Source organism: Streptococcus oralis subsp. tigurinus, from assembly GCF_002093545.1.
Lineage (GTDB): Bacteria > Bacillota > Bacilli > Lactobacillales > Streptococcaceae > Streptococcus > Streptococcus oralis_C.
This window is the reverse complement of sequence record NZ_LNVF01000005.1, coordinates 1-57,453: the sequence shown is the minus strand read 5'-3', so window position 1 is coordinate 57,453 and position 57,453 is coordinate 1. Positions and strand designations below refer to the sequence as shown.

Sequence of the window (57,453 nt, the reverse complement as noted above, 5' to 3'; positions counted from 1 at the left end):
TAAGGAAGCCTTTGAAGCTTATCGTGAACAAGAAGACGCTTTGAAAGCCGTCGCAGCAACCTTGAAAGCACCTCAACTCAAAGAAGTACCCCACAAGGTGGAAGGGCTTCAAGAACAACTCCGTCAGCTTCAAAAAGAAAATACAGAATTGAAAGAAAAAGCCGCAGCCGCAGCCGCAGGCGATGTCTTCAAGGATGTGAAGGAAGTCAACGGACACCGTTACATTGCAAGCCAAGTTTCTGTATCAGATGCAGGTGCCCTTCGTACCTTTGCGGATAACTGGAAACAAAAAGATTACTCAGATGTGCTTGTCCTAGTTGCAGCTATCGGTGACAAAGTCAATGTTCTTGTAGCTAGCAAGACAAAAGATGTGCATGCAGGAAACCTTGTCAAAGAATTGGCTCCAATTGTCGATGGACGTGGTGGTGGTAAACCAGACATGGCCATGGCAGGAGGAAGCAACCAAGCGAAAATCCAAGAACTCTTGGAGGCAGTAGCAGGTAAATTATAAGACAATGAAGATCTATCCATTTGGGTAGGTCTTTTTGTGCATACAAAAAAGCCAAATCCGGTTGGATTTGACTTGTACCTGATAGGTTTATTTTGCTGCCCATACACTGACTGAAGCCGCTGCTACTGGAAATTCTCCATAACCTTCAGCATTGATTGTAACTTGTGCTGGATGATTTTCAAGGAGGTCAATAAAGGTTTGGTCAGCCCATTCTTGCCCGACAAACATAGATTTGCTGTTTTCTTGGTCATTTGAGATGAGGACAGCGATTGGAGATTGATGTTCAGCACCTGAACGAACCCATCCAATACAGTTGGCATCGTCAAAGTAGTCTGTTTGCTCTCCATAGGCCTTGTCTTTTCGGATGGCTAGGAGACGGTCAAGAACTTCTTTGAAATCTTGTTGAGCAAATTGCCCAGAAATACCATAATAGTCTCCGTAAAAGACACATGGAAGCCCATCTTGGCGTAATAGAATAAGGGCATAGGCTGCTGGTTTGAACCATTCTTCAACGGTAGACTCAAGAGCCTGACCACGTTGGGTATCGTGGTTGTCGACAAAGGTTACAGCCTTGTCAGGTTTGAGTTCAACCAAGCTATCTGTGAAAATACCACGAAGGTCGTAATTTGCGCCAGCTTGACTGGCTTCAAAGAGATTCTGGTGGAGACGAACATCGACAAGGTCAAAGCGTTCTTCCGTTTTTTCAAGATATTCCAGATTGGCTTCCTTGTCAGGATTCCAAAATTCACCAAAAACATAGAAATCCTCACCGTATTTTTCCTTCATATCACGGATAAAATTGCGCATGAAGAAAGAGTCAATGTGTTTAACGGCATCCAAGCGGAAACCAGCTACACCAGTCGTTTCCATGAACCAGTCAGCCCAGTCATAGATATTTTGGATGACTTCAGGATGTTTAAAATCTAGGTCGGCATACATGAGGTAGTCGTAGTTACCGTTTTCGTTATCGACCAATTCCTCGTTGGCCCAGCCTTTATTGTCCCCCTGGATCAGGTAAATACCAGACTTACGGCGCTTTGCATCGTAGTCCGTACCTGTAAAGTGGTACCAGTGCCAGTGGAAGTCATTGTAGGTGTTTTGGCGACCATCGAAAGTAAAGTGAGTCCAGCCATTGATAGTAAAGGGCTCGCTTAGTTGAACGGTACGATCCTCAGGATCCACTTCAATAACCTGAAAGGCTTCCATGTGATCGGCAGCAGCCTTGTGATTGAGCACCACATCGGCCATAGGTTGAATTCCTTGTGCCTTTAGGGCTTGAATGGCTTGAAGATAGTCTTCTTTAAACCCATACTTGGTACGGACAGTCCCTTTTTGGTGAAATTCGCCTAGGTCAAAAAGATCGTAAACACCATAGCCGACATCTTTTTCGTTGGTTGCCTTGAAGGCAGGTGGCATCCAGACATGGCTAATTCCCAGATGGGCTAGGTGCTCTGCATCATTTGTCAGTCGAGCCCAGTGTTGGCCGTCGTGAGGCAGATACCATTCAAAGTATTGCATGAGTGTTTGATTTTGCATTGTTTTTCCTCTTGCTTATCAATGTTGTGTTTTATTCTACCATAAAGTTTAGAACTAGGCAAACGTTTGCGCAAGATTCTATACTCATTTCTGTTTTTGTCTATTTTTAGCGAATAAAATCTTTATTTCCATCACAAGGGAAAGGATGTTTTGGTGGAAAAGTAAATGGAATAAACTTATTTGAACAAAAATGACACTCAGTAAACTAAAGTACAAATGGTTAAACGGTTTCTTTTTTGAGAATTGTCACAAAATTTGCTATAATAGTAGCTATGAATAGAATTAGGGTCAGCAGACGTGTTGAAAAAAAGCTAGCTAAGGGTCTAGTTCTTTTGGAAGCAAGTGATTTAACAGATATTGAACTGACGGATCAGGCAGTAGAAGTTCTTAGTCAAGACGGGAAGTTTTTAGGGAGTGCCTATCTTTCTCAGCAGAACAAGGGCATTGGCTGGTTGGTCAGCAAGGAAAAGGTTCGTTTCAATCAAGCCTTTTTTGAAATCCTGTTTCGTAAGGCCAAGGAAGCTAGAAAGCCTTATTATCAAGATGACTTGACCACTGCCTTTCGCCTTTTTAACCAAGAGGGGGATGGTTTTGGTGGTCTGACTGTTGATCTCTATGGAGATTATGCTGTATTTTCTTGGTACAACTCCTTTGTTTACCAGATTCGTGAGCTGATCGTAAAGGCTTTTAAGGAAGTTTTTCCTGCGGTCTTGGGGGCTTATGAGAAGATTCGTTTTAAAGGTCTAGACTACGAGTCTGCCTATGTTTATGGTGAGGAAGCGCCAGATGATTTTACTGTTCTTGAGAATGGCGTGCTCTATCAAGTCTTTATGAATGATGGCTTGATGACAGGGATTTTCCTAGACCAGCATGAGGTTCGTGGGAGTCTGGTTGACGGCCTAGCCATGGGCAAATCCTTGCTCAATATGTTTTCTTATACGGCTGCCTTTTCAGTTGCTGCAGCTATGGGAGGTGCGAGTGAGACGACTTCTGTCGACTTGGCCAAACGGTCTAGAGAGCTGTCAGAAGCTCATTTTCAGGCAAATGGACTCAGCATGGGCAATCATTGTTTTATCGTCATGGATGTCTTTGAGTACTTCAAGTATGCCAAGCGAAAAAGTTTGACTTATGATGTGATTGTTCTTGATCCGCCGAGCTTTGCCCGCAATAAAAAACAAATATTCTCTGTAGCTAAGGACTATCACAAGTTGATTTCCCAGAGTCTAGAGATTTTAAATCCGGGAGGGATTATCATTGCCAGTACTAATGCTGCCAATGTTTCCCGCCAGAAATTTACAGAACAAATTGATAAAGGTTTTGCAGGAAGAAGGTATCAAGTCTTGAATAAATACGGACTTCCAGCAGACTTTGCCTATAATAAAAAAGATGAAAGTAGTAATTACCTCAAGGTGATTAGTATGAAGGTTAGTAGATGAAATTAATCGTTTCAGTAATGCCAAGAAGTTTAGAGGAAGCGCAAGAACTGGATGCCACTAGGTATGAAGATGCCGATATCATTGAGTGGCGTGCGGACTTTCTTGCAAAGGACGCTATTTTACAGGTAGCACCCGCTATCTTTGAGAAATTTGCAGGGCGCGAACTTGTCTTTACCCTTCGGACTCGCGCTGAGGGAGGAGAAATCGAACTTTCCTCAGAAGAGTATGTTCAAATCATCAAGGAAGTGACCCAACTCTACCAACCAGACTATGTGGATTTTGAGTATTTCAGCCACAAGGATGTTTTTGAGGAGATGTTGGATTTTCCAAATCTGGTCTTGAGTTATCATAATTTCCAGGAAACACCTGAAAACATGATGGAAATCCTGTCTGAGTTGACCAGTCTTTCTCCAAAAGTGGTCAAGGTATCAGTTATGGCCCATACGGAGCAGGATGTTTTGGATCTGATGAATTATACGCGAGGTTTCAAGACACTCAATCCTGAGCAAGAGTACGTGACTATTTCCATGGGGAAAATTGGTAAGGTTTCGCGTATCACTTCAGATGTGACAGGTTCTAGCTGGTCTTTTGCTAGCATGGATGCGGCCAGTGCACCAGGCCAGATTTCTCTATCAAGTATGAAAAAAATCAGGGAGATTCTGGATGAAGCTTGATGGCTATACACGTATGGCAGCTGTTGTTGCAAATCCCATCAAACACTCTATTTCACCCTTCATCCATAATAAGGCCTTTGAGGCGACAGCTACCAATGGTGTCTATCTAGCTTGGGAGATTGAAGCGGGTGACTTGGCAGAAACAGTCGCTAATATTCGCCGTTACCAGATGTTTGGGATCAATCTCTCCATGCCTTACAAGGAGCAAGTGATTCCTTATCTGGATGAGTTGAGTGATGAGGCTCGTTTGATTGGGGCGGTCAACACAGTTGTTAATCAAGACGGAACGTTAATTGGATATAATACAGATGGCAAGGGATTTTTTAAGAGCTTGCCTTCTTTTACAATCTCGGATAAGAAAATGACTATTCTGGGAGCAGGTGGTGCGGCCAAATCAATCTTGGCACAGGCTATTTTGGATGGCGTCAGTCAGATTTCAGTCTTTGTTCGTTCAGTTTCCATGGAAAAAACAAGACCTTATCTGACCAAGATACAGGAACAGACAGGATTTAAAGTAGACTTGTATGCTTTAGAAGATATTTCTGTCTTGCAGGAAAGGATTGCCGAGTCGGACCTGCTCGTCAATGCTACCAGTGTGGGCATGGATGGGCAGTCGTCCCCCGTTCCAGAAAGCATCAATTTGCCAGAGGATCTCTTGGTCGCAGATATCATTTACCAACCTTTTGAGACGCCATTTTTGAAATGGGCTAGAAGTCAGGGCAATCCAGCTGTCAATGGTCTGGGAATGTTGCTCTATCAAGCTGCTGAAGCTTTTCAACTGTGGACAGGTAAAGAGATGCCGACAGACGAGATTTGGCAGTCCTTAACAGAAAAATATAAATAGTGAAAAGGAGACCCTACTATGAAAATCAGAATCGATATTCCACATCATCCTTATGATATTCAGATTGAGAAAGGTTGTCTGGCCCAGGCTGGTCAATGGTTGAAAGAACTCTGGCAACCACAAAAGGTAGTCATTGTGACAGATAACCATGTAGCTTCTCTCTATGCAGAGAAGGTTAAACTCAGCCTAGAAGATGCTGGTTTTCAGGTAGCTGTTTTTGACTTTTTAGAAGGCGAAGAACGAAAAAATTTAACCACTGTTCAGAAAGTCTATGAGTTTCTAGTTAAGCAGGGGTTGACTCGTAGCGATGGAATCGTGGCTCTTGGTGGTGGTGTCGTAGGGGATCTGGCTGGTTTCGTAGCCTCTACCTATATGCGGGGCATTCACTTTGTTCAGATTCCGACTAGTTTGACAGCCCAGGTTGATTCTTCTATCGGTGGAAAGACAGGTGTCAATACTCTATTTGCTAAAAATATGGTGGGGACCTTTGCCCAACCAGATGGAGTTCTAATCGATCCGTTTGTCCTTGAAACACTCGGAAAAAGAGAGTTGATTGAAGGAATGGGTGAGGTTATCAAGTATGGCTTGATTGAGGATCCAGAACTATGGGCTCTCTTAACGGAGCTGGATGGTTCTGTTGAGAGTATTCTGGAACATGCAGAGACTTTGATTGAACATTCTTGTCAGGTTAAGCGCAAGATGGTGGTTGAGGATGAGTTGGATAACGGTGTTCGCCTTTACCTCAATTTTGGGCACACTATTGGCCATGCCATTGAAGCAACGGCCGGTTATGGCAAGGTTATGCATGGTGAGGCTGTGGCCATGGGCATGGTTCAGATTTCCAAGGTTGCTGAGGGAAAAGGCCTCATGCCAGCTGGCATAACCCAGTCTATCACAGCTATGTGTCAGAAATTTGGTTTGCCTGTTGACTATGAAAACTGGGATGTTGATAAACTTTATCAAGCTTTGACTCATGATAAGAAAGCGCGTGGGAACACCTTGAAATTGGTCTTGGTACCAGAGCTTGGTTCAGCGGCCATTCACCCAGTTTCTCTGGAAGAGATGAAAGACTACTTGGTAAAATAAGGAGAACGTATGAGATATTTAACTGCAGGAGAATCACACGGTCCGCGTCTGACGGCAATTATCGAGGGAATTCCAGCTGGACTTCCTTTGACAGCAGAGGACATCAATGGAGACCTTAAACGCCGTCAGGGTGGCTACGGTCGCGGTGGTCGTATGAAGATTGAGAGTGACCAGGTTGTCTTTACTTCGGGCGTTCGCCACGGGAAGACGACAGGGGCTCCCATTACCATGGATGTCATCAACAAAGACCACCAAAAATGGCTGGATATCATGTCTGCGGAGGACATTGAAGACCGCCTTAAAAGCAAGCGGAAAATCACCCATCCACGTCCAGGTCACGCCGACTTGGTTGGGGGCATCAAGTACCGTTTTGATGATTTGCGAAATTCCTTGGAACGTTCATCAGCTCGTGAAACAACCATGCGAGTAGCCGTTGGGGCAGTAGCCAAACGTCTCTTAGCTGAGCTAGATATGGAGATTGCTAACCATGTCGTGGTCTTTGGTGGTAAGGAAATCGATATACCTGAAAATCTGACAGTTGCGGAGATTAAGGAACGAGCTGCCCAGTCTGAAGTTTCTATTGTCAACCAAGAACGGGAGCAAGAAATCAAGGACTATATTGACCAAATCAAACGTGACGGTGATACCATCGGTGGGGTTGTGGAGACAGTCGTCGGAGGTGTTCCAGTTGGCCTTGGATCCTATGTCCAATGGGACAGAAAATTAGATGCGCGATTGGCCCAAGCAGTTGTTTCTATCAATGCCTTTAAAGGGGTGGAATTTGGTCTCGGCTTTGAAGCTGGTTACCGCAAAGGCAGCCAGGTTATGGATGAAATTCTCTGGTCTAAAGAAGACGGCTATACTCGCCGTACCAACAATCTAGGTGGTTTTGAAGGGGGTATGACCAATGGGCAACCAATTGTTATTCGTGGAGTTATGAAACCCATTCCCACTCTTTACAAACCACTTATGAGTGTGGATATCGAAACCCACGAACCCTATAAGGCAACCGTGGAGAGAAGTGATCCGACCGCTCTTCCAGCAGCAGGTGTGGTCATGGAAGCCGTTGTTGCAACGGTTCTGGCGCAGGAAATCCTTGAAAAATTCTCATCAGATAATCTTGAAGAATTAAAAGAGGCAGTTGCCAAGCACCGAGACTATACAAAGAACTATTAAGGAGTCCTTATGGCAAAAACCATCTATATCGCAGGTCTCGGTTTGATTGGTGCTTCGATGGCACTCGGTATCAAGCGCGATCATCCTGATTATGAAATTTTAGGTTATAATCGCAGTCAAGCTTCAAGAGACATTGCCTTGGAGCGGGGGATGATAGACCGTGCGACGGATGATTTTGCTAGTTTCGCTCCTCTAGCAGATGTTATCATTCTGACCTTGCCAATCAAACAGACCATTGCTTTTATTAAGGAGCTGGCAGATTTAGACTTGAAAGAAGGTGTCATTATCTCGGATGCCGGCTCAACCAAGTCAGCCATTGTGGAAGCAGCGAAGCAGTATTTGGCTAGCAAGCCTGTCCGCTTTGTCGGTGCTCATCCCATGGCTGGTAGCCACAAGACAGGGGCTGCTTCTGCGGATGTTAATCTCTTTGAAAATGCCTATTATATCTTCACACCTTCGAGCCTGACAAGTCCTGACACACTTGAGGAAATGAAGGATCTGCTTTCAGGCCTTCATGCTCGTTTTATCGAGATTGATGCCAAGGAGCATGATCGGGTGACTTCTCAGATTAGCCATTTTCCTCATATTCTGGCTTCCAGCCTTATGGAGCAGACGGCAGTTTATGCTCAAGAACATGAGATGACAAGGCGCTTTGCGGCGGGAGGATTTCGAGATATGACCCGGATTGCAGAGAGTGAACCAGGAATGTGGGCTTCTATTCTCTTGTCCAATCGCGAGACAATCCTAGAGCGGATTGAGGATTTCAAGGAACGCTTAGATGGGATTGGACAAGCCATCAGCAAGGGAGATGAAGAGCAAATCTGGAACTTTTTCAACCAAGCGCGTGAGCAACGTCAGGCCATGGAAATCCATAAACGTGGTGGTGTGGATAGTTCTTATGACCTCTATGTCGATGTTCCCGATGAAGAAGATGTTATCTTGCGAATTTTGGAATTGCTAAGAGGAACTTCTTTGGTTAATATCCACATCAACGAAGAAAACCGTGAGGATGTTCACGGGATTCTACAAATTGCATTTAAAAATGCTCAAGATTTAGAACGAGCTGAGCGCTTAATTACAGAAAATACGGACTACACAGTCGTCATCAAATAAGGAGAAAACCATGTCAAATATTTATGATAGTGCAAATGAACTCAGTCGTGGCTTACGCGAATTACCAGAATACAAGGCGGTTAAGGCAGCTAAAGATGCCATCCAAGCTGATACTGAAGCCAGCAAGATTTTTGCAGATTATCTTGCCTTCCAGCAAGAAATCCAAGTCATGGCGCAAACTGGACAAATGCCAGATGCTTCTTTCCAAGAAAAAATGCAAACTTTCAGCAATCTCATTCAAGGGAATGCCCTCTTGTCGGACTTCTTTGCCAAACAGCAACAATTGTCCATTTACCTTTCAGACATTGAAAAAATTGTCTTTGAACCTGTTTCAGAATTATTGAAATAGTATTTTATCTGTATAAAAGCCAGAAATTTCAGGAATTTCTGGCTTTTTTGTGATAAAATAAGAAAAGTATTGCAAGTATGAGGTCAACTATGAAACTAAAAACAAACATTCGCCACTTACATGGCAGTATCCGGGTACCAGGTGACAAGTCTATCAGCCACCGTTCGATTATTTTTGGAAGTTTGGCTGAGGGAGAAACCAAGGTATATGATATTCTGCGTGGAGAGGATGTGCTCTCAACCATGCAGGTTTTTCGTGACCTTGGTGTTAAAATTGAGGACAAAGATGGGGTTATTACCATTCAAGGTGTAGGCATGGATGCCTTAAAAGCTCCGCAGAACGCCTTGGATATGGGGAATTCTGGCACCTCGATTCGCCTGATTTCAGGTGTCCTTGCTGGTGCAGACTTCGAAGTAGAGATGTTTGGAGATGATAGTCTTTCTAAACGTCCTATGGACCGTGTGACGATTCCATTGAAAAAAATGGGCGTCAGCATTTCAGGGCAAACCGAGCGAGACTTGCCTCCTCTTCGCCTAAAAGGGACGAAAAATTTAAGACCGATTCACTATGAGTTGCCAATCGCCTCCGCTCAGGTCAAGTCTGCCTTGATATTTGCAGCCTTGCAGGCTCAGGGGGAGTCCGTTATTCTCGAGAAAGAATGTACTCGTAACCACACCGAAGATATGCTTCAGCAATTTGGTGGTCATTTAAGTGTGGATGGCAAGAAAATCACAGTTCAAGGACCACAAAAACTGATCGGACAAAAGGTTATCGTTCCAGGAGATATTTCCAGTGCAGCCTTTTGGTTGGTCGCAGGTCTGATTGTTCCAAACTCTCGTGTAGTGTTACAGAATGTGGGCATCAATGAAACGCGTGCAGGTATTATTGATGTCATTCGTGCCATGGGTGGAAAATTAGAAATAACTGAAATCGATCCAGTCGCAAAATCTGCAACCCTGACTGTCGAGTCTTCAGACCTGAAAGGAACAGAGATTGGTGGAGCCTTGATTCCCCGATTGATTGATGAATTGCCGATTATTGCCCTTCTAGCGACCCAAGCGCAAGGTGTAACGGTCATTAAGGATGCTGAAGAACTTAAGGTTAAGGAAACCGACCGCATTCAGGTGGTGGCTGACGCCTTGAATAGCATGGGCGCGGAAATCACACCTACAGCAGATGGAATGATTATCAAAGGGAAATCCTCCCTTCATGGTGCTAGAGTCAATACGTTTGGTGACCATCGTATCGGAATGATGACAGCCATCGCAGCCCTCTTGGTTGCAGATGGAGAAGTGGAACTTGACCGTGCAGAAGCCATCAATACCAGCTATCCTAGCTTCTTTGATGATTTGGAGAGCTTGATTCATGGCTAAGGTATTACTCGGATTTATGGGTGCTGGCAAGTCGACAATCGCTAGAGGATTGAACCCAGACTACATTGATATGGACGCCTTAATCGAGGAACGTTTGGGCATGTCCATTGCGGATTTCTTCTCTGAAAAGGGAGAAGAGGCCTTTCGTCAAGTAGAGTCTGAAGTCCTAGCTGAGTTATTAGAAACAAATCACGTTGTGTCAACTGGCGGAGGGGTTGTCATTTCTCAGAGAAATCGTGACTTGCTCAAACAAAATGCTGATAATATCTATCTAAAAGCCGATTTTGAAACCCTCTACCAACGTATCGCAGCTGATAAAGACAATCGACGGCCACTTTTTCTCAACAACAGTAAGGAAGAGTTGCGAGAGATTTTTCAAGAAAGACAGGCTCGGTATGAGGAAGTAGCCAGTCGGGTTCTAGATGTGACCAAGCTAAGCCCAGAGGAAATTATAGAGGAGCTGAGATGAAAATTGCCTATCTAGGTCCCAAGGGATCTTTTTCGCATCATGTTGTGCAGACAGCCTTTCCCAAAGAGGAATTGCAGGCTTTTTCAAATATCACAGATGTTATCAAGGCTTATGAGCAGGGCTTGGTGGATTATTCTGTGGTACCAGTTGAAAACTCCATTGAAGGTAGTGTTCATGAAACCTTGGATTACCTTTTTCATCAGGCTCGTATCCAAGCAGTTGCAGAAATCGTCCAGCCTATTCACCAGCAGTTGATGGTGGTTTCAGGTCAGTCAAAAATTGAGAAAATCTTTTCTCATCCTCAGGCTCTAGCTCAGGGAAAGAAATTCATAGAGGCGCATTATCCAGAAGCCCAGCTTGAAGTGACGGCAAGCACAGCCTATGCAGCTCGCTTTATTGCTGAACATCCAGACCAACCTTTTGCGGCTATTGCCCCTAGAAACTCCGCTGCAGAGTATGGTTTGGAATTGATAGCAGAAGATATCCAAGAAATGGAAGCCAATTTCACTCGTTTTTGGGTTTTAGGGTCTGAGATACCGATGATTCCTTTGAACTCGCAAGCTGAAAAAATGAGTTTGGCCTTGACCTTACCAGACAACCTTCCCGGTGCCCTCTACAAGGCACTTTCGACCTTTGCTTGGAGAGGGATTGACTTAACAAAGATTGAGAGTCGCCCCCTTAAAACAGCCTTGGGAGAATACTTTTTCATTATCGATATAGACTATAGTGACAAAGAACTGATTCATTTTGCCAGACAAGAACTAGAGGCCATTGGGATCCAGCACAAGATACTGGGAACCTACCCGATTTTTACCATAACTGATATAGAAAAGGAGAGTCAATGAGCAAAGAAAATCCTTTAAGTCATCACGAGCAGTTACGTTATGACTATCTCTTCAAAAATATTCATTACCTCAACGATCGTGAACGGAGGGAGTTTGATTATCTGCAACAGAAAATGGCAGGTCCCAAGTCTGAAGTTCACCATTTCTACCAAGAAGAAAAAGAAGAAACTTGGGGTAGAGATATTGATCTTCCGACTTATGGCAGTAGAAGTCGATCTAAGAGACGTGAAAAGGTAACTCCTCTGCCTAAAGTCAAAAAGAAAAAAAGAAGAATTCGCTTCAAACGAATACTGACTTGGCTCTTGCTGTTGATTACATGTGTGGCTGCGGGCATGATTATTATGTTTCTTCGAGGTTTTCAGTCGGCAACTACTAGCAATAAGCCAGCTGATGCAAAAGCGGCACAAGTACAGGTGTTTAATGGTCAAGATACTAAAGACGGGGTGAATATCCTAATCATGGGGACAGATGGCCGTATTGGTCAAAATAGTGCAGAAACTCGCACAGATACGATTATGGTATTGAATGTTAGTGGTTCGGATAAGAAAATCAAGCTAGTCAGCTTCATGCGTGACAACCTAGTCTATATTGATGGCTACAGCCAGATTGTGAATGGCAAGAAACAAATGGATAATAAACTCAACGTAGCCTATGAACTTGGGGAGCAGGAGGGGCAAAAAGGAGCAGAAATGGTTCGCAAGGTTTTAAAAGACAACTTTGACTTGGATATTAAGTACTATGCCCTGGTCGACTTCCAGGCCTTTGCAACAGCCATTGATACCCTCTTCCCTGACGGAGTATCGATTGATGCTCAATTCTCAACATTGAATGGTCAACCTTTAACAGAAGCTACAGTTGGAGATGACCTACATGCAACAGAAACGGAATCACCAACTCAAACTATTAAAGTTGGGAAACAGCAGATGAATGGCTCGACCTTGCTCAACTACGCTCGTTTCCGTGATGATGATGAAGGAGACTATGGTCGTACCAAACGTCAGCAGCAAGTCATGTCAGCTGTTCTTGAGCAAATCAAAGATCCAACCAAGCTCTTTACAGGATCAGAGGCACTTGGAAAAGTTTTTGGAATGACTTCAACCAATCTACCTTATACTTTCCTACTGACTAATGGTTTGTCAGTTATCGAAGGCGCACAGAATGGTATTGAAAGACTCACAGTACCAGAACTTGGTGACTGGGTAGATGCTTATGATGTCTATGGAGGGCAAGGACTTCTTGTCGATCAAAATAAATACCAAACCAAACTCGCTCAAATGGGGATGAGATAAGAGGCGATAAATGAAAATCAAAGTTTGATTCACTAGTGAAATCGTGGTCTGAGCTTTGGTTTTTCTTGCTATCTGATAGATTTTTATAGCTTTTTTATGGTATAATAAAATGATATAACTCGTTATTGGACAGAAGAGGAGAGATATGAGTGATTTGAAAGCGATTCAGGCTCGTAGTCTGGAAATGGCTGAATATTTCGTCGCATTTTGTAAAGAACATGATTTGTTATGCTACCTCTGTGGTGGAGGAGCTATTGGCGCCCTTCGTAATAAGGGTTTCATTCCTTGGGATGATGACTTAGACTTTTTCATGCCACGTAAGGATTATGAAAAATTAGCAGAACTGTGGCCACGTTATGCAGATGAGCGTTATTTCTTGTCAAAGAGTCACAAGGATTTTGTAGACCGTAACCTTTTTATTACCATTCGTGACAAGGAAACCACATGTATCAAACCTTACCAGCAGGATTTGGATTTGCCCCACGGTTTGGCCTTGGATGTTTTGCCTTTAGATTATTATCCGAAAAATCCAGCTGAGCGTAAGAAACAGGTTCGTTGGGCCTTGATTTATTCACTCTTTTGCGCCCAAACTATCCCAGAAAAGCATGGTGCAGTCATGAAATGGGGAAGTCGCATCTTACTCGGTTTAACTCCAAAATCTCTACGCTATCGCATTTGGAAAAAAGCTGAAAAAGAAATGACCAAGTATAGTCTGGCTGAGAGCGATGGAATCACGGAATTATGCTCAGGTCCTGGCTACATGCGAAACAAATACCCAATCGCATCTTTTGAAGACAATCTTTTCTTGCCATTTGAAGGAACAGAGATGCCCATTCCAGTCGGTTATGATGCCTATCTCAGAACTGCTTTTGGGGACTATATGACACCACCACCAGCGGACAAGCAAGTACCGCATCATGATGCCATTATAGCAGACATGGACAAGAGCTACACAGAATATAAGGGAGAATATGGTGTATAAGAAAAAAATTCTGTTTTTCATGTGGTCCTTTTCTCTTGGAGGCGGAGCAGAGAAGATTCTATCTACCATTGTTTCAAATCTGGATCCAGAGAAGTATGATATTGATATTCTTGAAATGGAACACTTTGATAAGGGGTATGAAACGGTTCCCAACAATGTTCATATTTTAAAGGCTTTTCAGGATTATCGTCAACCAAGATGGTTACGAGCTCTTTTGTGGAGAATAAGAATCTATTTTCCAAGGCTGACTCGTCGCTTGCTTGTAAAAGATGATTATGATGTTGAAGTTTCTTTTACGATTATGAATCCACCACTCTTATTTTCAGAGCGGAAAGAAGTCAAGAAGATATCTTGGATTCATGGAAGTATTGAGGAATTCCTAAAGGATAGTTCAAAACGTGAATCACATAGACGTCAGTTGGATGCTGCGGATACCATAGTAGGGATTTCAAAAAAGACCAGTAATTCTATCAAAGAAGTGTACCCAGATTATTCTTTGAAATTACAAACGGTATACAATGGTTACGATTTTAAGAGTATTTTAGAAAAATCTCAAGAGAAGATAGATATCGAGATTGCGCCTCAAAGCATCTGTACTATCGGACGGATTGAGGAAAATAAGGGTTCTGACCGTGTGGTGGAAGTGTTACAACTATTACACCAAGAGGGAAAAAACTATCATCTCTACTTCATAGGGGCTGGTGATATGGAAGAGGAACTGAAAAACCGCGTCAAAGAGTATGAGCTTGAAGACTATGTACATTTCCTTGGTTATCAAAAAAATCCTTATCAGTATTTGTCTCAGATGAAAGTTCTCTTGTCTATGTCTAAACAAGAAGGTTTTCCTGGAGTGTATGTGGAGGCCTTGAGTCTGGGACTTCCTTTTGTCTCTACGGATGTTGGAGGGGCTGAGGAATTATCCCAAGAAGGACGATTTGGACAAATCATTGAGAGCAATCAAGAGGCAGCTCAGGCAATTACTGACTATATGACTTTTGCCTCAAACTTTGATGTTAACGAGGCTAGCCAATTCATTCAGCAATTTACAATTGCCAAACAAATCGAACAAGTAGAAAAACTATTAGAGGAGTAGCATGGAAACTGCATTAATTAGTGTCATTGTGCCAGTCTATAATGTGGCGCAGTACCTAGAAAAATCGATAGCTTCCATTCAGAAGCAGACCTATCAGAATCTGGAAATCATTCTTGTTGACGATGGTGCAACAGATGAGAGTGGTCGCTTGTGTGATTCAATCGCTGAAAAAGATGAAAGGGTGTCAGTACTTCATAAAAAGAATGAAGGATTGTCACAAGCACGAAATGATGGAATGAAGCAGGCTTACGGGGATTATCTGATTTTTATTGACTCAGATGATTATATCCATCCAGAAATGATTCAGAGCTTATATGAGCAATTAGTTCAAGAAGAAGCAGATGTTTCGAGCTGTGGTGTCATGAATGTCTATGCTAATGATGAAAGCCCACAATCAGCCAATCAGGATGACTATTTTGTCTGTGATTCCCAAACATTTCTAAGGGAATACCTCATAGGTGAAAAAATTCCTGGAACGATTTGCAATAAACTAATCAAGAGAGAGATTGCAACTGCCATATCCTTTCCTAAGGGATTGATTTACGAAGATGCCTATTACCATTTTGATTTGATTAAGTTGGCTAAGAAGTATGTGGTGAATACCAGACCCTATTATTACTATTTCCATAGAGGGGATAGTATTACGACTAAACCTTATGCAGAGAAGGATTTAGCCTATATTGATATCTATCAAAAGTTTTATAATGAAGTTGTGAAAAACTATCCTGACTTGAAGGAGGCCGCTTTCTTCAGATTGGCCTATGCCCAATTCTTTATTCTGGATAAGATGCTTTTGATAGAGGATTACAGAAAAATTGAAGAATATCCAGCGATTTATCATTTTCTGAAGAAGCACGCTTTTTCTATTTTTAAAAATCCTATTTTTAGAATGGGGAGACGAATTAGTGCTTTAGCTCTATTTTTAAACATACGATTGTATCGAATATTGTTACTAAAAAATATTGAACAGTCAAGAAAAATTAATTAGAAAAGGAGGAGAGAAATGATTGATGGCAAACGAATATTGCTTTGTGCGACCATTCTAAGCTATTTCTTAACAATTTTTAGTGGTATCACTTATTTGTTTACAAATGAGAATGTCGTACTGTTAACGACTCTACTATTGTTGCTGATTAGTAGCCTTCTATTTTGCTGGAATAATATAAAATATTATTTAATTCACTTTATTTTTTATATTACAATTTTTATATTTTTGGTATCCAGACCCACGATAGATTACTTTAGAGATGGTGCCTTAGACACTTACCAACCTATTGCTTACCGTTTTTCTTTTTTGGTGGTAATTGTCTCAATATTGGGACTGACAATAGGAGGATTCATTGCTAGTTATTACATTAGCAGAAAGAAAGTTCACGATATAGAAGTTAGACAAGAATCTACTGCAAACTTTATAAAAAACTTACGTTTTGTATCACTAAGTGTATTTTTGATTACCTATCCATTTTACTTTTTAAGACTACTTGAACGTTTGCTTTACCGTTTACAGACTTCTTATTACAATTATTATGCAAATTTTGAGAGTCAACTTCCATATTTTACCTATATCTTATCGACATTTACGGTTTATGCGATGTGTATGTACTTGGCAACTAAACCAAAAAAATTACACGCGACAGCAGTGCTAGTGTCCTTTATTGTCGCAAATACTATTCATTTAGCAATAGGAACACGTAACCCTTTCATTTTAAGTATTCTATTTGCTTTCGTATATTATTTTATGCGTGAGCAGACTGAAAAGGGAAAATGGATTGGCTTCAAAGAGAAATTGGCCCTTTTTGTTGGATCACCTATTCTTATGTTAGCAATGGGAATTCTTAATTATGTGCGAGATAATGTGCAAGTTTCTCATACAGGATTTTGGGATATTCTTCTTGATTTTATTTATAAACAGGGAACCAGTTTTGGAGTATTGGCGAGAGGATTTTTATACAACAGTAGTCTCCCTTATAGAGATTTTCGAAATTTCACCTTTGGCCCTATAATTGACTATTTTGCAAGGGGAAGTTTGGGAATCATTTTTGGAGCGAAACCATTTGAACATACAACAAATAGTATTGAATTAGCCATTGATAGTAATAGCTACGCTAATAACCTATCTTATCTTGTCCTAAACAAGGAATACTTAAAAGGTCATGGTATTGGTAGTAGTTACATCATGGAGTTGTATACCGATTATGGTATGATGGGAGTTTTCCTACTAAGTCTCCTACTTGGCTTATTATTTATAGCAATGTTGCAAGTTGCTTATCGCTCGAAAACCATCTTATTCGCTTTGTCCCTATTGATCTTGAATAATATCTTCTTTATGCCAAGAAGTAGCTTTTCGGAAAGTTTCTTTAACCTGTTTACAATGCAATTCTGGGGAATTGTTCTTGTTATGCTATTTGTCGCTAAAATGATTACTAAAAAAAATCAATATCTAATACAAAAAAGGAGTTAACTCATGTTTGAACACTATTCAGTAGAGGATTTATTTGCAAATCTCTATAAAAAACGGAAAATGAATCTGCTAGTTTTGATTGTTTTATTTGCACTTATCGCTGTGCCATTTACGATTACAGCGGTCAAAAACAAGAATACGGTGAAAGATACATCTAGCTATTCAACTTATATTACTTATAAAATTACGCCTCCAGAGGATTCTTCAAAAGTAATTTTAAACCACCAAGTTGGAAGATACAGTGATTTTTATGCTAAATTAATTGACGGTAATCTAAATGGAGCCTTTCTATTTAATGATGTTGATTCAGATAAAATGAAAAAAATTGCTCGTGATTTGGATACGACAGAATCAGCCTTAAAAAATTCAACCAGTGACTACTGGACTAAAAAATTAACGGTAAATTCATTAATTGATGATGCAGGTGTAAGTATCAAAATTTTAACACCTAGCAAAGAGGTAAATGATTTTCTTGAGACCAAGTTTGATTCATTGATTGATAAATTTAAGAGTACCTATGCAAATGTTAAAATTGAAAAGTTAGAAACAGTCAATTCAAAAGAATTAAATCCTAGTGGTGAAATTACAGTTGGCTTCAATCTTAAAAATCTAGTTTTGCGCTTAGCAGTTATAGGAGTTCTATGTGTTGTTCTCCTTATTATGGGAAATGTTCTTGTCTACATTTTTAATCCTACAATTAATCGTGCAGGCGACTTTTTGGCTTATCAACTAGATTTTGTTTCAAATATCACTACCAATGATAACCTATCACAACTTTTGAGTTATAGATGTGAAGGTCAACCATTAGCGGTTGTCAGTTCAGATAGTCGTATCTTAAAGAAATTACAAGAAAATTACAAATTAAATATAGAGGGTATTCATTTTGTAGATTTGCAAAATGTAAAAGATCTTTTAGCAACGGACAATGTTCTATTCGTTGAGGAATATGGTGTTACTCGTTATAAAAAATTTGAAGAAAGCTTGCAGATGGTTAGAAATCTAAATCGTTCAGTTTTAGGAGTCATAGCTTTTAATCTATAAAGTATCTTCATAAAAAGTGAAGAGGTTCAATACTTAAAGAGGACGTGATAGTCCTCTTTTTTATGCCTACGATAAGGTAGAAAGGAAGTCTGATGATATTAGTGCTTTTTAACAAAGAGGAAACTTGTAACAAGCGAAATAGAAATGCGTTGTTGAAACTAGTTTTCTCAATCAAAAAGGCCTTTTTAACTAACTTTATGATATAATAAACAACGAGGTAAATTGAATGAAAAGTATAAAATTAAATGCTCTGGCTTTTATGGGGATTCGTGTTTTAAATATTATTTTCCCTATTTTAACAGGTACATATGTTGCTCGTGTTTTGGATCGAACAGATTATGGTTATTTTAACTCTGTTGATACCATCCTATCTTTCTTCTTGCCTTTTGCAACTTATGGGGTTTATAACTACGGTCTTCGTGCCATTAGCAATGTGAAAGATAATAAAAAAGAGCTAAACAAAGTTTTCTCTAGTCTTTTTTATTTGTGTGTTGCTTGTACTATTATTACAACACTTGTATATGTTTTCTCCTATCCATTATTCTTTACAGCTAATCCTATCATTCAAAAGATCTATCTAGTAATGGGAGTGCAACTCGTTGCTCAGATTTTTTCAATTGAGTGGGTTAATGAGGCGCTTGAAAATTATAGCTTTTTATTTTATAAAACAGCTTTCATACGTGTTCTCATGTTGGTATCAATATTTTTATTTGTAAAAAACGAACACGATATTGTTGTTTATACTCTGGTAATGAGTCTATCAACCCTAATTAACTATCTCATTAGTTATTTCTGGATTAAACGAGATATAAAATTTGTAAAAGTTTCACTAAGTGAATTCAAACCGCTCTTGCTTCCACTGACAGCCATGCTTATTTTCGCAAATGCAAATATGTTATTTACATTTCTTGACCGTCTATTTCTTGTGAAGACGGGGATTGATGTAAATGTCAGCTACTATACCATTGCACAACGAATTGTAACGGTTATTGCGGGGGTTGTTACAGGTGCAATTGGAGTTAGTGTCCCTCGTTTAAGTTATTATCTTGGAAAAGGAAAGAAAGAGGAGTATGTAAATTTAGTCAATCGAGGAAGCCGTATTTTCAATTTCTTCATCATTCCTCTTAGTATAGGCTTAATGATTTTGGGACCCCAAGCTATCTTAGTATATGGTAGTGAAAAATATATAGGTGGCGGTATTTTAACTTCCCTCTTTGCTGCCCGTACGATTATTCTCGCTCTAGATACTATTCTAGGATCACAAATTCTCTTTACAAATGGATATGAGAGAAGAATTACCCTCTATACTGTTTTTGCGGGTATTTTGAACCTTATTTTAGATAGTTTACTCTATTTTTATGATATCTATACACCAGAGTATTATCTGATTACAACTATGCTATCTGAAACATTCCTTTTGATTCTTTATATTCTCTTTATCAATAAGCGTAAACTCATCAACTTACGGCACATTCTAAAGTATACTTTACGGTATTCTCTCTTCTCATCGACATTTATTCTGATTTCCTTCCTAGTCAATTTTATATATCCGGTACAAATGGTTATCAACTTGCCACTCTTTATTAACATGTTTATCATCATGGCATTATCTGTGCTCAGTTATATTGGCTTATTAGTATGGACAAAAGATAGTATTTTCTATGAATTTTTAGGACACTTTATTTCGCTAAAAAAACGCGTTATAAAATAATAGGAGGAATATATGAGAAAATTAAGCATTGAAGAAGCTAAAAAGATTGAACTTGATATTTTAGACTTTATAGACTCCTTTTGTAAGGAGAACGGCATCAACTATTGTATTAACTATGGGACCTTGATTGGTGCTATTCGACACAAGGGATTTATTCCTTGGGATGATGATATAGACCTTTCTATGACTCGTAAAAACTATGAAAAGTTTATTCAGTTATTTAGCGAGAAGCAATCAAAATATAAACTTCTCTCGTTAGAAACGGATGACCAATATTTTAATAACTTTATCAAAATTGTAGATCCTACAACAAAAATAATTGATACGAGAAATACAAAAACTTATGATTCGGGTATATTCATTGATATTTTTCCGATGGATACATTTAATGATAGTAAGGTCGTTGATATCTGCTATAAGTTGGAAAGCTTTAAGTTACTATCCTTTAGTAAACACAAGAATATTGTTTATGGAGATAGCAAATTAAAAGACTTGATACGTTCCTTCTTCTGGTTTTTGCTTCGTCCGATTTCTCCCAGTTATTTTGCGATTCAAATTGAAAAGCAAATTCAAAAGTATAGGGTAAAAGATGGTAAATATATCGCTTTTATTCCTTCTAAGTTTAAGGAAAAAGAAGTTTTTGCCAAAGAAGTTTTTGAAGATTTCATTGAAGTCCCTTTTGAACATCTGATGCTTCCAGCACCGAAACAATACGATGCTATTTTGAAACAGTATTATGGTGATTATATGACTCTCCCACCAAAAGAAAAACAGTTTTATAGTCACGAATTTGAAGCCTATAAATTGGAGGATTAAATGCAGTATTTAGAAAAAAATGAGGTTAAAACTATTCAACTAGGTATTTTGGACTATATTGACGAAATTTGTAAAAAAAATAATATTTCTTATTTCCTCAGCTATGGAACAATGTTGGGAGCTGTCCGTCATAAAGGAATGATTCCTTGGGATGATGACATTGATATTTCTCTGTATAGAGAAGACTATGAACGTTTATTGAAAGCTATTGAAGAGGACCAGCATCCTATTTATCAAGTCCTTTCCTATGAGACTTCATCGTGGTATTTCCATAATTTTGCAGCTATTTTAGATACATCAACTGTCATTGAGGATAATGTAAAGTATAAGCGTCATGACACTAGTTTGTTTATTGATGTCTTTCCAATCGATCAATTTTCAGATTTGAGCATCATTGATAAGAGCTATAAATATGTTGCCTTGCGTCAGCTTGCCTATATCAAAAAAGAACGTGCGGTTCACGGAGATAGCAAATTAAAGGATTTTCTTCGCTTGTGTACCTGGTATCCTCTCAGACTTGTTAATCCGAGATACTTCTTTAAGAAAATTGATCAATTAGTAAAAAATAGTGTGACAGAAAATCCTACTTATGAAGGAGCTGTTGGAGTTGGAAAAGAAAAAATGAAAGAAGTTTTTCCAGCAGGAACCTTTAAAGAACTGATTTTAACAGAATTTGAAGGGAGAATGTTGCCAATTCCTAAAAATTATGATGCCTTTTTAACACAGATGTATGGTGATTATATGACTCCTCCATCGAAAGAAATGCAGGAGTGGTATAGCCATAGTATAAAAGCCTATCGTAAGATAGAGAAGTAGCTCAGTTTCATAAGAGAGCGAATCTTTTGGGTGTTTATTGGAAAAATCAGAACAATACTATTCATATACAAAGCAGGACATGAAAATAGGTTAAACTGATGGTTTATAGAAAGGATAAAGGAAAGTGTGATATACAATGAAGAATACAAAGATAAGGAAGTTAATATTATTTAGTTTTCTCATATGTACTTTAATTATGGCTGCCAAATTATCATCTGTCGATGCGGATACCATTTCCGCAGGGGATGGTAATCGAATCCACTTTATTAATTTAAAATCTAAGTCAGGGAGTGATGCTATTCTCTTAGAAAGCAAAGGGCACTTTGCTTTAATTGATATGGGTGAGGATTATGATTTCCCAGATGGAAGCAATCCACGTTATCCAGATAGGTGGGGAATTACCATGGACAATGATCAAGTTTTAGAGGATCGATTGTTCCGTCATCTGAAACAGGTTGGTGTTGAAAAACTAGATTTTATCTTGGGTACTCATGTCCACAGTGATCATATTGGTTCTGCAGATGAAGTACTAAAACATTATCCTGTTGATAAATTTTATCTGAAAAGATACTCAGATGAACGCATTACAACACAGTGGAGGTTGTGGGATAATCTCTATAACTATGATAATGCGGTTAAAACAGCTCTTGAACGTGGTGTAAATCTTATACAAGATATCTCTGACAACGACAGCCACTTTACCATGGGTGATATGGATATTCAGCTTTATAACTACAAAAATGAGTATGACAGTGAAGGAAAGCTTAAAAAGGTTTTCGATGATAATTCAAACTCAATAGTTGCTGTTGTTACTGTAGCTGGAAAGAGAATCTATCTAGGTGGAGATTTGGATAATGCCGAAGGAGCAGAAGATAAGTTAGGCCCTGTTATCGGTAAGGTTGATATGATGAAATGGAACCATCATTATGATGCGACAATTTCAAATACAGTTAACTTTATTAATAATTTATCACCAAGTATTGTTGTTCAGACAAGCGGATCAGATATTAATCGTGAATCCACTAGAGCTCTACTTCGAGAAAAGAATATAAAAATAGTAAAAGCTTATAGTCATACCAAAGATGCGACGGTTTTTGATATAGATAAAGAAGGATTTACTAACGTTTCGGAAGTTTTTCCCGATATACCAACCGTTAGAGAAAAATGGTATAAAGAAGACGGTTACTGGAAATATCGCTTGTCCGATGGTGAAATGACGATTGGTTGGCGAAAAATAGACGGTGTTTATTATTTCTTTAATGGACAAGGACAAATGCAAGCTGACAAATGGTTGCATTTGAAAGATTCTAGAGAAAAAATTGATGGAAACTGGTATTACCTAAACAACAACGGTGACATGCGAGAAACTGGTTGGTTTAACCAAGATGGTAATTGGTACTATATCACATCAACGGGAGCAAGAAGCTACAATGAACTCTTAGAAATTGCGGGGCAGAAATACCTATTTGATAAAGATGGTAAGATGCTAACAGGACATCAAGTCTATAATGGCAAGAAGATGTTCTTTAGCGAAAGTGGTGCACTCCAAGCAGCAGGTAAGCCTTCAACTTGGCAAAAGATCGATTCAGATTGGTATTTCTATGATGAGGATGGGCTAAAGACTGTCGGTAAAAAGAATATTATTGGAAGCACGTACTACTTTAATCAAGAAGGTGTCATGCAAACTGGCTGGACCTTTGTTGATGGTTACTGGAACTATTTTGCAAGTTCTGGAGCTATGAAAACCGGCTGGATCAAGGATCAGGAAACATGGTATTATCTGGATAAAGATGGCATCATGTTAACTGGCAGACAAGATATCAATGGTGTTCGTTACTATTTGAATGCTAGTGGTGCCATGCAAACAGGCTGGGCCTTTGTTGATGGTCACTGGAACTATTTTGCAAGTTCTGGAGCTATGAAAACTGGTTGGGTCAAGGATCAGGAAACATGGTATTATTTGGATAAAGATGGCATCATGTTAACTGGAAGCCAAGATATCAATGGTGTCCGTTACTATTTGAATGCCAGTGGTGCCATGCAAACAGGCTGGGCCTTTGTTGATGGTCACTGGAACTATTTTGTAAGTTCTGGAGTTATGAAAACTGGTTGGTTGAAAGATAATGAATCATGGTATTATTTGGATCCAGAAACAGGTATCATGGCTGTAGGCTCTAAAGAAATTGACGGAAAGAACTATTTCTTCAGCTCTGCAGGTACTATGCAAGTTGGATGGCAGTGGTCAAATGATTCTTGGCATTATTACGCTACGTCTGGCGCAGTCCAAACTGGTTGGTTGAAAGATGGTGATGTCTGGTACTATCTTGAAGGAAAAGAAGGCATTATGCTGGTCGGCCTTCATCAAGTAGATGGTAAGCAATATTACTTTAGCAGATCTGGAGCCATGCAAACTGGCTGGAAATGGTCTGATAATCATTACCGTTACTTTGAATCAAACGGTGCCATGAAAACTGGTTGGATAAAAGACAAAGGCGTCTGGTATTATCTAAATCCTGAAGATGGAATCATGTTGGTTGGCCTTCATAAAGTAAATGGTGATCATTATTACTTTGATGAATCAGGAGCTATGCAAACGGGTTGGAAACAGCTTGATGGTAATTGGTACTATTTCCAAGCAGATGGTTCTTTATTGAAGAACGCGACAACACCTGATGGTTATAAAGTAAACGAAGAAGGAATTTGGAAAATAAGTCAAACCACTGTAGCAGTGGAGCAAGATAAGAAAGAGCAAATAACTGAAACTTCTACTTCAACTGAGAATTCATCTCATCATTTAATTGGGGAATAAATGTGATGTGTAAACACCTTAGAGTCAGGTAGGACTAAACCGGATTTTAGGGTGTTTTTTAAGTTTTATATTGACGCTGATATTATAAAGTTAACTCTAAATATACAATATTCTCGCTTCATTCTTTTGATAAAATCGTAAAAATCTAGTATAATAGATAGACTGAAAGTATGAGGTTACTAGATATGAAGATGAAACAAATTAGTGATACAACACTAAAAATCACGATGACTTTAGATGATTTGATAGATCGGGGAATGGAGATTGCAGACTTTCTCGTTCCTCAGGAAAAAACTGAAGAGTTTTTCTATGCTATTTTAGATGAACTGGAAATGCCAGACAATTTCTTGGATAGTGGCATGCTGAGTTTCCGTGTGACGCCAAAACCTGATAAGGTCGACGTCTTTGTGACCAAGTCCAAGATTGACCAAAATCTGGATTTTGAAGATTTGGTGGATTTACCCGATATGGAAGAATTAGCCCAAATGTCGCCGGATGAATTTCTCAAAACCTTAGAAAAGAGCATTGCAGACAAGACCAAGGATGATATTGAGGCCATCCAATCTCTAGAGCAGGTCGAAGCAAAGGAAGAAGAGCAAGAGCAAACAGAAAAGGAAACTGAAAGTAAGAAAGAACCTTATATCTACTATATCCTGCATTTTACAAGTCTTGCTGACTTAGTTGCTTTTGCAAAGACGGTTAACTACCAGATGGAAACATCTGAACTCTATAAGATGAATGGACAGTACTATTTGACAATCTTGGTTGATGTGGCAAATCATCCTAGTCCTTACCCATCCTGGCTGTTAGCCCGTATGCGTGAGTTTGCAGACGACAGTGACATCAGTCGTTCAGTCTTGCAAGAGTATGGGCAAATCTTGATCAACCACGATGCAGTTCTCGGTCTGCAAAAGATTCATTCATAGATTTTTAAAATTAATTTTCATTTATCAGGAAAGACGAATCATGGGATTCGTTTTTTCTTTTCTAGACTGAAATATTGATTTACTATATTAGGAATTTTCACAAAATTCTGTTATAATGGCTATATCAGAAAATTTCGAGGAGACAAACATGACAGTTAAAATTGCTTTACTTGGATTTGGTACCGTTGCAAGTGGCGTACCATTCCTCCTAAAGGAAAATGGAGAAAAAATCATCCAGTCAGCTCATTCGGAGATTGAAGTAGCCAAGGTATTGGTCAAGGATGAAGATGAAAAGAACCGCTTGCTTGCGGTAGGAAATGACTTTAACTTTGTGACCAATGTAGATGATATTTTATCAGACAAGGACATTACTATCGTAGTGGAATTGATGGGGCGTATCGAACCAGCTAAGACCTTTATCACTCGTGCCTTGGAAGCTGGGAAACACGTTGTTACTGCTAACAAGGACCTTTTGGCTGTCCATGGTGCAGAATTGTTAGAAATCGCTAAAAATCATAATGTAGCACTTTACTACGAAGCAGCAGTAGCTGGGGGGATTCCAATTCTTCGCACTCTAGCAAATTCATTGGCTTCTGATAAAATCACGCGCGTTCTTGGTGTCGTTAACGGAACTTCTAACTTTATGATGACCAAGATGGTGGAAGAAGGCTGGTCTTATGATGATGCTCTGGCTGAAGCTCAAAGACTTGGATTTGCAGAAAGTGACCCAACAAATGACGTGGATGGGATTGACGCAGCTTATAAGATGGTGATTTTGAGCCAATTTGCTTTTGGTATGAAGGTTGCCTTTGACGATGTAGCCCACAAGGGGATCCGCAACATCACACCAGAAGACGTAGCTGTTGCCCAAAACCTCGGCTATGTAGTGAAATTGGTAGGTTCTATCGAGGAAACTCCTTCAGGTATTGCTGCGGAAGTAACTCCAACCTTCCTTCCTAAAGCACATCCACTTGCCAGTGTGAATGGGGTAATGAACGCTGTTTTTGTAGAATCTATTGGTATCGGTGAGTCTATGTACTACGGACCAGGTGCTGGTCAAAAACCAACTGCAACAAGTGTTGTAGCAGACATTGTCCGTATCGTTCGTCGCTTGAATGATGGCACCATTGGTAAAGACTTCAACGAATATAGCCGTGAACTTGTCTTGGCAAATCCAGAAGATGTCAAAGCCAATTATTACTTCTCAATCTTGGCACCAGACTCAAAAGGTCAGGTCTTGAAACTGGCCGAAATCTTTAATGCTCAAGATATTTCCTTCAAGCAAATCCTCCAAGATGGCAAAGAGGGTGACAAGGCGCGTGTAGTGATTATTACTCATAAGATCAATAAAGCACAACTTGAGAATGTTTCAGCTGAGTTGGCCAAAGCTTTAGAATTTGACCTCTTGAATACCTTCAAGGTGTTAGGAGAATAGGATGAAGATTATTGTACCTGCAACCAGTGCTAATATCGGGCCAGGTTTTGATTCGGTCGGTGTAGCTGTAACCAAGTATCTTCAAATAGAGGTCTGTGAAGAACGGGATGAGTGGTTGATTGAACATCAGATTGGCAAATGGATTCCCCATGACGAGCGTAACCTTTTGCTCAAGATTGCCTTGCAAATTGCGCCGGACTTGCAACCGAGACGCTTGAAAATGATCAGTGATGTTCCCCTGGCGCGTGGTTTGGGTTCTTCTAGCTCGGTTATCGTTGCTGGGATTGAACTGGCCAACCAACTGGGCAAGCTTAACTTATCCAACCACGACAAATTGCAGCTGGCGACCAAGATTGAAGGGCATCCAGACAATGTGGCCCCAGCAATTTATGGTAATCTGGTTATTGCAAGTTCCGTTGAAGGGCAGGTTTCGGCGATTGTGGCAGATTTCCCAGAGTGTGATTTTTTAGCTTATATTCCCAACTATGAATTGCGTACTCGTGACAGCCGCGGTGTCTTGCCTAAAAAATTGTCCTACAAGGAAGCTGTTGCTGCCAGCTCTATCGCCAATGTGGCTATTGCAGCCTTGTTGGCAGGTGACATGGTGACAGCTGGACAAGCAATCGAGGGAGACCTCTTCCACGAACGATATCGTCAGGACTTGGTGAGAGAATTTGCGACGATTAAGCAAGTAGCCAAAGAAAGTGGTGCTTATGCAACCTATCTCTCTGGTGCTGGACCAACAGTTATGGTCTTGGCTTCTCATGACAAGATGCCGGCGATTAAGGCGGAATTGCAAAAGCAGTCTTTCAAAGGCAAACTTCATGATTTGAAAGTGGATACCCAAGGTGTCCGTGTCCAAGCAAAATAAAGAAATAAAAGACAGGATGGGGAAAGTCTCGACTAGAGGGCTTCCTGTCCTTTTTTTGAAAAGAAGTTTATACTCAATGAAAATCAAAGAGCAAATTAGGAAGCTAGCCGCAGGCTGTACTTGAGTACGGTAAGGCGACGCTGACGTGGTTTGAAGAGATTTTCGAAGAGTATTAGTTAAAAACTTGATAGAGGAGAAACGAAGATGGCAGAAATTTATCTAGCAGGTGGTTGTTTTTGGGGCTTAGAGGAATATTTTTCCCGAATTTCGGGAGTGCTAGCTACCAGTGTCGGCTACGCTAATGGCCAAGTCGAAACGACCAATTACCAGCTACTTAAGGAAACAGACCATGCAGAAACGGTTCAAGTGATTTACGATGAGAAAGCAGTGTCACTTAGAGAAATTTTACTTTATTATTTCCGTGTCATCAATCCCTTATCTATCAACCAGCAGGGGAATGACCGTGGTCGCCAATATCGTACTGGTATTTATTATTAAGATGAAGTAGATCTGCCAGCTATCTATACAGTGGTGCGGGAGCAGGAGCGTATGCTGGATCGAAAGATTGCAGTAGAAGTGGAGAAACTTCGCCACTATATTCTGGCTGAAGACTATCATCAAGACTATCTCAAGAAAAATCCTTCCGGTTACTGTCATATCGATGTGACAGATGCTGAGCAGCCATTGATTGACGCCTCAAATTATGAAAAGCCTAGTCAAGAAGTGTTAAGGGAAAGTTTGTCAGCAGAGTCTTATCGTGTCACCCAAGAAGCTGCAACAGAGGCTCCCTTTAGCAATGCTTATGACCAGACCTTTGAAGAAGGGATTTATGTAGATATCACGACTGGCGAGCCACTCTTTTTCGCTAAGGATAAGTTTGCCTCAGGATGTGGTTGGCCAAGCTTTAGCCGTCCGATTTCCAAGGAATTGATTCACTACTACAAGGATTTGAGCCATGGAATGGAGCGAATCGAAGTTCGTTCTCGTTCAGGAAATGCTCACTTGGGCCATGTTTCCACAGATGGACCGCAGGAGTTAGGTGGCCTCCGTTACTGTATCAATTCGGCATCCTTGCGCTTTGTGGCCAAGGATGAGATGGAAGAGGCAGGATACGGTTATTTATTGCCTTACTTAAACAAATAGAACTGAGAGGGTGGGCATTTCCACTTTCTTCATTTTCAGAATAAGAATAGAAGGGATTTATGAAACACTTACTATCTTACTTCAAACCCTACATCAAAGAGTCGATTCTAGCACCCCTGTTCAAGCTACTAGAAGCTGTTTTTGAGCTCTTGGTTCCCATGGTGATTGCTGGAATTGTTGATCAGTCCTTGCCCCAGAGAGATCAAGGGCATCTATGGATGCAGATTGGCCTGCTCCTTATCTTTGCAGTGATTGGCGTTTTAGTGGCCTTGGTAGCTCAGTTTTACTCAGCCAAGGCAGCGGTTGGGTTTGCCAAAGAATTGACAAACGACCTTTATCGGCACATTCTTTCTTTGCCCAAGGACAGTAGAGATCGTTTGACAACTTCTAGCTTAGTCACCCGCTTGACTTCAGATACCTACCAGATTCAGACGGGTATCAATCAATTCCTGCGCCTCTTTTTGCGAGCGCCTATTATTGTTTTTGGGGCAATTTTTATGGCCTATCGCATCTCGGTTGAGCTGACTTTCTGGTTCTTAGTCATAGTTGTCATTTTGACGATTGTTATTGTAGGCCTCTCTCGACTGGTAAATCCTCTCTACAGTAGTCTCAGAAAGAAAACGGACCAGCTGGTTCAGGAAACGCGCCAGCAATTTCAAGGGATGCGGGTTATTCGTGCTTTTGGTCAGGAAAAACGAGAGTTACAAATTTTTCAAACCCTTAACCAAGTTTATGCTAGATTGCAAGAAAAGACGGGCTTCTGGTCTAGTTTGTTAACACCTCTGACCTATCTGATTGTTAATGGAACTCTTCTCGTCATCATCTGGCAGGGCTATATTTCAATTCAAGGAGGTTTACTCAGTCAAGGTGCCCTCATTGCCCTTATCAACTATCTCTTGCAGATTTTGGTGGAATTGGTCAAGCTAGCTATGTTGATCAATTCTCTCAATCAGTCTTATATCTCAGCTAAACGAATCGAGGAAGTCTTTGCTGAGGCTCCAGAAGATATCCATTCGGAGTTAGAAGAAAAGCAAGTTACCAGTAATCAGGTTTTACAAGTCCAAGAATTGACTTTTACCTATCCTGATGCGGTCCAGCCTTCTCTGAGAGGCATTTCCTTTGATATGACTCAAGGGCAAATCCTTGGTATCATTGGGGGAACGGGTTCTGGTAAATCAAGCTTGGTGCAAGTCTTACTTGGTCTATATCCAGCAGATAAGGGAAGCATTAACCTTTATAGAGATGGACGTAGTCCTCTTAATTTGGAGCAGTGGAGGTCTTGGATTGCCTATGTGCCTCAAAAAGTCGAGCTCTTTAAAGGAACTATTCGTTCCAACTTGACTTTGGGTTTCAATCAAGAAGTAACTGACCAAGAACTCTGGCAGGTCTTGGAAATTGCGCAAGCAAAGGATTTTGTCAGTGAAAAGGAAGGACTTTTGGATGCCCTGGTTGAGGCAGGAGGACGAAATTTCTCAGGCGGACAAAAACAAAGGCTGTCTATCGCCCGAGCAGTCCTGCGCCAAGCTCCATTTCTCATCCTAGATGATGCGACCTCAGCCCTCGACACCATTACCGAGTCCAAGCTCTTGAAATCTATTAGAGAAAATCTGCCAAATACGAGCTTAATCTTGATTTCTCAACGGACTTCGACACTTCGGATGGCAGACCAGATTCTCCTCTTGGAAAAAGGTGAGCTACTAGCTATTGGCAAGCACGAGGAATTGATGAAGACTAGCCAAGTCTATCGCGAAATCAATGCATCCCAACATGGAAAGGAGGACTAATATGAGACGACAAACTGCAAACCAGACGCTCAAACGTTTGGCAAAAGATTTAGCAAGCCATCCTTTCCTCCTTTTCCTAGCCTTTCTAGGAACCATTGTCCAAGTTGGCTTATCAATTTACCTACCTATTCTGATTGGTCAGGTCATCGACCAGGTCCTAGTGGCTGGTTCTTCACCAGTTTTTTGGCAAATTTTTCTCCAGATGATCTTGGTGGTCATAGGAAATACACTGGTGCAATGGATCAATCCCCTTCTCTATAATCGTCTAATCTTCTCTTATACCAGAGACTTGCGAGAGCGAATCATTCATAAGCTCCATCGTTTACCGATTGCTTTTGTGGATCGACAGGGCAGTGGAGAGATGGTTAGTCGTGTGACCACAGACATAGAACAGCTGGCAGCCGGCTTAACCATGATTTTCAATCAATTTTTCATTGGTGTTTTGATGATTTTGGTTAGTATTCTAGCCATGCTCCAAATTCACCTTCTCATGACCCTCTTGGTCTTGCTGTTGACACCCCTGTCCATGGTGATTTCACGCTTTATTGCCAAACGCTCCTATCATCTCTTCCAGAAGCAAACAGAGACGAGAGGAATTCAGACTCAATTGATTGAAGAGTCTCTTAGCCAGCAAACTATTATCCAGTCTTTCAATGCTCAGACAGAGTTTATCCAAAGACTGCATGAGGCGAATGCCAACTACGCAGGCTGTTCTCAGTCAGCCATCTTTTATTCATCAACGGTCAATCCTTCGACTCGCTTTGTCAATGCACTCATTTATGCGCTTTTAGCTGGAGTGGGAGCCTATCGTATTATGATGGGTTCAACCTTGACCATTGGGCGTTTAGTGACTTTTTTAAACTATGTCCAACAGTACACCAAGCCCTTTAACGATATTTCTTCAGTGTTAGCCGAGTTGCAAAGTGCTCTCGCTTGCGCAGAGCGCGTCTATGCTGTCTTAGAAAGTCCAGAGGTGGTTGAAACAGGTAAGGAAATCTTGACCAGTGACCAAGTCAAGGGAGCTATTTCCTTTAAACATGTTTCTTTTGGCTACCATCCTGAGAAGATCTTGATTAAGGACTTGTCTATAGATATCCCAGCTGGTAGCAAGGTAGCCATTGTTGGTCCGACAGGTGCTGGTAAGTCAACTCTTATCAATCTCCTCATGCGTTTTTACCCTATTAACTCAGGAGATATCTTGCTGGACGGTCGTTCCATTTACAACTATACCCGAGCGTCATTGAGACAGCAGTTTGGGATGGTGCTCCAAGAAACCTGGCTCAAGCAAGGGACTATTCATGACAATATTGCCTTTGGAAATCCTGAAGCCAGTCGGGAGCAGGTGATTGCTGCTGCAAAAGCAGCCAATGCAGACTTTTTCATCCAACAGTTGCCACAGGGATACGATACCAAGTTGGAAAATGCAGGAGAATCACTATCTGTCGGTCAAGCCCAGCTCTTGACCATCGCCCGAGTCTTTCTAGCTATCCCTAAGATTCTTATCTTAGACGAGGCGACTTCCTCCATCGATACACGGACAGAAGTGCTAGTTCAGGATGCCTTTGCTAAACTGATGAAGGGGCGCACAAGTTTTATCATTGCCCACCGCTTGTCAACCATTCAGGATGCGGATTTGATTCTTGTCTTGGTAGATGGTGATATTGTTGAGCATGGTAACCATCATGACCTCATGGCTAGAAAGGGCAAGTATTACCAAATGCAAAAAGCTTCAGATTTTAGCTTTGAATAATCCTTTCTATTTTGAAATCTTATGGACAAAAAAAGTTGCCTTCGGGTGACTTTTTTGTTACAATAGCTAGAAAAAATCAGGGTCTTAGAAGGAGAAAATCAATGAAAGTCTATCAGCATGTAAATATCGTGACCTGTGACCAAGATTTCCATGTTTATTTGGATGGAATCTTGGCTGTCAAGGATTCTCAAATAATCTATGTAGGCCAAGAGAAGCTAGAGATTTTAGAGCAAGCTGAGCAGATTATAGACTATCAGGGAGCCTGGATTATGCCTGGTTTGGTCAATTGCCATACCCATTCTGCTATGACAGGTTTGCGAGGGATTCGGGATGATAGCAATCTCCATGAATGGCTCAATGACTATATCTGGCCAGCAGAAGCAGGCTTTACTCCTGACATGACTACCAAGGCGGTCAAAGAGGCTCTGACAGAAATGCTCCAGTCAGGGACAACAACCTTTAACGATATGTATAATCCCAATGGTGTGGATATCCAGCAAATTTATCAGGCAGTCAAGGCATCTAAGATGCGTTGTTATTTCTCACCGACCCTCTTTTCTTCAGAGACAGAAACAACTGCTGAGACTATAAGTAGAACACGGTCCATTATAGAAGAAATCTTAGGATATGAAAATTCAAATTTCAAGGTTATGGTAGCTCCACATTCTCCGTATAGCTGTAGTAGAGACTTGCTAGAAGCGAGCTTAGATATGGCAAAAGAGCTGGACATTCCCATCCATATCCATGTGGCGGAGACCAAGGAGGAATCAGGAATTATCCTGAAACGCTACGACAAACGCCCCCTCGCCTTTCTAGAAGAACTGGGTTACTTAGATCATCCGTCTGTTTTTGCTCATGGGGTCGAACTAAACGAACAAGAAATTGAACGCTTGGCAACCTCTCAAGTGGCTATCGCCCACAATCCTATCAGTAATCTAAAACTGGCCTCAGGAATCGCTCCAATCATCCAACTCCAAAAAGCAGGAGTAGCAGTGGGGATTGCGACTGACTCGGTTGCTTCCAATAACAATCTAGATATGTTTGAGGAAGGACGGACAGCAGCCCTCCTTCAGAAAATGAAGAGTGGAGATGCCAGCCAATTTCCTATCGAAACAGCTCTCAAAGCTCTAACGATAGAAGGAGCTAAGGTTCTAGGAATGGAAAAGCAGATAGGAAGCCTAGAAGTCGGCAAACAGGCAGATTTTCTGGTCATTAATCCTCAAGGAAAAATCCATCTCCAACCTCAGGAAAATATGCTCTCTCACCTCGTATACGCAGTCAAATCCAGTGATGTTGATGATGTCTATATTGCTGGAGAACAGGTTGTCAAGCAAGGACAAGTTTTGACAGTAGAGATTTAAAAAAATATTTCTAAAAAAATCAAAAAAAGTTTGCAAAAATCTTGCATTCTTTTTTTGTCTATGCTATACTTATATACGGTTTGAAAAAACTGCCTAAGACAGTAGGGGAGCTCGACTCATAAAAATCCTACCGAGGACAAAACGTATCATGTAAAAAGAAGCGTATTGTACTTTCGTGTCTAGGTTTGGGCGCGTTTTTCTTTTGAAAAAATTCCCCAAGCAAAATAATTACGGAGGTGAACACACTAATGAGTGAAGCAATTATTGCTAAAAAAGCGGAACTAGTTGACGTAGTAGCTGAAAAAATGAAAGCTGCTGCATCTATTGTCGTTGTAGACGCTCGTGGTTTGACAGTTGATCAAGATACAGTTCTTCGTCGTGAGCTTCGTGGAAGCGAAGTTGAGTATAAAGTCATTAAAAACTCAATCTTGCGTCGTGCAGCTGAAAAAGCTGGTCTTGAAGACCTTGCATCTGTTTTTGTTGGACCATCTGCAGTAGCATTTTCTAACGAAGATGTTATCGCACCAGCGAAAATCTTGAACGACTTTGCTAAAAACGCTGAAGCACTTGAAATCAAAGGTGGTGCAATCGAAGGCGCTGTCGCATCTAAAGAAGAAATCGTTGCTCTTGCAACTCTTCCAAACCGCGAAGGACTTCTTTCTATGCTCCTTTCTGTACTTCAAGCGCCAGTGCGCAACGTTGCTCTTGCAGTCAAAGCGGTTGCAGACAACAAAGAAGACGCAGCTTAATCTTAAGCTACGCAGCGTAGTATAGCTACGAAAAAACTATTATATAATTAAAAACTTATTTGGAGGAAATAACAATGGCATTGAACATTGAAAACATTATTGCTGAAATTAAAGAAGCTTCAATCCTTGAATTGAACGACCTTGTAAAAGCTATCGAAGAAGAATTTGGTGTAACTGCAGCTGCTCCTGTAGCTGTAGCTGCAGCTGGTGCTGCTGACGCTGGTGCTGCTAAAGATTCATTTGACGTTGAATTGACAGCTGCTGGTGACAAAAAAGTTGGCGTTATCAAAGCTGTACGTGAAATCACTGGTCTTGGACTTAAAGAAGCTAAAGAACTTGTTGATGGTGCACCAGCTCTTGTTAAAGAAGGCGTTGCAACTGCAGAAGCTGAAGAAATCAAAGCTAAATTGGAAGAAGCTGGAGCTTCAGTTACTCTTAAATAATAGAGCAACTACATTAGTAGCTTAAAAAACATATAAAACCGCTATTCTTAGGATTAGCGGTTTTTTTTATAATTGAAAAGAGAAAATTTATAAAGTGTCTCCAGTTGTTCCATAAGATTTTCATCATAAAGTTCTGGAGTTTGATTAGAGAACCTTGTCAATCAAACTCCAACGCTCGGTAAAGCGATGATGTATCTGTGGAAGGAGATTATGTTTGCTAAGGTATTTTTTGCAGAAATAGTGGTACAATATCCTTAGAATAGTTCAAAATTTATCTTTGCTAGGGGAAAGGGAGATTGAACTCCCTGATGCATCCGTCTTAGTATGGGATTAATGTCCTATAAAAAGGAAATGTTATAAAGGTGATATTGATGGAAAGATATGAATTTACAGCGACAACAGCAAAATCAGATATAATAATTGGTATCCTTTTTCCCATGTTCCTCATGCTTCCTGTATTGGGAATACAGTTGGCTATATTCTATTTAAAACTGAATGATTTTTTTAAATCACAACCTCTTTTTCTTTATACGATAGTATTAGTATTTTTTGGTATTAGTTTTCTTTTAATTAAAAAAATACAAGGTAGTCTAGTGAAGAATTTTGTCGTAGAATTATCTGGAAGAAATATTAGGATTTGGTGTGATGGAAAGGAGATTGTATCAGGAGAAGTTATTTTCTGTAGGATAAAAAATAAGGAGCCTAAACTGGGGGCGAGAGCCTTAAATGTAGACATAGACACCAAGGGGGATAACATTAAATTTCGAGTTCGGTCTAAGGAATATGAAAATTTATCATCTTCTACTTGGAATCCTCTCGGGACAAGCAAACCCTCTGATGTAGAAACGTTATTATCTTTGGGCAAAAAAATAAAAAATGTTATGGAAGAAGAAGTTTTGATAGAAGATGAAGCTTCAAAAAAACCTCGATCGTTTTGATTGAGGTTTTTAGCATATTTCTTAAACAATACCTTGGGCAATCATAGCGTTTGCTACATTTTCAAAGGCAGCAATGTTAGCTCCTGCAAGGTAATCAGTACCAAGACCGTAAGTTTCAGCGGTTGTTTTAGCTGTGCTGAAGATATTGGTCATGATGTCTTTGAGACGTCCATCAACTTCTTCACGTGTCCATGAAAGACGAAGGCTGTTTTGGCTCATTTCAAGCGCTGATACAGCTACACCACCAGCGTTGGCAGCTTTGGCAGGTCCGTAAAGGATTCCGTTTTCTTTGTAGACTTTAATCGCATCAAGGTCACTAGGCATGTTAGCACCTTTTGCAACAAAATATCAAACGCAACACATTCCTCTGAAAGCGAAGTATCCTGGAGGATTTGATGCCTTGTTCCTGCTTGGCTTTATGAATCAGTTGCCCGCAACTCTCTCAGAAAAGGATAGACCAGCTATCGACGCTCTGAGCTCTGATCAACTCTGGCAGGACTGCCAGGAAACCATCAAGAGGAGTATCGGTCTTTTTGAGCAAGCTGGCTATGATTTAGAGGTTGAGGATTACCATTTTACTATTTTATTGGGCAATCCTGAAAAGCCCATGTTACAGCTCAATAAGGGTTATAGCGGAGATGGTGGAATTCCAGGTTACCTCATGCTTAGTCTGCTACCGAATGACTATACTTTGCCACGTGTGCAAGCGGCGCTGGCCCACGAGTGCAATCATAATGTCCGCTTCCAATTTATCAAATGGAACCAGCAGACGACATTAGCAGACTAGGTAGTCAGTGAAGGCTTGGCAGAGTCTTTTGCAGCTGAGCTCTATGGCAAAGATCTCATTGGGCCTTGGGTCACTTCAACCAGTCCAGAGCAGTTAGAAGCGATTAAGCCCATCATCTCAAGTCAGCTTCAGCTAACAGGGATGGCGGAAATGGCTCCTTATCTTTACGGTGATGAAATAGCTGAGATACAGGGTCAGATACCAGTCGGTATGCCCTATGCTGCAGGCTATGCTTATGGCTATCATCTGATACAAGCTTATCTGAAAAAGACTGGTAAGAGTATCATTGAGGCTACTGTGACATCAACGGAAGAGATTCTAGAGGCGACTAAAGATTTTTGGAAATGACACTTTTGCTTGAAAATCTGCCAGAGTCTGATATAATGAAAGTAATTTTTGGAGGTGACTATATGCACTATAAAAGAGTTGAATTAAAAGTCACAAATCAGGGTATCCATGAGCGCAAGATTTTTCAAGGTGTTAAGATTTTCAGTCGGAGCAAGCTGTCCAAAGATCAGAAAAGCATTCTGACGCAGAAGCTTTACCTGACACCGAAGCAAAATATTGTTTATTATCAACGGAAAGATATCAATTATGACCAGAACTGGCATCATCATAAGGACTATTATGAACTAACTTTTGGCCATATAGATAGAGAGACTGTTTTTAAGGTTTGTCAAGATTTTGACGAACTAAGTCCTTTTCTGGAAAATGAGCTGCTGGAGAAGTTAAAAGAAAAGCAGTCAACAGGCACATTTTTTGAAAAATTAGATATATAAAAATCCGGCTGCTTTTATAAGCAGTCGGATTTCTTTGAGTTATAGTCTGATAATTTTTCATAAGGAAAAATAGATCTATTTTTATCATGAACAGCTAACTTAGTTAGAAGTTTTGGAAACAGTATAGTTGAAATCTATGAAGAATAAGTGTATAATCAAGAAAAATGATTGAGCGCTCACTCAATTTTGTAGATGTGTAAAGGAGTTCATACAATGGTTGTTCAAGCAATACAATATAGCCGTTTCGGTGATGAAGAAGTGTTAGATTTAGTGAACATTAAATCTGATTCTTTGAAAGTGAATCAAGTTAGGATAGAAGTTCATGCTGTTGGTTTAAATCCTATTGATTATAAGACTTTTGAAGGTGCAAAGCCACTCCGATTTCTATCTTTTATGACAAAACTAAGGAAGCCAAGTCGTTGGTTTGAGTCAAAATCATCTCTTTTTCCAAGAGGTGTTGGTCGGGATTTTGCTGGAGTTATCATAGAAATCGGTGAAGGAGTAAGTAGGTTTGCAGTAGGGGATAAGGTTTTTGGAACAATGATCAGTGACCCTGGATTGGGAACCAAGAGGGGAGCTTTGGCAACAGAAATTTGTGTCAATGAATCAGAAATTGTGTTGAAGCCAGAGATGATTGATATGAACCATGCAGCTACTATGGGTGTAGCCTCTCTAACAGTGGGAGGTGCTTTTAGAAAGATTGAGCTAAACTCTAAAGATGTTGTAGTTATTTCAGCAGCAGCAGGAGGTATTGGAAGTATCGCAGTACAGTATGCGGTTGCTAAGGGTGCAACAGTTATCGGAATTGCAAGTAAGAAAAATTCAGATTATCTGAAGTCTTTAGGTGCTATACCGGTAGCCTACGAAGAGAACATCCAGAATGCTCTTCTATCAGCAAGTGCAAATCCAATTACAAAATTCTTGGATTGCTATGGAAGGGATTATGTTAAATTGGCTTTCAGTTTAGGATTGAAGGGCACGGCTATTGGAACGCTAGTACCTTCACCATATGTTATGATAAGAGGAGCTCAGTTCACGGGTCCGAGACATTCCACATATGATGATTTTAGAGTTCTAGCGGAAATGGTCTCAGATGGGAAGGTTCGGCTGAATATTGATCAGGTTTATGATTTTTCTCTAAAGTCTGTTAGAGAGGCATATCGTAGTCTGAAGTCGGGACACACTCGAGGTAAGAAGGTTGTAAAAGTAAGAGAGTAGCAGAGAGGTGCCAGCAATGGAAAGTTTAGAACAAAAGTATGCTCAGACATTAGAAAATAGCAACTTGAGTTTAAAACAACGTCAAGTATTATTATCAAGTCTAAAGCTATTTTCAGAAATTGGCTTTGAAAATACAACAGCCAGCCTTATTGCTAAGGAGGCTGGAGTTTCAGAGGGGACAGTTTTTAGTTACTTTAAAACCAAGGAAGGAATATTAGAAGCTATTCTGTCAACTTTTCTCGAACAAGTTATTCCAGATGTAATTGCTGATTTTTCTGAGAAGAAATTTACAGCAAACCAAGAGTCTTTTCCACTATTTTTGAGAAGCATTGTTCGAGATAGACTAGTTTTCATTCAGAAGAATCAAATGCAAGTTAAAATTCTCTTGAGTCGTTCTTTTATTGATAAAACTATTTCTGACCAGTTAGGGAATGTTATTATTCACTCTATCATTAAGCCAATTAGTCCAGTTCTGAATCAGTTTAAAGAAAATGGTGTTATCCGAGATTGGTCAAATGAAAGAATTGTTCGCTATATTTTAGCTTTGAGTCTTTCTTATGCTCTTCCAATGATGTTGAATAATAATGAGGACCTAGACATAGATGAAGCAGTAAATGAAATAGTTGAATGCCTGTCTTTTGCCTTAGTAGAGGTAAAATAAATCTTGATTTTAAGCTTACTATTTTAAATGGTGAGCTTTTTTGAAGCCAACATAAAAATCCCCAATCATAACGATTGAGGATTGAGCAAATGAATTTTAAACAATACCTTGTGCAATCATAGCGTTTGCTACATTTTCAAAGGCAGCAATGTTAGCTCCTGCAAGGTAATCAGTACCAAGACCGTATGTTTCAGCGGTTGTTTTAGCTGTGCTGAAGATATTGGTCATGATGTCTTTGAGACGGCCGTCAACTTCTTCACGTGTCCATGAGAGGCGAAGGCTGTTTTGGCTCATTTCAAGTGCAGATACAGCTACACCACCAGCGTTGGCAGCTTTGGCAGGTCCGTAAAGGATTCCGTTTTCTTTGTAGACTTTAATCGCATCAAGGTCACTCGGCATGTTGGCACCTTCTGATACGCAGATAACACCTTGAGCAACCAAACGTTTAGCTGCTTCGCCGTTGATTTCGTTTTGGGTCGCACATGGAAGAGCGATGTCGTAGTTTCCAGCATAAGTCCATACAGACCCTTCATGGTAAGTAGCAGTGGCTTTTTCAGCAGCGTACTCAGTCAAACGTGCACGACGGTTATTCTTCACATCTGCTAGAAGGTCGAAGTCGATACCATTTTCGTCAATGACATAACCATTTGAGTCAGATACAGAGATAACAGTAGCGCCAAGTTCAGTCGCTTTTTGAAGAGCGTATTGGGCTACGTTACCAGAACCTGAAATCACAACCTTCTTACCAGCAAAGCTGTTACCGTTGGCTTTGAGCATTTCTTCAGTATAGTAAACCAAACCGTAACCAGTTGCTTCTGGACGAATCAAGCTACCACCGAATCCAAGAGGTTTACCAGTCAAGACACCCGCATCAAATTGGTTAAGACGTTTGTATTGTCCGTAAAGGTAACCAATTTCACGTCCACCAACACCGATATCGCCAGCTGGGACGTCAAGTGATGGTCCGATGTATTTTTGCAATTCAGTCATGAAGCTTTGGCAGAAGCGCATCACTTCAGCATCAGTCTTTCCTTTAGGATCGAAGTCTGATCCCCCTTTACCTCCACCGATTGGAAGTCCAGTTAAGACGTTTTTAAAGATTTGCTCAAATCCGAGGAATTTCAAGATCCCTTGGTTTACAGTTGGGTGGAAACGAAGTCCGCCTTTATATGGTCCAACAGCTGAGTTGAATTGAACACGGTAACCACGGTTGACTTGGACTTTGCCTTCACGGTCAACCCAAGGAACACGGAAAGAAATCACGCGCTCAGGCTCAGTGATACGTGCCAAGATGTTTTCTTCGATATACTCAGGATGTTTTTCAAATACAGGTTCCAAAGTGCTGAAGAATTCTTCAACTGCCTGGAGAAATTCAGCCTCATGCCCGTTACGAGCTTTTACAGTTTCAAACACGCTTTGGATATAGTCTTTAGCAGATGTCATATCGTTCTCCTTTTGTTGTCATATTTTATTACATGAGTCATTATAGCAGAATTTTTTTTCACTGTAAAGAAAAAAACGAAAATTTTCTAAAAATTCTTTCAATTTACATTCAGTCAATACTAAGAACATTATCAAAAAACGAACGTTTTCTCTAGAAATAACTTTCTCAAAGAGAAAATCTTAAAGTATGGTATAATATTAGAAATAAAAGGAATCTGGAGGATCAGAATCATGGTATCAACGAAAACACAAATAGCTGGCTTTGCGTTTGACAATTGCTTGATGAATGCAGCGGGTGTGGCTTGTATGACGATAGAGGAACTAGAAGGGGTCAAAAACTCAGCAGCAGGAACATTTGTCACAAAGACTGCGACCTTGGACTTTCGTCAGGGCAATCCTGAGCCACGTTACCAGGATGTTCCACTTGGTTCTATCAACTCTATGGGTTTGCCAAATAATGGATTAGACTATTATCTGGACTATCTTTTGGACTTGCAGGAAAAAGAGCCAAACCGAACTTTCTTCCTATCTCTAGTCGGCATGTCTCCAGAAGAAACACATACCATCTTGAAAAAAGTGCAAGAGAGTGAGTTTAATGGACTGACAGAGCTTAATCTCTCTTGTCCAAATGTTCCAGGAAAACCTCAGATTGCTTATGATTTTGAGACAACAGACCGTATCTTGGCAGAAGTCTTTGCCTACTTTACCAAACCTCTTGGGATCAAATTGCCACCATATTTTGATATTGTTCACTTTGACCAAGCGGCTGCTATTTTCAACAAATATCCGCTCAAGTTTGTTAACTGTGTTAACTCTATCGGAAACGGCCTTTATATAGAAGACGAGTCGGTCGTGATTCGTCCTAAAAATGGTTTCGGTGGTATTGGTGGGGAGTATATCAAACCAACTGCTCTAGCGAATGTGCATGCCTTTTATCAACGCTTAAATCCGCAAATCCAAATCATCGGAACGGGTGGTGTTCTAACGGGTCGTGATGCCTTTGAACATATCCTCTGCGGTGCTAGTATGGTGCAAGTAGGAACGACGCTCCACAAGGAAGGCGTTGGTGCTTTTGAACGCATTACCAATGAACTGAAAGCTATTATGGCGGAAAAAGGGTACGAGAGCCTAGAAGATTTCCGTGGGAAATTGCGCTATATTGATTAAGTTTAATAAAAAATAAGAAGAAAGGAGAGAAGATGCTAGCCATTGAAGACAGTCAGAAGTTGACTTTATCAAATCTATCTAGCTTGAACCTATTTACAGGGACAGATCAGGGTCAGTTTGAAGTTATGAAGAGTCAAGTGTTGAAGCAGATTGGTTATGATCCAGCTGATCTTAATTTTGCTTACTTTGATATGAAAGAAGTAGCTTATAAAGACTTAGAGTTGGAGTTGGTCAGTCTCCCTTTCTTTGCGGATGAGAAAATCGTGATATTAGACCATTTTGTCGATATCACAACAGCCAAGAAACGCTTTTTAGCAGATGATGAGCTCAAGTCGTTTGAAGAATACCTTGATAACCCTTCACCAACAACAAAGTTGTTGATTTTTGCAGAAGGAAAGTTAGATAGTAAAAGACGGCTGGTCAAATTGCTCAAACGAGATGCGACTGTCTTTGATGCTATTGAACCCAAGGAACAAGAACTCCGCCAGTATTTCCAAAAATGGAGCCAGAGACAAGGTTTGCAGTTTGCGGAAAAATCTTTTGAAAATCTCCTCGTCAAGTCTGGTTTTCAGTTTAGCGAAATCCAGAAAAATCTCCTCTTTTTACAGTCTTATAAGTCAGATTGCCTGATTGAGGAGAAGGACATTGTAGAGGCTATTCCAAAGACTTTGCAGGACAATATTTTTGATTTGACTCAGTTTATTTTAGCTAAGAAGATTGATCAGGCCCGTGACTTGGTCAGAGACTTGACCCTGCAAGGGGAAGACGAAATCAAGCTCATAGCTGTCATGTTAGGACAGTTTCGAACCTTTACCCAAGTGAAGATTTTATCAGAGGCTGGTCAGACGGAATCGCAGATTGTAAGCAGTCTGGGGACTTATTTGGGACGTAATCCGAATCCTTATCAAATCAAGTTCGCATTAAGAGATTCGAGAGGGATTTCCTTAGCTTTTCTCAAGCGAGCGATTTCTTATTTGATTGAAGCAGACTATCAGATTAAAACAGGTGTCTATGAAAAAGGCTACCTTTTTGAGAGAGCACTGTTACAGATATCTAGCCAAGCGTAATGAGCATAAAACTTGAAAAAAGAGGATGATTGCGTTATCATTTTCATATAGAAAGAAAAAGAGGTATTACAGATGGCTATTATCTTACCAGACCTTCCATACGCTTATGATGCTTTGGAACCATACATCGATGCAGAAACAATGCACTTGCACCATGACAAGCACCATCAAACCTACGTCAACAATGCGAATGCTGCTCTTGAAAAACACCCTGAAATCGGTGAAGAACTTGAAGCCTTGCTCGCTGATGTAGAATCTATCCCAGCTGATATCCGCCAAGCGCTTATCAATAACGGTGGAGGACACTTGAACCACGCTCTTTTCTGGGAATTGATGACTCCTGAAAAAACAGCTCCTTCAGTAGAACTTGCAGCAGCAATCGATGCAACATTTGGTTCATTTGAAGAGTTCCAAGCAGCCTTTACAGCAGCAGCTACAACTCGCTTTGGTTCTGGCTGGGCATGGTTGGTTGTCAACAAAGAAGGGAAGCTTGAAGTGACTTCTACAGCCAACCAAGACACACCAATCTCAGAAGGTAAAAAACCAATCTTGGGCTTGGACGTTTGGGAACATGCTTACTATGTTAAATACCGCAACGTGCGTCCTGACTATATCAAAGCTTTCTTCTCAGTCATTAACTGGAACAAGGTAGATGAGCTTTACGCAGTAGCTAAATAATAAAATATGGAGGGAAGAATTGTTCTTCTCTTTTTAAGGTTATAAAGCAGAAGTCTGACAGAATCGTCAGACTTTTTTCATTTTCAGGATATTCGTGCCAACTGCTAGAAAATATGGTAAAATAGAGTGTTAAGTAATCGTGGAAAAGGAAAACTATGCGTAAAGAAATTGCACCTGAATTATACAACTATAACAAGTTTCCTGGCCCAGAATTTCAGGTAAATGGGGATAAGGTTGAGACTGAAGGGATTGCTTTTACCTTGGTTGAAAATATCAAGGATGCTTTCGATGTGACAGTCTTTAATCAGCGCTTTTCAGAAGTGTTGACCAAGTTTGATTATGTCGTGGGGGACTGGAGCAATGAACAGCTCCGTCTACGTGGCTTTTATAAAGACGACCGAACAGAGGAAAAAAATGAAAAGATCAGTCGCTTACAAGATTATCTTTTAGAGTACTGTAGTTATGGCTGTGCCTATTTTGTCCTTGAAAATCAAGCACCGAAGCGTGCTTCATTTGACAAGAAAATGCGTAAAAAAGAGGAGGAAAACCCTTCTAGAAGAGGCAAGAAACCTTCGCAAAACAAGAGAAAACCAAATGCGGATAAGCGAAATAGACGTCGTCATAAGGACCAGAAGTCTCAGAAAGAGGACAAGGGACAGCGCCATTTTGTCATTCGTCAGAAATAGATAGAGAATAAGGAGAAGAGATGAAACCGTCTATTTATAGTTTAACACGTCAAACCATGCAAGAATGGGTATTAGAGCAAGGAGAAAAGAAATTCCGTGCAGATCAAATCTGGGAATGGCTCTACCGTAAACGTGTCCAGTCATTTGAAGAAATGACCAATCTTTCCAAGGATTTGATTGCTAAGCTCAATGAGCAGTTTGTCGTAAATCCTTTGAAACAACGAATTGTGCAAGAGTCAGCTGACGGTACCGTTAAGTATCTTTTTGAGTTGCCAGATGGCATGTTGATTGAGACAGTACTGATGCGTCAACACTACGGTTTGTCAGTCTGTGTGACCACTCAGGTTGGCTGTAATATCGGTTGTACCTTCTGTGCCTCTGGTTTGATTAAGAAGCAACGTGACCTTAATAACGGGGAAATCGTAGCGCAGATCATGTTGGTTCAGAAATACTTTGATGAGCGTGGTCAGGACGAACGTGTCAGCCATATCGTTGTCATGGGAATTGGTGAACCGTTTGATAACTACAACAATGTTTTGAATTTTGTCCGTACCATCAATGATGACAAGGGGATGGCTATCGGTGCTCGTCACATCACAGTTTCAACTTCAGGTTTGGCCCATAAAATTCGTGACTTTGCTAATGAAGGCGTACAGGTCAATCTTGCTGTTTCCCTTCACGCACCAAACAATGAATTGCGTTCAAGCATCATGAAGATTAATCGTGCCTTTCCGATTGAAAAACTCTTCGCAGCCATTGAGTACTATATCGAAACAACAAATCGCCGTGTAACCTTTGAATACATCATGCTCAATGAAGTCAACGACGGTGTTGAACAAGCCTTGGAATTGGCGGAATTGCTCAAGAACATCAAGAAATTGTCTTATGTAAACTTGATTCCCTATAACCCAGTTAGTGAACACGACCAATATAGTCGTAGTCCTAAAGAGCGCGTGATGGCCTTCTACGATACCCTCAAGAAAAAAGGAATCAACTGTGTCGTCCGTCAGGAACATGGTACAGATATTGATGCAGCTTGTGGACAATTGCGCTCCAATACAATGAAACGTGACCGCCAGAAGGCAGTCGCAGCGGTAAATCCATAAAATGACTAAAAAAAGAGAATTAATCTTAAGATTGGGAGTGGCTGTTTACGGTCTATGCATTATTTGTTTTTGTTTTACTCCCCAACTTCAACTTCCTACAGGAGTGGAAACTCCAGGTATTCAAACTTTTGGACGCCTGGTTTTTCTTTTAACTCCTTTAAACTCCCTTTGGAATCTAGGTGAAGTGACCAGTTTGGGACAAGTCCTTTGGATCTTTTTGCAGAACATTTTAAATGTTTTCTTGCTTTTCCCACTAGTCTTTCAACTGATCTATCTCTGTCCAAACTTGCGGCAAACTAAAAAAATCATCCTTCTCAGTTTTTTACTGAGTCTAGGAATTGAGTGTACGCAACTGGTTTTAGACTTTTTCTTTGATTTTAATCGCGTCTTTGAGATTGATGATTTGTGGACCAATACCTTGGGAGGCTATCTGGCTTGGCTCCTCTATAAAGGATTGCATAAAAACAAGATAAGGAATTAGAATGAGTATTTTAGAAGTTAAAAATCTGAGTCACGGTTTTGGTGACCGTGCAATTTTTGAAGATGTGTCTTTCCGTCTCCTCAAGGGTGAACACATCGGTTTAGTCGGTGCTAATGGTGAGGGAAAATCAACCTTTATGAGCATCGTGACTGGTAAGATGTTGCCAGATGAAGGGAAGGTGGAGTGGTCCAAATATGTGACTGCTGGCTATCTGGACCAGCACGCTGTGCTAAAGGAAGGTCAAACTGTTCGTGATGTGCTCCGTACAGCCTTTGATGAGCTATTTAAAGCAGAAGCACGTATCAATGACCTCTATATGGAGATGGCGGAAGACGGAGCAGATATCGACGCGCTGATGGAAGAAGTTGGCGAACTCCAAGACCGTTTGGAGAGTCGTGACTTCTATACTTTGGATGCTAAGATTGATGAAGTAGCGCGTGCTCTCGGTGTCATGGACTATGGCATGGATACGGATGTAACAGCATTATCAGGTGGACAAAGAACCAAGGTCCTTTTGGCTAAACTTCTCCTTGAAAAACCAGATATTTTGTTGCTTGACGAGCCAACCAACTACTTGGATGCTGAACACATTGACTGGCTCAAGCGTTATCTCCAAAACTATGAGAATGCCTTTGTCCTTATTTCGCATGATATTCCTTTCCTCAACGACGTGATCAATATCGTCTATCATGTGGAAAATCAACAGCTGACGCGTTACTCTGGTGACTACTACCAGTTCCAAGAAGTCTATGCTATGAAGAAATCTCAGTTGGAAGCGGCTTACGAACGTCAGCAGAAAGAGATAGCGGACCTCAAGGAATTTGTCGCTCGAAACAAAGCGCGCGTCGCAACGCGTAATATGGCCATGTCCCGTCAAAAGAAACTTGACAAGATGGACATCATCGAACTGCAAAGTGAGAAGCCAAAACCATCCTTTGATTTCAAGCCAGCTCGTACACCTGGGCGCTTTATCTTCCAAGCCAAGGACTTGCAGATTGGTTATGACCGTCCTCTGACCAAACCTTTAAATCTTACCTTTGAACGCAATCAAAAGGTTGCCATTATCGGGGCAAATGGTATCGGGAAAACAACTCTCTTGAAGTCTCTCTTGGGTATTATTCCACCAATCGCTGGAGAAGTCGAACGCGGTGACTACCTAGAACTTGGTTACTTTGAACAGGAAGTAGAAGGTGGAAATCGCCAAACTCCTCTTGAGGCTGTATGGAATGCCTTTCCTGCACTTAACCAAGCAGAAGTTCGTGCAGCCCTTGCTCGTTGTGGCTTGACAACTAAACATATCGAAAGTCAGATTCAGGTCTTGTCAGGTGGGGAACAAGCCAAGGTGCGTTTCTGTCTCTTGATGAACCGTGAAAACAACGTTTTAGTACTTGACGAGCCGACCAACCATTTGGATGTAGATGCCAAGGATGAACTCAAACGTGCTCTCAAAGAATACAAGGGATCTATCCTTATGGTCTGCCACGAACCAGACTTTTATGAAGGCTGGATGGACCAAATTTGGGACTTTAACAAGCTAATTTAAAAATGAGGAAAAAGAAATACAGTATCGAATGCGGATACTGTATTTTTTAGGTTATTTAGGATTTAAAATCGTAATCCTTCACTACTTCGATACTATCAATGGTGATAGCAGAAGTCGGTTTGTCTTTTTCATCTTTTTCAGCCTTGGCAATCTTGTCAACAACGTCCATGCCATCGATGACTTGACCAAAGACAGGGTGTTTGCCGTCTAGGCTAGGATTTCCACCTTCTTTATAGGCTTCGATGATTTTCTTTGGATACTTGCTTGTAGGGAGTTTAGCAGAAATATCTGTTGAGTTTTGGTTGATGAAGAACTGGCTACCGTTGGTGTTTGGTTGACCAGTGTTAGCCATAGCAAGGGCTCCTCGGATATTGTATAGGTAAGGAGAGATTTCATTTTTGAAACCAGTTCCCTTGTCCTTTGTTTTATCCTTATCATGCCAGATAGATTGGCCCCCTGTACCATCTCCCTTAGGATCTCCAGTTTGGACCATAAAGCCATCGATGACACGGTGGAAAGTGATGCCGTTATAGTAGCCTTCTTTAGCGTGAGTAAGGAAGTTTTCAACTGCTAGAGGTGCTAGTTTTGGAAAGAGTTTGATGCGTATATCACCCTGACTTGTGTGGAGAATGACTTCAGCTTCATCTTCAGCAACTTCCTTAGAAAGTTGAGGGAAGTTAGCATTTTCATTGGTCAAAGCGTCATTCAAATCTTTGGCAGCCTGAGCAGCTGCTTTAGAACTTTCTTCAGCTGAGATACTAGAGTCAACATAGTCATCGCCACGCAGACCACGTTGGATACTGCTACATCCAGCAAGGGCAACAGTTGATAGTAAAAGAAGGGTTGCTAGTTTTTTCATTGTTTTCCTCTCAAGAATTCATTTCTACCATTGTACCCTAAAAGGAAGGGGATTTCAAATATTAGTGACAAGGTAGTTTAAGAGGAAGCCGACCAGAAAGTCGCTTGCTTAGAGATTTTTCTTTGGATGACGGTCGATAATGTCCTGGTACTGTTCCAGTATCTGCTCTCCCTTTGGAGTCAATTTGTAACCACGAATTGAAAAGTAACTTGCTAATTCTTCTCCTGAAAAGTTGTCACGAAGGAATTGATCCAAATCTGGGGCCTTCATCTTAGAAAGTACTGTAACTCTCCTTACTTTTGAGGATATTCTCTTTCATAGTGGTATTAGATGATCAAGCGAGTCAAAGACAGTTTCGACAAGAGCATAGCCTTTTTCAACAGGTATTTCTAAATTTTTTGGGGCATCAATGCTATAAGTCTACTTGAAGTATTTAGAAAACCAGTTCTTAAGAAAGCTCGTAAAGAATCACAATTAGTAAACGTTAATTCGAAAGAATTACTATGTTTTAAAAGAGCACATTTTAAACGGATTTTTTCTTTCGGCTTCAATTCCTAATTAATCAATGAACTTAATACTAGGTCTCGAAAAGAATTATGCTTCCTCTTTCTGTCTGAGTTCAAAGAGGTCTTCTACTTTCAGATTAAAAACTTGAGCAATTTTAAGAGCCATTTCCAGCGAAGGATTGTAACGATTATTTTCCAAGTGCAGAATTGTCTCGCGTCGCATGCCAATGAGGTCGGCTAACTCCTGCTGGGTCATGCCTGTGGACTCACGAACAGATTTGAGATTAGTAATAATCTTGCTTTCTTTGGTCATGCTTATCCTATCCGTTCTAAGATAAGATAGACAACCGCAAAGATGCAAATCAAGACAGCTATGCTAATAAAGATCTGGCCCATGTAAAGAGTGAGAGACCCCATATACCCAATGATAACTGCTAGGATCATCAGTGCGCCTAGTATAAAAACAAACATCAAGCTAGCTGCCTTGGCTAAATTAGCATAAAAGCGTTCGTCCGGAGTTTCCTTGACATTTTTCAAACAGAAAAAACCAAATACAATCACTTCAATAACGAGGCCAATTCCCAAAATCCATTCTTTAATATCAGAACTTTCGCTTGGGGTCGCAACCCAAATCCCTACTGTATAAAAAATGCTTGCTGCAAACAAAAGTATCGTGTAAAGCTTAGCAGACAAGTCAAAAATAGTCTTTCCTTTACCTTTCTGACTCTTATGAGGCCATGGTTTCATATGTAGCCAGCCCCAAATAGCTACAATCTGACCTAACACTGAAATACCAGCAATAACTAACTTGGGTCCCCAACTAAGATTAGAACCAAATAAAACAGTAAAATCAATAAAGAGAGCTGCGGAAATCATTGTAATGAGGCCACCCGTTTTTTGACTTTTTTTCATGATAGACTCCTTTCCTTATGTTAGAAATATTTAACAATCTTTATGTTATAAATATATCACACTTAAATTTAGAAATCAAGAATTTATGTGCCAAGGTGCAATTATTTGAAAAAATTTTTTAATGAAAGCCTTCGCTAGTCAAACAACTAAAGAATTCTTTGAAGTAATGCATCGGATTTGGTTTGGATAGTTTCGTTAATAATATTTGAAGATTAAGAATTTTTGAAAAATCTAGATACTGTATGAATCTCTACTTTTTTTCTTAGACTGTTATAAAGTCTGTCAGAATAAGCTTTGTAGGTGTAGAAGTTAATTTTTACAGAACTAAATTATTCCCCTATTTAGAATCTATTAATTCATATTTTATAAATTAATTAGTAGATATCGTTCTTAAAATCCTTGATATTTCGCTTGGGAACAGGCTTGGAATTTAGGAGCCAAGCATCCAAATCACGTTCAGGAGAGATGAAGGGTTTGACTTGATGGTCTTTATAAAATGTTTCTAAAATAGTATTTATGACATTCTCCTTCTGATTTTTCTTTAAAAATATAACAAATTTCTAAATGGTTTAAAAATTTCAAAGTCTGTCAAGTTTTTTTCTTGACACCTGTCAAAAATCTGCTATAATAGAACATGTGCTAAATAGCTCAGCTATTTCACCGAAATAAAAAATAAGAAAAGAGACATTAAAAAATGGCAGTTAAAATCCGTTTGACTCGTATGGGTTCTAAGAAAAAACCTTTCTACCGTATCAACGTAGCAGACTCACGTTCACCACGTGACGGACGTTTCATCGAAACAGTTGGAACTTACAACCCACTTGTTGCTGAAAACCAAGTAACTTTGAAAGAAGACCGCGTTCTTGCATGGTTGGCTGATGGAGCTCAACCTTCAGATACAGTTCGCAACATCCTTTCAAAAGAAGGCGTATTGAAAAAATTCCACGATTCTAAATTCTCAAAATAAGTTTAAAGTAGGTTGACAGATGGATACGATTGAAAATCTCATTATTGCGATTGTGAAACCTTTGATTTCACAACCTGATGCCTTAACTATCAAGATTGAAGACACACCAGAGTTTTTGGAGTATCACTTGGATCTTGACCAAAGCGATGTCGGTCGTGTTATCGGTCGTAAGGGTCGCACTATCTCAGCGATAAGAACGATTGTCTACTCTGTCCCAACTGAAGACAAAAAAGTAAGAATCGTTATCAATGAAAAATAAAAAAAGCGGGACAGATGTCTCGCTTTTTTGTGGAAAGCAGAAGATGAAAGATTTAACGTTTAGACAATTACAAGATTATTTACTCGAACATTACCAGCAATCTCGAACTGAGGAAGGCCTCTTTATCAAGCTAGTGGAGGAAGTCGGAGAGGTAGCAGAGGTCTTGAATGGGCGCTCTGGTCGAAAAGAGGGTGTCCAGGACTCAAATGAGGAACTAGCCAAAGAACTGGCTGATATCATTCATTATACCGTCGCAATTGCGGCCATCAACGATATTGATCTAACCAAAGCCATCTTTGACAAAGATAAGAAGGCTGCCATTAAGTACCAACATGAACGTGATTTAGAAAAGTTTTTAGACGCTCAAAGCTAATTGCAGTCACTGTTCTTCAACTTGTGAAAATCCTTGTAACATGATAAAATAAAGGATAGAAACAAATACAGGAGACAAGATGAACTACTTTAATGTTGGGAAAATCGTTAATACACAAGGTTTGCAGGGTGAGATGCGAGTCTTGTCTGTGACGGATTTTGCAGAAGAACGGTTTAAAAAAGGAGCAGAGCTGGCTTTATTTGATGAAAAAGATCAGTTTGTTCAAACAGTGATTATCGCTAGCCACCGTAAGCATAAGAATTTTGACATTATCAAATTCAAAGACATGTACCATATCAATGCAATTGAAAAGTACAAGGGTTATAGTCTCAAGGTCGCTGAGGAAGATTTAAACGATTTAGATGATGGTGAATTCTATTATCACGAGATTATCGGTTTGGATGTTTACGAGGGAGATAACTTGATAGGAACTATCAAGGAAATCCTGCAACCAGGTGCCAATGATGTCTGGGTGGTCAAACGAAAAGGTAAGCGAGATTTGCTTTTACCTTACCTTCCGCCAGTAGTTCTCAATGTTGATATTCCAAACAAGCGGGTCGAAGTGGAAATCTTAGAAGGGTTAGACGATGAAGATTGATATTTTAACCCTCTTTCCAGAGATGTTTTCTCCGTTGGAACACTCGATCGTTGGAAAGGCTCGAGAAAAAGGGCTCTTGGATATCCAGTATCATAATTTCAGAGAATACGCTGAAAAGGCTCGTCATGTTGACGATGAACCTTACGGAGGCGGTCAGGGGATGTTGCTCCGTGCTCAACCCATTTTCGATGCCTTTGATGCCATTGAAAAGAAAAATCCCCGCGTCATTCTTCTTGATCCTGCTGGGAAACAGTTTGACCAGGCTTATGCTGAAGATTTGGCTCAGGAAGATGAACTGATCTTTATCTGCGGTCACTATGAAGGGTATGACGAGCGCATCAAGACCCTGGTAACCGATGAGATTTCCCTAGGAGACTATGTCTTGACTGGAGGAGAATTGGCGGCCATGACCATGATCGATGCGACCGTTCGCCTGATTCCTGAAGTGATTGGCAAGGAGTCTAGCCACCAAGATGACAGTTTTTCTTCGGGACTCCTCGAATATCCTCAGTACACACGTCCTTATGACTATCGTGGCATGGTGGTTCCAGATGTGCTCATGAGTGGACACCATGAAAAGATTCGTCAGTGGCGACTGTATGAGAGCCTAAAGAAAACCTACGAGCGCAGACCTGACTTGCTAGAAAACTATCAACTAACAGCCGAAGAAGAAAAAATGCTGGCTGAAATCAAAGAAAACAAAGAATAAAGGAGAACCTTATGCAAGTAATCAAACGTAATGGAGAAATTGCTGAATTTGATCCAGATAAAATTTACCAAGCTGTCCTAAAAGCAGCTCAAACCGTTTATGTTTTGACAGATGATTTGCGTCAAAACCTTGCACAAGTTACTAAAAAAGTCGTTTTGGACTTGGAAGAAGCAAAAGTGGAACGTGCGACTATCAGCATGATCCAGTCAATGGTTGAGCACCGCTTACTTGGAGCTGGCTACATTACCATTGCAGAGCACTATATCTCTTATCGCTTGCAACGCGATTTGGAGAGAAGTGGTTATGGCGACCATATCGCCGTTCATCTTCATTTTGAACAAATCCGTTAAGAAAAAGAGTGGGATGCAATGAACATCTCACTCTTTCTTAAATAGACTTTTCTGAGCTTGTTGTACGGTTGAGGGAACAAAACGAAGCCGTTTAATATCACTGATACGAATGATTCGAGTCACGTTTTTTGAAAAATTCTTGACGATAATTTGTTGGCGATTGGCGTCGTGTTTGATAATATCACCCGTAAAACTTGTTTCTGCAAGTATCACATGAACAGCCGTCTTTTTCTGGATGGCTTGTTCAATCATAGCAGTGAGGGAGTTGTCCTCGATTTGAGGATGATCATCATTCCCATTGAGAAAACTATGTAGTTTATCTAGAACTAGTTGGAATGCCTGTCTCATAGAATCCTCCCTCCTTACATATCCACATTATATAAAATTTTTCTAAAAACTACAAGATTTTTCGAATAATCTAATGAAAACTTAAAAGGAGAACAAAATGGCAGAATTTACATTTGAAATCGAAGAACACTTACTGACCCTGTCTGAAAATGAAAAAGGATGGACCAAGGAAATCAATCGCGTCAGCTTTAATGGAGCCCCTGCAAAGTTTGACATTCGCGCTTGGAGCCCAGATCATACTAAAATGGGCAAGGGAATTACTCTTACAAATGAAGAATTTCAGGTAATGGTGGATGCCTTTAAAGGTGGACAATAAAAAGAATCTTGAGTGGAACTCAAGATTCTTTTTTTAGGACACAATATAGTCACAAAGAGAAGTCTTAGACAATTGAATGAAAGTCTCTCTATACTCTTCAGGTGGTATTGGATTATCTTTACGAATCCACACTTCAATGAATGAAATCGCCATGGTCGTAATGATATAAGCGATGTCTTCTTTACTAAAATTATATTTCAGTTGGTAATTGACATTCTTTAGTACCCACTCAGAGTATGTTCCACGCAGAAACTCCTTCCAACATGGGTCGACTTGTGTGGTATACAAGGTACCGACGACTTCTCGCTTTTCATAGATGAGAGGAAGAATGTGGTCCGCTAAGAAAGTGATGGGATCGCCATCTCTTTCAGGACAGTAGTTGTTAAAATTATTAAAGATCTGTTGATCAGTCTCCTTGTGGATATAATCGATAATATCTTCAAAGTTATTAAAGTGCTTTTGATAAATCGCTTGGCGGGAAATACCAGCTTCTGCAGCAATCTCAGTCATGGTAAAAGAAGTTCGCTGAGGGTTTCTCCTTGCAAGAGTGATAAAAGCACCTAAGATTAACTCTCTAGTTTTATTTGCCATAGCTTTACCTTCCTATCTATAAATATTAAAAATACTAGATTTAGTATTACCCCAAGTTTTCCTTTTAGCATAAATAAACTGAATAGATGATTATTCGAAAGCCTTTATAAGACTATTATATCATAGATTCATTATAAATAACAGATTATTACGGGGAGCTAGTACTATTTGCAAACTCCTATTATATCAGTATTTTCAGACAATTCTTAGGATAGTCACTTTTTATATGGTGTCATGAAATAATATATCAAAAAGTTGACATTGTGTAAATAAACAACTTGATAGATAAAAAGATTTTAATAAAAATATTCAACGATATGTAGTATAATAGCTATGGATGATATTTTGCTATATTTCCATCTGACCAAGAGTAACGATACTCCTGCTAAAGATTGAATTGAATAAATATTTCGAAATACTATAATAGTGTAATTGTTTTTCAAAGCAAGTGTTACAAGTATGTTATCGTGTAACAAATCATGCAATTGAAAGGGGTGTTACCTACTGAACAGATGTGACATACTTCTCAATTAAATTTAATCAAATAGAAAGGATTTTTTATGGATAAACTAAAGAAAGTACTAGGTTTTCTAGTATTCCCTCTTTTGCTATTGCTGATGTTCTTCCCGACAGGTGAAGCTCATGCTGCAACTGATGTTACCGATAAAGCCGATTTCAAGAATTTGAAGATTACCGTAGCTGAAACCGGGAGTGCTTCACACATTATTATCGGTCCAAGCACAAAAACTGTTGAACTAAAATACTCGGGCGACTTCTCATTCCCCGGTGTACAGGCGAACGTGATTAAGCCTGGAGATTACTTTATCGTAAAGGCCCCTGAAAATTTGGATTTGGAAGATAGAACCTTGGATCTAATTGATTCAAATTCAAATACGAAGATGGGGACGGTTCAGGTAGAAAAAGCCAATCATCGTCTTGTCTTTACTTTCAATGAAGCAGTTCAGGGGAAACAACATATCCGTGGGAGCTTTACTGCGAATGCAAAACAAACAGTTGAAGGAGTGACTAAGAAGGTCACCTACACTCTGCCAGGAGGCACGACGCAAGAAATCGAATTTGAGGTGAAAGTGTATCCTAAGCACCCCCATACAGGCGAATTGATTTATAAACAACCTCAGAATGATCTGAAAGCATCTAAAATTATATGGAATGTGCGGATTAACCGTTCTAAGACAGATATGGGGAACCACACTATTAAGATTACAGATAATATCGGCTTAGGAGCCTTTGCGTCTTATATTGAGAAAAGCTTTGAACTATCTGAAGTAGTGTACGAGACGACAGATACCAACTATGCTACTATGAAGAGTAGAATTAAAGAGTATAAAATAACAATGGATCCTGAGGAGTATAAAAAGGATTCAGACAACACGGCCTTGCTGACTTTTGTCAATGGTAAACGTGGATTTGAATTGCTTATGCCGACCAATATGGGGACAAAGAGTTTTTACCTAAGATATCTCACGACCTCGCCAGCAGATGAATCAGAGGTAAAAAACTCCATTCAGTACTTGCGAGATAACGAACCTCAATTAATTTGGAAACAACGGGGAGACTCAATCAATACAAAAACTTCGCACGATATAACTATTAAAACTGTTAAGTCCGTAGGTGCAACTATTACTGCTGATATTGCTGGAAAGATCAAAATCACTAAATTCGACGAAGCTGATGCAGATGTTAAGTTGGCAGGCGTTGTCTTTGAAATCCTACGAAAAAGTGACAGGGTTAAAGTTCAGGAAGTAACAACTGATGCGGACGGGATTGCCGTTTCAGATCATCTTAATGATGGTGAGTATATCGTTAAAGAAAAGACTCCGAAACCAGGCTATCAGGTGAACAGTCAAGAATTTACAGTTGAGATGAAAGGTGGAAAAGGTGTTCCCCTCAATATCTCTAACAAACGCAAGACAACTGATTTCGAAGCGACTAAGACTTGGGTAAACGGAAAAGCAATTGACTACAAAGAAGTCAAACTCGGTTTGTATGTGCACAAAGAAGGACAAACTGTTGCAGATGCAAAACCTGTCTCAGGGAACTATACTCCTGAAGTAACCGTGTCTAACGGTGTCTACACTTATAAGTGGAAAAATCAACTTCCTGAACGTGATGTTGATGGAAGCAAGCTAGTTTATTCTGTTCGAGAACTTGAAGATCAGACAAACCTTCCTCTGAAAGAAGGAGAGAAAGTCAAAGCAGGAGAGAACAACTATCTTGTATCTTACAATGCAGACAAGACTCAAGTAACCAATACTTACGAAGTTCCAAAAACAAACGTGACGGCTAAGAAAGTCTGGGTTGGTGGTCAGGAACATGTTCGTCCAACTGTCTACTTCAAACTCTATCGTACGCCAGAAGGTGGAGCGATTGAAGAAGTAGTTGGTGTTGCCCAAAAAGAAGTTCCCAAAACAGATGGAACTATAGAATGGACAGACCTCCCTGCGACAGATGAGCACGGTGTGAAGTACACTTATAGTGTGATGGAAGTCGATGAAGAAGGCAATCTCATCGTAGATACGATAGATGGTTATACTCCAGCACAAACAGCTGATTTGACTGTTACAAATACGTATAGCACTGAACCAGCTGAGGCTGTAATTGAAGCTAAGAAAAAATTGGAAGGTCGTCCAACAGAGCTTCAAGACGAAGAATTTGAATTTATCTTGAAAGATAATGATGGAAAAGAAGTTCAAAGAATCAAGAATAAAGGTACTAATGCTGATGGAACTGGTCGCGTAGTCTTCAAGCCTATTAAATTTACAAAAGAAGGACATTATCAGTACACCATTGTGGAAGCAAAAGCAGGTGAAACTGAAAATGGTATCACCTATGATAATAGAACAGTTCCTGTAATTGTACACGTCTATGATAATGGAAGAGGTCAGCTGGTTGCTTGGGTTGAGAAATTAGAAATTTCTCAAGTAGCACTTCCAGCAGCTGAATTTTCAACTTCAGCACCTGGTTCTAATCTTGTACCACCAATCTCTGGTGCCATCAACACCATTACAGATGCCGGAATTCAAACATTCGTCAATACTTATAAGCCTGCTAATGTGAAAGCTCCTGTTTCGGCAACCAAATCATTCATCAATAAGAATACTGATAAGCCAATTCAGCTTCAAGGTGGTGAATTCGAGTTTGCCTTGTTTGAGAAAAATGGTACAGCTCCAATTCAAACAACAACAAATGATGCAGCTG

The 57,453-nt window shown here is 40.2% G+C and carries 56 protein-coding genes, 3 pseudogenes and 1 other annotated feature (1 of these 60 only partly in view); of the genes and pseudogenes, 50 read left to right on the top strand and 9 right to left on the bottom strand.

The genetic code is table 11. From position 1 onward, the window contains the following. A protein-coding gene (gene alaS, locus ATE34_RS07035) for an alanine--tRNA ligase (protein WP_084911446.1) crosses the window boundary here: on the top strand, nt 1–511 show its 3' end. Its footprint begins 2,108 nt before the window's first position; 511 of the gene's 2,619 nt are visible here — the last part of the coding sequence; its start codon lies beyond the left edge, outside the window; it ends in the stop codon at nt 509–511. Nucleotides 512–598: 87 nt separating this feature from the next. On the opposite strand, the gene ATE34_RS07030 is transcribed toward alaS, so the two are convergent. Further along, a complete protein-coding gene (locus ATE34_RS07030) occupies nt 599–2,047 on the bottom strand; it encodes an alpha-amylase (protein WP_084911445.1) in 1,449 nt (482 codons plus the stop codon). 272 nt (nt 2,048–2,319) lie between these two features. Here ATE34_RS07030 and ATE34_RS07025 point away from each other — a divergent pair, with 272 nt between their 5' ends. The 30 genes and pseudogenes from ATE34_RS07025 to ATE34_RS06870 all read left to right on the top strand — a co-directional run bounded on the left by ATE34_RS07025 (nt 2,320) and on the right by ATE34_RS06870 (nt 35,830). Then, on the top strand, nt 2,320–3,483 hold the full coding sequence (locus tag ATE34_RS07025; protein WP_180382683.1) for a class I SAM-dependent rRNA methyltransferase: 1,164 nt from the start codon (nt 2,320–2,322) through the stop codon (nt 3,481–3,483). Further along, entirely contained in the window at nt 3,480–4,157 is a 678-nt protein-coding gene (aroD, locus tag ATE34_RS07020; protein WP_084911444.1) for a type I 3-dehydroquinate dehydratase, read from the top strand. The genes ATE34_RS07025 and aroD overlap by 4 nt, the downstream gene beginning before the upstream one ends. Then, nucleotides 4,147–5,001 carry a shikimate dehydrogenase gene (locus ATE34_RS07015; RefSeq protein WP_084911443.1) on the top strand — a complete coding sequence of 285 codons (855 nt, stop codon included), beginning with the start codon at nt 4,147–4,149 and terminating at the stop codon, nt 4,999–5,001. The genes aroD and ATE34_RS07015 overlap by 11 nt, the downstream gene beginning before the upstream one ends. A gap of 18 nt (nt 5,002–5,019) precedes the next feature. Then, a complete protein-coding gene (gene aroB / locus ATE34_RS07010) occupies nt 5,020–6,087 on the top strand; it encodes a 3-dehydroquinate synthase (RefSeq protein ID WP_084911442.1) in 1,068 nt (355 codons plus the stop codon). 9 nt (nt 6,088–6,096) lie between these two features. After that, nucleotides 6,097–7,263 carry a chorismate synthase gene (aroC, locus tag ATE34_RS07005; RefSeq protein ID WP_084911441.1) on the top strand — a complete coding sequence of 389 codons (1,167 nt, stop codon included), beginning with the start codon at nt 6,097–6,099 and terminating at the stop codon, nt 7,261–7,263. Between the two features lie 9 nt (nt 7,264–7,272). Then, nucleotides 7,273–8,376 (top strand): prephenate dehydrogenase, encoded by a 1,104-nt coding sequence (locus ATE34_RS07000; RefSeq protein ID WP_084911440.1) that lies wholly within the window; start codon nt 7,273–7,275, stop codon nt 8,374–8,376. A 10-nt stretch (nt 8,377–8,386) separates the two neighbouring features. Then, nucleotides 8,387–8,725 (top strand): YlbF/YmcA family competence regulator, encoded by a 339-nt coding sequence (locus ATE34_RS06995; RefSeq protein WP_084911439.1) that lies wholly within the window; start codon nt 8,387–8,389, stop codon nt 8,723–8,725. Between the two features lie 89 nt (nt 8,726–8,814). After that, complete coding sequence (gene aroA / locus ATE34_RS06990; protein ID WP_084911438.1) at nt 8,815–10,098, top strand: 3-phosphoshikimate 1-carboxyvinyltransferase; 1,284 nt, start codon at nt 8,815–8,817, stop codon at nt 10,096–10,098. Next, complete coding sequence (locus ATE34_RS06985; protein ID WP_084911437.1) at nt 10,091–10,567, top strand: shikimate kinase; 477 nt, start codon at nt 10,091–10,093, stop codon at nt 10,565–10,567. The genes aroA and ATE34_RS06985 overlap by 8 nt, the downstream gene beginning before the upstream one ends. Further along, a complete protein-coding gene (pheA, locus tag ATE34_RS06980) occupies nt 10,564–11,412 on the top strand; it encodes a prephenate dehydratase (RefSeq protein ID WP_084911436.1) in 849 nt (282 codons plus the stop codon). Before ATE34_RS06985 ends, pheA begins: the two co-directional genes overlap by 4 nt. After that, nucleotides 11,409–12,701, top strand: coding sequence for an LCP family protein (locus ATE34_RS06975; protein ID WP_084911435.1), 1,293 nt, complete (start codon nt 11,409–11,411; stop codon nt 12,699–12,701). The genes pheA and ATE34_RS06975 overlap by 4 nt, the downstream gene beginning before the upstream one ends. 145 nt (nt 12,702–12,846) lie before the next feature. After that, complete coding sequence (locus tag ATE34_RS06970) at nt 12,847–13,683, top strand: LicD family protein (protein ID WP_084911434.1); 837 nt, start codon at nt 12,847–12,849, stop codon at nt 13,681–13,683. After that, nucleotides 13,673–14,776: a glycosyltransferase gene (locus tag ATE34_RS06965; RefSeq protein ID WP_084911433.1), complete on the top strand. Its 1,104-nt coding sequence runs from the start codon at nt 13,673–13,675 to the stop codon at nt 14,774–14,776. Before ATE34_RS06970 ends, ATE34_RS06965 begins: the two co-directional genes overlap by 11 nt. Nucleotide 14,777: 1 nt before the next feature. Next, on the top strand, nt 14,778–15,764 hold the full coding sequence (locus tag ATE34_RS06960) for a glycosyltransferase family 2 protein (RefSeq protein ID WP_084911432.1): 987 nt from the start codon (nt 14,778–14,780) through the stop codon (nt 15,762–15,764). A gap of 15 nt (nt 15,765–15,779) precedes the next feature. Beyond that, nucleotides 15,780–17,237 (top strand): O-antigen polysaccharide polymerase Wzy family protein, encoded by a 1,458-nt coding sequence (locus ATE34_RS06955; protein WP_084911431.1) that lies wholly within the window; start codon nt 15,780–15,782, stop codon nt 17,235–17,237. A gap of 3 nt (nt 17,238–17,240) precedes the next feature. After that, nucleotides 17,241–18,278, top strand: a complete 1,038-nt coding sequence (gene tarQ, locus ATE34_RS06950; RefSeq protein ID WP_084911430.1) for a teichoic acid biosynthesis protein TarQ — start codon at nt 17,241–17,243, stop codon at nt 18,276–18,278. 226 nt (nt 18,279–18,504) lie between these two features. Continuing rightward, a complete protein-coding gene (locus tag ATE34_RS06945) occupies nt 18,505–19,989 on the top strand; it encodes an oligosaccharide flippase family protein (RefSeq protein ID WP_084911429.1) in 1,485 nt (494 codons plus the stop codon). A 12-nt stretch (nt 19,990–20,001) separates the two neighbouring features. After that, complete coding sequence (locus ATE34_RS06940; protein ID WP_084911428.1) at nt 20,002–20,805, top strand: LicD family protein; 804 nt, start codon at nt 20,002–20,004, stop codon at nt 20,803–20,805. Then, nucleotides 20,806–21,621, top strand: a complete 816-nt coding sequence (locus ATE34_RS06935; protein ID WP_084911427.1) for a LicD family protein — start codon at nt 20,806–20,808, stop codon at nt 21,619–21,621. It begins immediately after the preceding gene. 196 nt (nt 21,622–21,817) lie between these two features. Next, nucleotides 21,818–24,430, top strand: coding sequence for an MBL fold metallo-hydrolase (locus ATE34_RS06930; protein ID WP_394335039.1), 2,613 nt, complete (start codon nt 21,818–21,820; stop codon nt 24,428–24,430). Between the two features lie 185 nt (nt 24,431–24,615). Then, nucleotides 24,616–25,356, top strand: coding sequence for an adaptor protein MecA (mecA, locus tag ATE34_RS06925; RefSeq protein WP_084911425.1), 741 nt, complete (start codon nt 24,616–24,618; stop codon nt 25,354–25,356). A gap of 148 nt (nt 25,357–25,504) precedes the next feature. Continuing rightward, on the top strand, nt 25,505–26,791 hold the full coding sequence (locus tag ATE34_RS06920; protein WP_084911424.1) for a homoserine dehydrogenase: 1,287 nt from the start codon (nt 25,505–25,507) through the stop codon (nt 26,789–26,791). Between the two features lies 1 nt (nt 26,792). Beyond that, on the top strand, nt 26,793–27,662 hold the full coding sequence (gene thrB / locus ATE34_RS06915) for a homoserine kinase (RefSeq protein ID WP_084911423.1): 870 nt from the start codon (nt 26,793–26,795) through the stop codon (nt 27,660–27,662). 204 nt (nt 27,663–27,866) lie between these two features. Beyond that, nucleotides 27,867–28,805: pseudogene (gene msrB, locus ATE34_RS06905) on the top strand (peptide-methionine (R)-S-oxide reductase MsrB). A gap of 59 nt (nt 28,806–28,864) precedes the next feature. Continuing rightward, entirely contained in the window at nt 28,865–30,589 is a 1,725-nt protein-coding gene (locus ATE34_RS06900) for an ABC transporter ATP-binding protein (RefSeq protein ID WP_084911422.1), read from the top strand. A 1-nt stretch (nt 30,590) separates the two neighbouring features. Further along, nucleotides 30,591–32,339 (top strand): ABC transporter ATP-binding protein, encoded by a 1,749-nt coding sequence (locus ATE34_RS06895; RefSeq protein WP_084911421.1) that lies wholly within the window; start codon nt 30,591–30,593, stop codon nt 32,337–32,339. Between the two features lie 101 nt (nt 32,340–32,440). Next, nucleotides 32,441–33,700, top strand: a complete 1,260-nt coding sequence (locus ATE34_RS06890; RefSeq protein WP_084911420.1) for a TRZ/ATZ family protein — start codon at nt 32,441–32,443, stop codon at nt 33,698–33,700. A 74-nt stretch (nt 33,701–33,774) separates the two neighbouring features. After that, nucleotides 33,775–33,910 (top strand) — a sequence feature (ribosomal protein L10 leader region). Between the two features lie 38 nt (nt 33,911–33,948). After that, nucleotides 33,949–34,449, top strand: a complete 501-nt coding sequence (gene rplJ, locus ATE34_RS06880; RefSeq protein WP_001287266.1) for a 50S ribosomal protein L10 — start codon at nt 33,949–33,951, stop codon at nt 34,447–34,449. A 74-nt stretch (nt 34,450–34,523) separates the two neighbouring features. Then, nucleotides 34,524–34,892 carry a 50S ribosomal protein L7/L12 gene (gene rplL, locus ATE34_RS06875; RefSeq protein WP_045590943.1) on the top strand — a complete coding sequence of 123 codons (369 nt, stop codon included), beginning with the start codon at nt 34,524–34,526 and terminating at the stop codon, nt 34,890–34,892. 371 nt (nt 34,893–35,263) lie between these two features. Beyond that, nucleotides 35,264–35,830: a hypothetical protein gene (locus tag ATE34_RS06870; RefSeq protein ID WP_000443019.1), complete on the top strand. Its 567-nt coding sequence runs from the start codon at nt 35,264–35,266 to the stop codon at nt 35,828–35,830. A gap of 21 nt (nt 35,831–35,851) precedes the next feature. Here the strand turns inward: ATE34_RS06870 and ATE34_RS06865 are convergent. Continuing rightward, a pseudogene (locus tag ATE34_RS06865) lies at nt 35,852–36,172 on the bottom strand (NADP-specific glutamate dehydrogenase); the annotation flags it as partial. On the opposite strand from ATE34_RS06865, the pseudogene ATE34_RS06860 reads away from it, so the two are divergent. The 4 genes and pseudogenes from ATE34_RS06860 to ATE34_RS06845 form a co-directional block, all read left to right on the top strand. Next, nucleotides 36,153–36,965 (top strand): annotated as a pseudogene (locus ATE34_RS06860) (DUF2268 domain-containing putative Zn-dependent protease); the annotation flags it as partial. The pseudogenes ATE34_RS06865 and ATE34_RS06860 overlap by 20 nt on opposite strands. Before the next feature lie 62 nt (nt 36,966–37,027). Further along, entirely contained in the window at nt 37,028–37,396 is a 369-nt protein-coding gene (locus tag ATE34_RS06855; protein ID WP_084911463.1) for an EXLDI protein, read from the top strand. Between the two features lie 213 nt (nt 37,397–37,609). Further along, on the top strand, nt 37,610–38,614 hold the full coding sequence (locus ATE34_RS06850; protein ID WP_084911419.1) for an NADP-dependent oxidoreductase: 1,005 nt from the start codon (nt 37,610–37,612) through the stop codon (nt 38,612–38,614). Between the two features lie 16 nt (nt 38,615–38,630). Then, nucleotides 38,631–39,275, top strand: coding sequence for a TetR/AcrR family transcriptional regulator (locus ATE34_RS06845; RefSeq protein ID WP_084911418.1), 645 nt, complete (start codon nt 38,631–38,633; stop codon nt 39,273–39,275). Between the two features lie 96 nt (nt 39,276–39,371). On the opposite strand, the gene gdhA is transcribed toward ATE34_RS06845, so the two are convergent. Continuing rightward, on the bottom strand, nt 39,372–40,718 hold the full coding sequence (gdhA, locus tag ATE34_RS06840; protein ID WP_084911417.1) for an NADP-specific glutamate dehydrogenase: 1,347 nt from the start codon (nt 40,716–40,718) through the stop codon (nt 39,372–39,374). A gap of 231 nt (nt 40,719–40,949) precedes the next feature. Between gdhA and ATE34_RS06835 the strand changes: the two genes are divergently transcribed. From ATE34_RS06835 to ATE34_RS06805, 7 genes are all read left to right on the top strand, one after another. Further along, nucleotides 40,950–41,885, top strand: coding sequence for a dihydroorotate oxidase (locus ATE34_RS06835; RefSeq protein WP_084911416.1), 936 nt, complete (start codon nt 40,950–40,952; stop codon nt 41,883–41,885). Between the two features lie 32 nt (nt 41,886–41,917). Continuing rightward, complete coding sequence (gene holA / locus ATE34_RS06830; RefSeq protein ID WP_084911415.1) at nt 41,918–42,952, top strand: DNA polymerase III subunit delta; 1,035 nt, start codon at nt 41,918–41,920, stop codon at nt 42,950–42,952. A 72-nt stretch (nt 42,953–43,024) separates the two neighbouring features. Then, a complete protein-coding gene (gene sodA, locus ATE34_RS06825) occupies nt 43,025–43,630 on the top strand; it encodes a superoxide dismutase SodA (protein WP_084911414.1) in 606 nt (201 codons plus the stop codon). A gap of 155 nt (nt 43,631–43,785) precedes the next feature. Then, nucleotides 43,786–44,316 (top strand): YutD family protein, encoded by a 531-nt coding sequence (locus ATE34_RS06820; protein ID WP_084874176.1) that lies wholly within the window; start codon nt 43,786–43,788, stop codon nt 44,314–44,316. Between the two features lie 20 nt (nt 44,317–44,336). Beyond that, entirely contained in the window at nt 44,337–45,422 is a 1,086-nt protein-coding gene (gene rlmN / locus ATE34_RS06815) for a dual-specificity RNA methyltransferase RlmN (RefSeq protein ID WP_000804767.1), read from the top strand. A 1-nt stretch (nt 45,423) separates the two neighbouring features. Further along, nucleotides 45,424–45,903, top strand: a complete 480-nt coding sequence (locus ATE34_RS06810) for a VanZ family protein (RefSeq protein WP_061599237.1) — start codon at nt 45,424–45,426, stop codon at nt 45,901–45,903. A gap of 1 nt (nt 45,904) precedes the next feature. After that, a complete protein-coding gene (locus ATE34_RS06805) occupies nt 45,905–47,446 on the top strand; it encodes an ABC-F family ATP-binding cassette domain-containing protein (protein WP_084911413.1) in 1,542 nt (513 codons plus the stop codon). A 55-nt stretch (nt 47,447–47,501) separates the two neighbouring features. Here ATE34_RS06805 and ATE34_RS06800 read toward each other — a convergent pair whose 3' ends face one another. From ATE34_RS06800 to ATE34_RS06790, 4 genes are all read right to left on the bottom strand, one after another. Further along, a complete protein-coding gene (locus tag ATE34_RS06800) occupies nt 47,502–48,305 on the bottom strand; it encodes a peptidylprolyl isomerase (protein WP_084911412.1) in 804 nt (267 codons plus the stop codon). 108 nt (nt 48,306–48,413) lie between these two features. Continuing rightward, on the bottom strand, nt 48,414–48,575 hold the full coding sequence (locus tag ATE34_RS10985; protein WP_142357484.1) for a hypothetical protein: 162 nt from the start codon (nt 48,573–48,575) through the stop codon (nt 48,414–48,416). Nucleotides 48,576–48,899: 324 nt separating this feature from the next. Further along, on the bottom strand, nt 48,900–49,124 hold the full coding sequence (locus ATE34_RS06795) for a helix-turn-helix transcriptional regulator (RefSeq protein ID WP_000159796.1): 225 nt from the start codon (nt 49,122–49,124) through the stop codon (nt 48,900–48,902). 2 nt (nt 49,125–49,126) lie between these two features. Further along, nucleotides 49,127–49,723: a hypothetical protein gene (locus tag ATE34_RS06790; protein ID WP_061599234.1), complete on the bottom strand. Its 597-nt coding sequence runs from the start codon at nt 49,721–49,723 to the stop codon at nt 49,127–49,129. Between the two features lie 694 nt (nt 49,724–50,417). Here ATE34_RS06790 and rpsP point away from each other — a divergent pair. From rpsP to ATE34_RS06760, 6 genes are all read left to right on the top strand, one after another. Then, the gene (gene rpsP / locus ATE34_RS06785; RefSeq protein ID WP_000268760.1) at nt 50,418–50,690 is read left to right on the top strand and encodes a 30S ribosomal protein S16; all 273 of its coding nucleotides are present in this window, start codon (nt 50,418–50,420) and stop codon (nt 50,688–50,690) included. Nucleotides 50,691–50,709: 19 nt separating this feature from the next. Then, complete coding sequence (kphA, locus tag ATE34_RS06780) at nt 50,710–50,949, top strand: RNA-binding protein KphA (RefSeq protein WP_000379619.1); 240 nt, start codon at nt 50,710–50,712, stop codon at nt 50,947–50,949. Between the two features lie 43 nt (nt 50,950–50,992). Continuing rightward, complete coding sequence (locus ATE34_RS06775; protein WP_061599279.1) at nt 50,993–51,322, top strand: MazG nucleotide pyrophosphohydrolase domain-containing protein; 330 nt, start codon at nt 50,993–50,995, stop codon at nt 51,320–51,322. A 79-nt stretch (nt 51,323–51,401) separates the two neighbouring features. Then, a complete protein-coding gene (gene rimM / locus ATE34_RS06770) occupies nt 51,402–51,920 on the top strand; it encodes a ribosome maturation factor RimM (RefSeq protein ID WP_084911411.1) in 519 nt (172 codons plus the stop codon). Next, the gene (gene trmD, locus ATE34_RS06765) at nt 51,910–52,629 is read left to right on the top strand and encodes a tRNA (guanosine(37)-N1)-methyltransferase TrmD (protein ID WP_000686930.1); all 720 of its coding nucleotides are present in this window, start codon (nt 51,910–51,912) and stop codon (nt 52,627–52,629) included. The genes rimM and trmD overlap by 11 nt, the downstream gene beginning before the upstream one ends. A gap of 11 nt (nt 52,630–52,640) precedes the next feature. After that, nucleotides 52,641–52,979 carry an ATP cone domain-containing protein gene (locus ATE34_RS06760; RefSeq protein ID WP_001196045.1) on the top strand — a complete coding sequence of 113 codons (339 nt, stop codon included), beginning with the start codon at nt 52,641–52,643 and terminating at the stop codon, nt 52,977–52,979. Between the two features lie 27 nt (nt 52,980–53,006). Here ATE34_RS06760 and ATE34_RS06755 read toward each other — a convergent pair whose 3' ends face one another. Beyond that, entirely contained in the window at nt 53,007–53,327 is a 321-nt protein-coding gene (locus ATE34_RS06755) for a hypothetical protein (RefSeq protein ID WP_001248070.1), read from the bottom strand. A 97-nt stretch (nt 53,328–53,424) separates the two neighbouring features. Between ATE34_RS06755 and ATE34_RS06750 the strand changes: the two genes are divergently transcribed. Further along, entirely contained in the window at nt 53,425–53,643 is a 219-nt protein-coding gene (locus tag ATE34_RS06750) for a YdbC family protein (protein ID WP_000807427.1), read from the top strand. Nucleotides 53,644–53,676: 33 nt separating this feature from the next. On the opposite strand, the gene ATE34_RS06745 is transcribed toward ATE34_RS06750, so the two are convergent. Continuing rightward, a complete protein-coding gene (locus ATE34_RS06745; RefSeq protein WP_001284748.1) occupies nt 53,677–54,234 on the bottom strand; it encodes a TetR/AcrR family transcriptional regulator in 558 nt (185 codons plus the stop codon). A 560-nt stretch (nt 54,235–54,794) separates the two neighbouring features. On the opposite strand from ATE34_RS06745, the gene ATE34_RS06740 reads away from it, so the two are divergent. Next, the coding region (locus ATE34_RS06740; RefSeq protein WP_142357483.1) for a Spy0128 family protein at nt 54,795–57,453 on the top strand (2,659 nt) is incomplete at its 3' end.

What these genes read in the sequence shown, in the direction of transcription:
- gdhA (WP_084911417.1), bottom strand. Translation starts at nt 40,718, where the DNA reads ATGACATCTGCTAAAGACTATATCCAAAGCGTGTTTGAAACTGTAAAA.
- ATE34_RS07030 (WP_084911445.1), bottom strand. Translation starts at nt 2,047, where the DNA reads ATGCAAAATCAAACACTCATGCAATACTTTGAATGGTATCTGCCTCAC.
- ATE34_RS06835 (WP_084911416.1), top strand. Translation starts at nt 40,950, where the DNA reads ATGGTATCAACGAAAACACAAATAGCTGGCTTTGCGTTTGACAATTGC.
- ATE34_RS06975 (WP_084911435.1), top strand. Translation starts at nt 11,409, where the DNA reads ATGAGCAAAGAAAATCCTTTAAGTCATCACGAGCAGTTACGTTATGAC.
- ATE34_RS07025 (WP_180382683.1), top strand. Translation starts at nt 2,320, where the DNA reads ATGAATAGAATTAGGGTCAGCAGACGTGTTGAAAAAAAGCTAGCTAAG.
- tarQ (WP_084911430.1), top strand. Translation starts at nt 17,241, where the DNA reads ATGTTTGAACACTATTCAGTAGAGGATTTATTTGCAAATCTCTATAAA.
- ATE34_RS06855 (WP_084911463.1), top strand. Translation starts at nt 37,028, where the DNA reads ATGCACTATAAAAGAGTTGAATTAAAAGTCACAAATCAGGGTATCCAT.
- ATE34_RS06745 (WP_001284748.1), bottom strand. Translation starts at nt 54,234, where the DNA reads ATGGCAAATAAAACTAGAGAGTTAATCTTAGGTGCTTTTATCACTCTT.
- ATE34_RS06965 (WP_084911433.1), top strand. Translation starts at nt 13,673, where the DNA reads ATGGTGTATAAGAAAAAAATTCTGTTTTTCATGTGGTCCTTTTCTCTT.
- ATE34_RS06820 (WP_084874176.1), top strand. Translation starts at nt 43,786, where the DNA reads ATGCGTAAAGAAATTGCACCTGAATTATACAACTATAACAAGTTTCCT.
- ATE34_RS06930 (WP_394335039.1), top strand. Translation starts at nt 21,818, where the DNA reads ATGGCTGCCAAATTATCATCTGTCGATGCGGATACCATTTCCGCAGGG.
- kphA (WP_000379619.1), top strand. Translation starts at nt 50,710, where the DNA reads ATGGATACGATTGAAAATCTCATTATTGCGATTGTGAAACCTTTGATT.
- ATE34_RS06845 (WP_084911418.1), top strand. Translation starts at nt 38,631, where the DNA reads ATGGAAAGTTTAGAACAAAAGTATGCTCAGACATTAGAAAATAGCAAC.
- rimM (WP_084911411.1), top strand. Translation starts at nt 51,402, where the DNA reads ATGAACTACTTTAATGTTGGGAAAATCGTTAATACACAAGGTTTGCAG.
- ATE34_RS06960 (WP_084911432.1), top strand. Translation starts at nt 14,778, where the DNA reads ATGGAAACTGCATTAATTAGTGTCATTGTGCCAGTCTATAATGTGGCG.
- ATE34_RS06775 (WP_061599279.1), top strand. Translation starts at nt 50,993, where the DNA reads ATGAAAGATTTAACGTTTAGACAATTACAAGATTATTTACTCGAACAT.
- ATE34_RS06970 (WP_084911434.1), top strand. Translation starts at nt 12,847, where the DNA reads ATGAGTGATTTGAAAGCGATTCAGGCTCGTAGTCTGGAAATGGCTGAA.
- ATE34_RS06920 (WP_084911424.1), top strand. Translation starts at nt 25,505, where the DNA reads ATGACAGTTAAAATTGCTTTACTTGGATTTGGTACCGTTGCAAGTGGC.
- pheA (WP_084911436.1), top strand. Translation starts at nt 10,564, where the DNA reads ATGAAAATTGCCTATCTAGGTCCCAAGGGATCTTTTTCGCATCATGTT.
- ATE34_RS06800 (WP_084911412.1), bottom strand. Translation starts at nt 48,305, where the DNA reads ATGAAAAAACTAGCAACCCTTCTTTTACTATCAACTGTTGCCCTTGCT.
- ATE34_RS06945 (WP_084911429.1), top strand. Translation starts at nt 18,505, where the DNA reads ATGAAAAGTATAAAATTAAATGCTCTGGCTTTTATGGGGATTCGTGTT.
- aroC (WP_084911441.1), top strand. Translation starts at nt 6,097, where the DNA reads ATGAGATATTTAACTGCAGGAGAATCACACGGTCCGCGTCTGACGGCA.
- ATE34_RS06850 (WP_084911419.1), top strand. Translation starts at nt 37,610, where the DNA reads ATGGTTGTTCAAGCAATACAATATAGCCGTTTCGGTGATGAAGAAGTG.
- trmD (WP_000686930.1), top strand. Translation starts at nt 51,910, where the DNA reads ATGAAGATTGATATTTTAACCCTCTTTCCAGAGATGTTTTCTCCGTTG.
- ATE34_RS06870 (WP_000443019.1), top strand. Translation starts at nt 35,264, where the DNA reads ATGGAAAGATATGAATTTACAGCGACAACAGCAAAATCAGATATAATA.
- ATE34_RS06890 (WP_084911420.1), top strand. Translation starts at nt 32,441, where the DNA reads ATGAAAGTCTATCAGCATGTAAATATCGTGACCTGTGACCAAGATTTC.
- rplJ (WP_001287266.1), top strand. Translation starts at nt 33,949, where the DNA reads ATGAGTGAAGCAATTATTGCTAAAAAAGCGGAACTAGTTGACGTAGTA.
- rplL (WP_045590943.1), top strand. Translation starts at nt 34,524, where the DNA reads ATGGCATTGAACATTGAAAACATTATTGCTGAAATTAAAGAAGCTTCA.
- aroA (WP_084911438.1), top strand. Translation starts at nt 8,815, where the DNA reads ATGAAACTAAAAACAAACATTCGCCACTTACATGGCAGTATCCGGGTA.
- ATE34_RS06795 (WP_000159796.1), bottom strand. Translation starts at nt 49,124, where the DNA reads ATGACCAAAGAAAGCAAGATTATTACTAATCTCAAATCTGTTCGTGAG.
- ATE34_RS06750 (WP_000807427.1), top strand. Translation starts at nt 53,425, where the DNA reads ATGGCAGAATTTACATTTGAAATCGAAGAACACTTACTGACCCTGTCT.
- ATE34_RS06900 (WP_084911422.1), top strand. Translation starts at nt 28,865, where the DNA reads ATGAAACACTTACTATCTTACTTCAAACCCTACATCAAAGAGTCGATT.
- sodA (WP_084911414.1), top strand. Translation starts at nt 43,025, where the DNA reads ATGGCTATTATCTTACCAGACCTTCCATACGCTTATGATGCTTTGGAA.
- ATE34_RS06985 (WP_084911437.1), top strand. Translation starts at nt 10,091, where the DNA reads ATGGCTAAGGTATTACTCGGATTTATGGGTGCTGGCAAGTCGACAATC.
- ATE34_RS06760 (WP_001196045.1), top strand. Translation starts at nt 52,641, where the DNA reads ATGCAAGTAATCAAACGTAATGGAGAAATTGCTGAATTTGATCCAGAT.
- rpsP (WP_000268760.1), top strand. Translation starts at nt 50,418, where the DNA reads ATGGCAGTTAAAATCCGTTTGACTCGTATGGGTTCTAAGAAAAAACCT.
- ATE34_RS06790 (WP_061599234.1), bottom strand. Translation starts at nt 49,723, where the DNA reads ATGAAAAAAAGTCAAAAAACGGGTGGCCTCATTACAATGATTTCCGCA.
- thrB (WP_084911423.1), top strand. Translation starts at nt 26,793, where the DNA reads ATGAAGATTATTGTACCTGCAACCAGTGCTAATATCGGGCCAGGTTTT.
- ATE34_RS06895 (WP_084911421.1), top strand. Translation starts at nt 30,591, where the DNA reads ATGAGACGACAAACTGCAAACCAGACGCTCAAACGTTTGGCAAAAGAT.
- ATE34_RS06940 (WP_084911428.1), top strand. Translation starts at nt 20,002, where the DNA reads ATGAGAAAATTAAGCATTGAAGAAGCTAAAAAGATTGAACTTGATATT.
- ATE34_RS07000 (WP_084911440.1), top strand. Translation starts at nt 7,273, where the DNA reads ATGGCAAAAACCATCTATATCGCAGGTCTCGGTTTGATTGGTGCTTCG.
- aroB (WP_084911442.1), top strand. Translation starts at nt 5,020, where the DNA reads ATGAAAATCAGAATCGATATTCCACATCATCCTTATGATATTCAGATT.
- ATE34_RS06935 (WP_084911427.1), top strand. Translation starts at nt 20,806, where the DNA reads ATGCAGTATTTAGAAAAAAATGAGGTTAAAACTATTCAACTAGGTATT.
- ATE34_RS06810 (WP_061599237.1), top strand. Translation starts at nt 45,424, where the DNA reads ATGACTAAAAAAAGAGAATTAATCTTAAGATTGGGAGTGGCTGTTTAC.
- aroD (WP_084911444.1), top strand. Translation starts at nt 3,480, where the DNA reads ATGAAATTAATCGTTTCAGTAATGCCAAGAAGTTTAGAGGAAGCGCAA.
- rlmN (WP_000804767.1), top strand. Translation starts at nt 44,337, where the DNA reads ATGAAACCGTCTATTTATAGTTTAACACGTCAAACCATGCAAGAATGG.
- ATE34_RS10985 (WP_142357484.1), bottom strand. Translation starts at nt 48,575, where the DNA reads ATGAAGGCCCCAGATTTGGATCAATTCCTTCGTGACAACTTTTCAGGA.
- ATE34_RS06755 (WP_001248070.1), bottom strand. Translation starts at nt 53,327, where the DNA reads ATGAGACAGGCATTCCAACTAGTTCTAGATAAACTACATAGTTTTCTC.
- holA (WP_084911415.1), top strand. Translation starts at nt 41,918, where the DNA reads ATGCTAGCCATTGAAGACAGTCAGAAGTTGACTTTATCAAATCTATCT.
- ATE34_RS06805 (WP_084911413.1), top strand. Translation starts at nt 45,905, where the DNA reads ATGAGTATTTTAGAAGTTAAAAATCTGAGTCACGGTTTTGGTGACCGT.
- ATE34_RS06995 (WP_084911439.1), top strand. Translation starts at nt 8,387, where the DNA reads ATGTCAAATATTTATGATAGTGCAAATGAACTCAGTCGTGGCTTACGC.
- mecA (WP_084911425.1), top strand. Translation starts at nt 24,616, where the DNA reads ATGAAGATGAAACAAATTAGTGATACAACACTAAAAATCACGATGACT.
- ATE34_RS06955 (WP_084911431.1), top strand. Translation starts at nt 15,780, where the DNA reads ATGATTGATGGCAAACGAATATTGCTTTGTGCGACCATTCTAAGCTAT.
- ATE34_RS07015 (WP_084911443.1), top strand. Translation starts at nt 4,147, where the DNA reads ATGAAGCTTGATGGCTATACACGTATGGCAGCTGTTGTTGCAAATCCC.